The sequence below is a fragment of the Sphaerisporangium rufum genome, from assembly GCF_016863395.1.
Classification (GTDB): domain Bacteria; phylum Actinomycetota; class Actinomycetes; order Streptosporangiales; family Streptosporangiaceae; genus Sphaerisporangium; species Sphaerisporangium rufum.
Window position 1 is genome coordinate 56,107 of the sequence record NZ_BOOU01000001.1, and the last position, 56,910, is coordinate 113,016.

The following is a 56,910-nucleotide window of genomic DNA, read 5'->3' on the forward strand; positions in this document are numbered from 1 at the left end:
GGCGTAGGCGCGCACCTCGGCCAGGCGCTTGGGCCCGTACGGCTGCCGCGCGGTGTCGGCCACGTAGAGGATGGACTCGGCCGGGAGCTGATCGATGATCGCCCGGGCGACGGTGAGGCCGCCCACCCCGCTGTCGAAGACGCCGATCGCGGGAGCCTCACGCGCGGGCTCGTCGGCGGCGGACCTCATGGCACTGACCCACGGCGCGTGGGCGACGCTCCCGATGTCTGACATGATTCCCAAGGTTAGGGGACCATGGGCCATCGCTCACGGTAAGAATGCTCACACCGCAGTAATCACTCTCTACCGGTTAGTGTCCGGATTTCTCCGCCTTTTACCCGTTTTCCGGACCGCAGGGCCGCCGGTGACCCCGGCCAGGACCGCGGCCGGCTCAGCCGCGGCCGAGCCGGGCCAGCTGCCGCGACTGGGCGACCAGCCGGCCGGCGGCGTCCCAGATCTCGATGTCCTCGTCGAACCACCCGTCCCGCACCAGGCGGCCGTGCCCGACGACGGCCAGCCAGCCGGGCGCGGGCAGTGCCCGCAGATGCCAGGTCAGCTCGACGGTGGGCGCCCATCCCCGGGCGCCGGCGGAGAAGACCACCGGGGGCAACGCGTCGACCGCGAGCGCCAGCACGAACGGATCGGGATCCTGCGGCTCGGCCAGCCGGAAGTAGGCGCGCGACTCCGGGCGGCCGGTCGGCGCGCCGGTGAGCCAGCCGACGGTCGGCGGGTCGAACCGCAGTTCCATCCGCTCGCTGAGCGTCATGCCGGACTCCGGCCGCGGGTCGGGCAGCCGCACGCACTCCTCGACCGGCGGCATCGCCGGCGGCCCGGCGCTCCAGTCGGCCGGGCCCTCCCCCAGCGTGGCGGTGGTCACCAGCGTCTCCAGGTAGGACGTGCCGTCCTGAACCAGCGAGGCCCGCGTCATGGCCGCGGTTCGCCCGGCCTTCAGCCGCTCCAGCCGCACCTGGGCCGGGCCCGGACGCGGCGCGCGGAGGAACTGCGCGGCGGTGGACACCGGATGGGCGTGCGGGGAGTCGTCGGTCACCGCCCGCAGCAGCACCGCCATGAGGTAGCCGCCGTTCAGCGGCCCGCCGATCGAGTATCCGGGGTCGAGGCACACGTCATAGGTGGTGTCGTCCACCCGGACGGCCTGCGTCGCCTCATCGAACTTGGTCATCGTCCCTCATCGCTCGCCGGCGGCCCGGCCGCGCCGGCGGAGGACGCGGACCGAATATTGTTCTACCACTGTACTCGCGCCGGCGCGGCCAGGGTCACGATGAGAGCGAGATCACGCCCAGAGCTGGCCCTCCAGCCGCTCCTCGGCCTCGTCCAGCGTGCCCTCGTAGGCACCGGTGGACAGGTACTTCCAGCCGCCGTCCGCGACGACGAACACGATGTCGGCGCGCTCGCCCGCCTTCACCGCCTTGGCCGCCATGCCGAGCGCGGCGTGCAGCGCGCAGCCGGTCGAGACGCCGGCGAAGATGCCCTCGGTCGCCAGCAGCTCGCGGGTGCGGCGCAGCGCGTCCGCCGAGGTCACCGAGTAGCGGGTGGTGAGCACGTCCGCGTCGTAGATCTCCGGGATGAAGCCCTCGTCCACGTTGCGCAGGCCGTACACCAGCTCGCCGTACCGGGGCTCGGCGGCGACGATCCGCACGGCGGGCACCCGCTCGCGCAGGAAGCGCCCGACGCCCATCAGCGTGCCGGTGGTGCCGAGGCCGGCCACGAAGTGGGTGACCGACGGCAGGTCCGACAGGATCTCCGGCCCGGTGGACTCGTAGTGCGCGCGCCAGTTCGCCGGATTGCCGTACTGGTAGAGCATCACCCAGGAGGGGTTCTCCGCGGCCAGCCGCTTGGCCACCCGGACCGCCTCGTTCGAACCGCCGGCCGCCGGCGACGGGATGATCTCCGCCCCCCACATGCGCAGCAGCTGGCGGCGCTCCTCGGAGGTGTTCTCCGGCATCACGCAGATCAGCTTGTAGCCCTTGAGCCGGGCCGACATGGCCAGCGAGATGCCGGTGTTGCCGGACGTCGGCTCCAGGATCGTACAACCGGGGGTGAGCAGGCCGTCCTTCTCGGCCTGCTCGATCATCCACAGCGCGGGACGGTCCTTCACCGACCCGGTCGGGTTGCGGTCCTCCAGCTTGGCCCACAGCCGCACCTCCGCCGAAGGCGACAGGCGCGGCAGGCCGACCAGCGGCGTGTGCCCGACCGAGTCGACGAGCGAGTCGAAGCGCATGCCTAGCGCCCGCCTCCGGCCACGGCCGGGAGCACGGTCACGGTGTCGCCGTCGGACACCGGGGTGTCCAGGCCGCCGAGGAAGCGCACGTCCTCGTCGTTGAGGTAGACGTTCACGAACCGCCGCAGCCCGGACTCGTCCACCAGGCGGGCCTTGATGCCCGGGTGGCGGGCCTCCAGGTCGCCGATCAGGGCGGACAGCGTGGCGCCGTCGGCGTTCACCGACTTGGCGCCGTCGGTATAGGTGCGAAGGATGGTCGGTATGCGGACCTCGATGGCCATCGCGGATCTGTCTCCTTGTTCACTGGTCGTCACAGAGCACCCCAGGGGGTGCGAACACCGGCGGGAAGGCGGGGATTCCTGCGGTCAGGAACAGTCGTAGACGACGGCACAGCGAGTGTGCGCGAAGAAGTGGCTCTGCACCGGAGACGGGCGCCCGGGGCGCGACCCGCGCCCGTTCCCGGCATCGACCGTCAGCATGCCCCCACTCTACCGCCTCCGCGGCCGCGCCCCCAGGGCGGCCGGAGGCGGGACGCCCGGGTCATCCGCCGACGATGCGGACGTCCTCCTCGGTGATCACGCCGTCCACGATGCGGAACGAGCGGAACTGCACGTTGTCCGGGTCGGCGGTGGAGACCAGGACGTAATGCGCGCCCGGCTCGGAGGCGTAGGAGACGTCGGTGCGCGACGGATACGCCTCGGTGGCGGTGTGCGAGTGGTAGACGACCACCGGCTCCTCGTCCCGGTCGTCCATCTCCCGCCACACCCGGAACTGCTCCATGGAGTCGAACCGGTAGAACGTCGGCGAGCGCTCGGCGTTCTCCATCGGGATGAACCGCTCCGGGCGGTCGGACCCCGCCGGACCCGCGATCACTCCGCAGGCCTCGTCCGGATGGTCCGCCCACGCGTGGGCGATGATCTTGTCGACCAGTTCCCGTGAGATCGTCAGCATGCCTGGAAGCTACCAAAGCGCCCGGACGAGGGTGTCCTGCAGGTAGGTCAGCCAGTCGTAGGTCACGTACGCCGGGTAGCGGGGGTCGTCCTCGGTCATGCCGGCCAGCTCCTCGTGGACCTCCTCGGTGACCTCCAGCCGGACGCCGAGGGCCAGTCGGACGTCGTTGAGCGCCCGCAGCCAGGCCTGCGCCTGCTCGGCGGTCAGCCGGACCCTGCCCTCCCCGGCCGTCTCCATCAGCGTCTCGGCATCCGACCGCTTGCCCTCGCGCAGCGTGGCCTCGGTGTAGCGCCGGAACTCGGCGGCGGCCTGGTCGTCGCCGGAGTATCCGGCGGGGAACAGCCGGGCCAGCACCGGGTCCGACGGCTGGGCGGCGCTGCCGATGCCGAGGGCCCGCTCCAGCGGGTCCTCACCGGTGGTGCCGGGCTCCACCAGGTCCAGCACCTGGGAGACCAGCGAGCGGAGGATCGACGCCTCCCCGGCGTCCAGCACGATCGACACCCCGCCACCCCCCGACGCGCGGAACCCGCCGCTCACGCCGAGTCCCGCTGCACGGTGGCCCACAGGCCGTACGAGTGCAGGATCTGCACGTCGCGCTCCATCTCTTCCCTGGTGCCGCTGGCCACCACCGCCTTGCCCTTGTGATGGACGTCGAGCATGAGCTTTTCGGCCTTCTCCCTGGCGTAACCGAACACCGTCTGCAGGACGTAGGTCACATACGACATCAGGTTGACCGGGTCGTTCCAGACGATGGCCAGCCAGGGCAGGTCGGGGCGAACGTCCGTCGACGGACGCTCGACCTCGGCCGGAGCGGTACTACCCACGAGTCCATCCTGCCCTACCCCGGCCGTAGTCTTCGACGTGTGACGAACCCGGCCAGTAGCGCGTTGCTCACCGACCAGTACGAGTTGACCATGCTCCAGGCGGCGCTCGCCGGCGGCACCGCGCACCGGCGGGCGGTGTTCGAGGTGTTCGCCCGGCACCTGCCCGGCGGGCGCCGGTACGGCGTGGTGGCCGGCACCGGCCGGTTCCTGGACGCCCTGGCGGAGTTCCGGTTCGGCGACGCCGAGCTGTCCTTCCTGCGCGACCGCGGTGTGGTGGACGAGCCGACGCTCGACTTCCTGGCCGGCTACCGGTTCACCGGCGACGTGCACGGCTACGCCGAGGGCGAGTGCTACTTCCCCGGCTCGCCGATCATGGTGGTGGACGGCACGTTCGCCGAGGCGGTCCTGCTGGAGACGCTGGTGCTGTCGATCCTCAACCACGACTCGGCGGTCGCCGCCGCGGCCTCCCGGATGACGCACGCCGCCGGCGGCCGGCCGATCATCGAGATGGGATCGCGGCGCACCCACGAGATGGCCGCGGTGGCCGCCGCCCGGGCCGCCCACCTGGCCGGCTTCGCCACCACCTCCAACCTGATGGCCGGCCGCGCCTACGGGGTGCCGACGGCGGGCACCAGCGCGCACGCCTTCACCCTGCTGCACGACTCCGAGCACGACGCCTTCCAGGCCCAGCTCGACTCGTGCGGGCCCGGCACCACCCTGCTGGTCGACACCTACGACGTGGCCAAGGCGGTGCGCACCGCGGTGGAGCTGGCCGGGCCGGAGCTCGGCGCGGTGCGCATCGACTCCGGCGACCTGGCGGTGGCGGCGCACGACGTCCGCGAGCTGCTGGACGGGCTCGGCGCCTCCGGCACCCGCATCGTGGTCACCGGCGACCTGGACGAGTATTCGATCGCGGCGCTGGCCACCGCCCCGGTGGACGGGTACGGCGTCGGCACCTCGGTGGTCACCGGCTCGGGAGTGCCGACCGCGGCGATGGTCTACAAGCTGGTCGCCCGGGAGGACGCCGCCGGGGAGCTGCGGCCGGTGGCCAAGAAGTCGGTCGGCAAGCCGAGCCGGGGCGGGCGCAAGGTCGCCTTCCGCGCGCTGGCGGACGGCACCGCGGTGGCCGAGCTGGTCACCACCGCGACCCTCGCCGCCACCCCGGAGAACGCCCGGCCGATGCTGCGCCCGCTGGTCCGGGCCGGCGAGATCATCGGCCGGGAGCCGCTGGCCGCGGCCCGCGAGCGGCACCGGGCCGCGCTGGCCGAGCTGCCCGCCGCGGCCCGCCAGCTGTCCCACGGCGACGCGGTGATCCCCACCGTGTTCTCCTGAGTCCCACCGTGTTCCCGTGAGACCCACCATGTTGTCCTGAGTTCCGCCGGGTCCGCCGGGCCCCTCGGATCCACCGACCGCCGAGCGCGCCGAAGTCCTCCGGGCCCGGCACGAGCGAGGAGCGACCGTTGACGACCTGCCTGATCATCGTGGACGTGCAGAACGACTTCTGTGAGGGCGGCAGCCTGGCGGTGGCCGGCGGCGCGGAGGTCGCCGCCGCCATCGGCCCGCGCACCGCGGGATACGACCACGTGGTGGCCACCCGCGACCACCACGTCGACCCCGGCGGCCACTTCGCCGACCGGCCCGACTACGTGACGAGCTGGCCCGCGCACTGCGTCGCCGGCACCCCGGGCGCCGAGCTCCATCCCGCGCTGGACGCCTCCGCCGTGGAGGAGGTGTTCGACAAGGGCGCCCACCAGGCCGCCTACAGCGGCTTCGAGGGTGCGAGCCGGGACGGCACCGCGCTGGCCGACTGGCTGCGGGCCCGCGGCGTGGACCGGGTCGACGTGGCCGGCATCGCCACCGACCACTGCGTGCGCGCCACCGCGCTGGACGCCGCCCGCGCGGGCCTGCGCACCCGGGTGCTCCTGAACCTCACCGCCGGGGTGGCCCCGGACAGCACCGCCGCCGCCCTCGGCGAGCTCGCCGCGGCCGGCGTCGCCCTGGAGGGCGCGCCCATCGTTCGCCCGGCCTGATCCGCGCCCGGCCGGCCGGCCCGGCGCGGCCTGCCCTATCGGCTCAGGCCCGCTCGGATCGGTCGGCTCGGATCGGTCGGCGCAGGGACCGGCCGGACGTCCGGCCCGCGGTCAGCGGGAGCGCTGGGTGGCCCACTTGCGGATGGTCTCGATGCGCCGCTGGATCTGCTCGGCGGTGGCCTGCGCGATGGGCGGGCCGCCGCAGGCGCGCCGCAGCTCGGCGTGGATGACGCCGTGCGGCTGGCCGGTGCGGTGGTTCCACGCGCCGACCAGGCCGTTCAGCTCCTTGCGCAGCGCGGCGATCTCCTCGTGCGGGGACCGGGCGGGCGGCTGCTCCTCGGCCGGACGGCGGCGCCGCGCGGCCTGCTGATCGGCCTGGTGCTTGCGCAGCAGCACCGCCACCTGGTCGGGCTCCAGCAGGCCGGGCAGGCCGAGGAAGTCCTCCTCCTCCGGCGAGCCGGGCTCGGCGCCGGTGCCGAACTCGCCGCCGTCGAACAGCACCCGGTCGAAGGTGGCCGAGGCCTCCACCGTCTCGAACGGCAGCTCGTCGCCGACGACGTCCGGGCTGTCCTTGCGCTGCCGGGCCTCCTCGACCAGGAAGTCGTCGAGCCCCTCCTCGGGGAGCTTGCGGTCCAGCACGTGGTCGCGCTCGGCCTCCATCTCGCCGGCCAGCCCCATCAGGGTGGGCACCGACGGCAGGAACACCGACGCCGTCTCGCCGCGCCGCCGGGCCCGGACGAAGCGCCCCACGGCCTGGGCGAAGAACAGCGGGGTCGAGGTGCTGGTGGCGTAGACGCCGACCGCCAGCCGCGGGATGTCCACCCCCTCCGACACCATGCGCACCGCGACCAGCCAGCGCTCCTCGGACGCGCCGAACTGCTTGATCTTGCCGGAGGCGCCCGGGTCGTCCGACAGCACGACGGTGGCGCCGGTGCCGGTGATCTCCCGGATGTGCCGGGCGTAGGCCCGGGCGGTCTCGTGGTCGCTGGCGATCACCATCGCGCCGGCGTCCGGCACGTGCCGGCGCACCTCGGTGAGCCGCTTGTCGGCCGCGCGCAGCACCTGCCGGATCCAGTCGCCCTTGGGGTCGAGCGCGGCACGCCACGCCTGGCCGAGCTGGTCCTTGGTCAGCGGGGTGCCCAGGGTGGCGGTGATCTCGTCGCCGGCCCGGGTGCGCCAGCGCATCTCGCCGGCGTACGCCAGGAAGATCACCGGGCGGACGACGCCGTCGGCCAGCGCCGGGGCGTAGCCGTAGGAGTAGTCCGACACGCTGCGCCGGACGCCGTCGCCGTCCTCGGCGTAGGTGACGAACGGGATGGGGTTGGTGTCGGACCGGAACGGCGTGCCGGTCAGCGCCAGCCGCCGGGTGGCCGGCTCGAACGCCTCGCGCACCCCGTCGCCCCAGGACTTGGCGTCGCCCGCGTGGTGGATCTCGTCGAAGATGACCAGCGTGCGGCGGTTCTCGGTGCGCGAGCGGTGCAACGCCGGGTGCATGGCCACCTGGGCGTAGGTGATCGCGACACCGGCGTAGTCGCGCGAGGTGGCGCCCTGGCTGTTCTTGAACTCCGGGTCGACCGCGATGCCCACCCGGCCGGCCGCGTCGGCCCACTGGCGCTTGAGGTGCTCGGTGGGGGTGACGATCGCCAGCCGCTGCACCACGCCGCGGGCCAGCAGCTCGCTGGCGATGCGCAGGGCGTAGGTGGTCTTGCCGGCGCCGGGGGTGGCCACCGTGAGGAAGTCGCGCGGCTCGCGCCGGAAGTAGAGGTCGAACGCCTCCTGCTGCCAGGCGCGCAGCTTCGGCGCGGTGCCCCACGCGGCGCGGTCGGGGTAGGACGGCGACAGGTGGTTGGCGGCGAACGAGCTCACCGGGACCACCTCGCCGGGCGCCCGGCACCGCCCTGCGGGGCCCGCGGGGCGGGTGCCCCGCCGATGAACTCGTCGTCGCGCTCGTATGGCTGCCTCACAGTGAAGCCACCCTAGCCAAGACCACCGACAGGATGCGCCGCCCTCGCCCGATCCGCCCGCCGCGCGCGGCGCGGGCCGGGCCGCCGCGCACGCGGGACGGCGCCTCGTTGCTCCGAACGACCCGGAGCGTGGGAGGCCGCCGCGCGCAGGACGGCGTCCGCGACCGGGCCGCCCCGGAAGGGCCGCCCCGGCGGGGCGGCCGCGTCACCGCACCGCGCCCAGCACCGCGTCGACCGCGGCGCGGCGGGACGCGTCGCCCGGCTGGGCCATCCCCACCAGGACCACCTCGCGCCCGGCCCGCGACAGCAGCGTCACCCGCAGGTAGGCGGGCCGGTTGACCACGTCGGTGTAGGTGGCGACCAGGGCCCGGGAGTGGCCGGTGAATCCGGCGGCGCGCACCGCCCGGTCATCGGCGACGGTCACCGTGTCGCCGTGCAGCAGCAGCCGGGCATACAGGTCGGCGAGCCGCAGCGCCGCGTCCCGCGACGCGGGCCCCTCACCGGCGCCGGCCGGCCTGGCCAGCACGATCGCCTGCCCGTCGAGCGTCACGGCGGAGGTGAACCCGGTCACCGGGGGCACCTCGGCCCGCCGCCAGCCGGGCGGCAGCGGGTAGCCGACCCCGGCGACCGGGTCGGCGACCGTGCCGGGCGGGCCGGGATCCGACAGCCGGGCGGCGGCGAACCCGACGGCCGCGGCGACCAGGGCCGCCGCCACCGCCACCGCGCCGGCGTACGCCAGGACGCGCCGGAGCCGGGCCGGCACCACGGCGCGCGCGGGGACCTCCGGGGTGCCGTACACCCGGGCGGACGGCGGCAGCGCGGCGGGGTCCGGGACGAGCCCGCCGTTCTCCTCGGGCTCCTCGGGCTCCTCGGGCTCCTCGGGCTCCTCCGGTTCCTCCGGCTCCTCCGCCGGCGGCCACCCGTGCCGCTCGTACGGCCGCCGCCCGATCCGCCGTTCCTCCACGGCACCCCCTCCCGGTGCTTCGAGTATTCGCATCCCGGGCGGCCATCCGTCAACGGATCATTCGATTCCGGTTCCGGCCGGTCCGGGCGCACGCGGCTCAGGAGGACGGGGCGCGGTAGGCGACCCACATGTCGCGCATCCGGGCGGCCTGACCGGCGGTGAACTCCGACATGCAGCGGTCGTGGGCGTAGTCCATGAAGTTGTGCACCGGGTCGTCGCCGGCCTCGGGGCAGCTGTCCCGGCGCTCGGGACAGCCGGTGGTGGGCAGCGCCTCGGGCGGGGTGTCGTCCACCGAGTCGCCGGGCTCGGAGCAGCCGTTCTCGAAGGTGTGCAGCAGGCCGAGCCAGTGCCCGATCTCGTGCACCCCGGTGTACCCGCGGGAGAAGTCGCGCAGCGCTCCGCCGGGCAGGCTGCGCCAGTCGATCACCACGCCGTCCAGCTCGGGATGGTCGCGGTACCAGTGCGGGTAGGTGGAGTAGCCGAGCACCAGCCGGCCGAGCTGGGCGATGTAGAGGTTGAGCGTGCCGGCGCCGCCGGTGTGCAGGCGCTGCTTCATCGGCGCCTCGTTGCCGAGCGGCTCGTGGAACCAGGCCGCGTTGGCGGTGTGCGTGACCCCGCGCAGCACGAACCGGATGCCGGTGTCCACGCCGCCGAGCCGCCCGCCGTAGGCGGCGTTGAGCGCGTCGATCTGCGGGCGCAGGGCGCGGTCGGGGGCGCCGAGCGGCCCGTCGGTGATGACATGGACGTGCACCGGCACGGTGACCGGACCGGCCCGGCGGGCGGCGGGCGGCAGCTCGGCGAGCCGGCGGCGCATCCCGTCCAGCATGCGCGCGGCCTCGGCCGGCTCGGGCGCGTACGGCTCGGTGGCGCGCCCGTCGCGGTGCCCGACCCGGCCGGGCCGGCAGCCGGGCGGGCCGGCGGGCACGCTCGCCCCGGCGGGCGGGGCCCCCGGGGACGCCGGGCCGGCCAGGAACGCCGAAGAGGCCAGCGACCAGGCCAGCGGGCCGGCCAGGGACACGGCAAGCGCCCGCCGCACCATGCACTCCCTCCGTCGAGTCGGATCGGAGTGCTGACGCTAACCTCATCGCCGCCGATCGGCCGGGAGCAACACTCGGCCGACCGGCGCGGCCGACCGGATGTCCGGCCGGCTCAGCCGTCGCCGCCGGACTCGCCCTTGGGCAGGCCCCCGTAGATCTCCTTGCATTCCGGGCACACCGGATACTTCTTGGGGTCGCGGCTCGGCACCCACACCTTGCCGCAGAGAGCCCTGATCGGCGTGCCGGTCACCATGCTTTCGGTGATCTTGTTCTTGTCGGCGTAGTGGGAGAACCGCTCGTGGTCCCCGTCGCCGTGCGAAAGCTTCGGGCGGACTTCGCTCTCGGGAAGGATCTTCGTGCTCACGGGATACGAGTCTACGTGCGCGCCGCCCCGGCCCGCCGCCCGGCCGGGCGGCGCCGCCGATCTCAGCCGGCGTGGACCGGGGCGGCGCCGGCCGGGCGCCCCGGGCGGACGAGCAGCGCCGGCAGGACCGCCAGCACGGCGACCGCCGCCGCGACCGCGAACGCGAAGTGCATGCCGTCCAGGAAGGACAGGTGCGCGGCCCGGGTGAACGCCTCGGCGACCGGCGCGGCGGCGCCGGGCGGCACCGGGGCGGCGCCGAGCGCGACGGCGTCCTTCATCGCCTCCACCTGGGCGGGGGTGACCGGGATCCGGGCCTCGGCGAGCCGGCCGGGCAGCACGCCGGCCACCTCCGCGGTGATCAGCGCGCCGAGGACCGCGGTGCCGAGCGCGCCGCCGACCTGCATGGCCGACTGCTGCATGCCGCCGGCCACGCCGCTCAACTCCTCGGGCGCGTTCCCGACGATCACCTCGGTGGCGCCCACCATCACCGGTGACAGGCCGGCGGCGAGTAGCGCGAAGGGCACCGCGGTGTCGGCGTACCCGGCGTCGATGCCGATCCGGGAGAGCAGGAACATCGCCGCCGCCGTGACCAGCATGCCCCCCGCGATCGGCGCCTTGGGCCCGAACCGGGTCAGCAGGGCACCGGCCAGCGGCGAGGTGACGGCCATGCCCGCGGTCAGCGGCAGCATGCGCAGGCCGGCGTCCAGCGGGGACAGCCCGTGCACCCCCTGGAGGAAGAACGTCAGGAAGAACATCGCGCCGAACATCGAGAAGGTCATCAGCACCATCAGCGCCGTACCGGCCGAGACCGACACGTTGCGGAACAGCCCGAGCGGCAGCAGCGGCTGGGCCGACCGGCGCTGCCAGTGCGCGAAGCCGGCGCCGAGCACGACCGCGCCGGCGAGGAAGGCGATGGTCCAAGGGTCGCCCCAGCCCCGGGAGGGGGCCTTGATGATGGCCCACAGCAGGCAGAACATCGCGCCGGACAGCAGCGCCACGCCGGGGACGTCGATCCGGGACAGCGGCCGCGCCCGGCTCTCCCGCAGTACCCACAGGCCGGCCGCCAGCGCGACCGCGCCGACCGGGACGTTGATGAAGAAGACCGACTGCCAGCCGACGTTCTCCACCAGCAGGCCGCCCACGATGGGACCGGCGGCACTGGACACGCCGACGGCGGCGCCCCAGATGCCGATCGCCATGCTCAGCCGCCCGGCGGGGAACGCGGCGCGCAGCAGCGCGAGCGCGGCGGGCTGCAGCAGCGCGCCGAACAGGCCCTGCAGGACGCGCAGCGCGATGAGCGGGCCGATGGAGGAACTGAGGCCGATGGCGAGCGAGGTGGCGGCGAACCCCACGACGCCCACCAGGAACACCCGCTTGTGCCCGAACAGGTCGCCGAGCTTGCCGGCCGTGATGAGGAACACCGCCAGCGCGAGCAGGTAGCCGCTGGTGACCCACTGGAGATCGGCGAGCGAGGCGTTCAGGTCCCGGCCGATCACCGGGTTGGCGACGGCGACCACGGTGCCGTCGAGCATCACCATGATGACGCCGAGGGCGACGGTGAGCAGCGTGAACCACGGATGCCCGTGGCCGGGCCGCGCGGGCGCGCCGGACGGCCGGGCGAGCGCCTGGGCCATGAGTCCCCCATTGATCGTGCGAAAAATTATGGCAGCAAGTAACTTATGGCAGTCAATGACAGATGGCAATGGCTGTAACCGTGCCCGGCGCGACTCGTGGCACCATGTGCACGGACCCGTCGAGGAGGTGGCAACCGTGGGGCTTCGCGAGCGCAAGAAGCACCGCACCCGGGCCACGCTGGTGGACGCCGCCTACGAGCTGTTCCTCCGGCAGGGCTACGAGGCGACCACGGTCGAGCAGATCGCCGCCGCCGCCGACATCTCGCCGCGCACCCTGTTCCGGTACTTCAAGACCAAGGAGGACCTCGCCCTCGACTTCCTGGCCGAGCACGAGGAGCTGGTCTTCGCCGCGCTGGCCGCCCGGCCGGACGACGAGCCGGCGTTCGACGCGCTGATCGAGGCGCTGCGCGCCTTCGTGCGCACCGCCACCTCCGGCCCTCCGGAGGAGATCGCGCGGTTCCTCAGCGAGCGGCGCCTGATGGACACCACCCCCGCGCTGGCCACCGCGGGCTTCCGCCGGCTGCTGGAGACCGAGCGGCGGCTGACCGCCGAGATCGCCCGGCGCCTCGGGGTGGATCCGGACACCGATCGGCGCCCCGAGTTGCTGGTCGCCTTCGCCACCTCGGCGCTGCGGGTCGGCCTAAACCGTCCCGGCGCCGCGCCGCGCGACCTGGCCGCGCTGATCGCCGACGTGGACGCCACCCTGACGCTCGCCCAGGAGGCACTGCGGCGGGACCGGGACCGGTGAACGCGGGCGGCACCCGTCGAGCCGGCCGAGCCGGCCGGGTCAGTTGAGCTTGGGATCGTCCGGGCAGGTCGCCACGAAGGCCAGCTCGCCCGGCTGGCGGCGCAGCACCGACCGCCACAGCGCGTCCGGCCGCGAGTCGAAGGTGTCGCCCGGCTCGGCCTCCACCACGTACCACGACCCCTCGCGGATCTCCGCCTCCAGCTGTCCGGCGGCCCAGCCGGCGTAACCCGCGAAGATCCGCATCTGGGTGATCTCGCCGGCCAGGATCTCCGGCGGCGCGTCCAGATCCACCGTGCCGAGCCGGGACACCGCCGCCGCGGCGGCGTGCAGCCGGCGCCAGCCGAGCGGCTCCTGCCCGCTCGGCACCGCGGCCAGGGCCAGCGCGCTGTCGGTCTGCACCGGGCCGCCCTCGAAGAGCACCGGAGGCCCGGTCACCAGCGCGTCCCACGACGGGAGCACCTGGGTGACGGTGACCTCGCTGGGCCGGTTGAGCATGACACCCAGGGTGCCGCCGTCCTCGTCGTGTTCCAGGATCAGCACCACGCCACGCCGGAAGTTGGGGTCGTCCAGCAGGGGCGTCGCCACGAGCAGCCCGCCGACGTAGATCGCCTCCGCCATGCATCCATCATGACGGGTCCGCGGCGCAACGCGCGCCTTCCCGCGGCCAGAACGGTCTTTCCGCTTACCCACCCTTACTATCAGTGATTGAACGGGTACTTTCCGTATCATGGAGTGTGGGACGGCGGACCGATCCCACCCGCACCGACCGCGAAGGGAGCGAAATGGTGAACCGCCTCGCACTACTGGCGCTCATGGCGGCCGGCGCGGCCGGCGCGGTCGGCGCCGCCCCGTCCGCGCACCTGTCACATTCCGCCGGCCTCCGCGGCGACGGCACCGGCCCGCGCGATCGGGTCACCGTCACGGTGTCCGGGGTCGAGTGCCCCGCCGGGCGGGCCGAGGTCGTGATGACCGCGCCGCGCGGCCGCGGCACCACCGGATATTCGGTGTACCGGGGGGACACGCTGGTGCGTGAGGGGGTGCTGTGGCCGGGCGTCCAGCGCAGCGTCCCGGTGCACGTCGCCCCGCGCACCACCGAGCGCATCGCCGTCACGGTCGACGGCCAGGGCACCACCCGCCACCAGGTCTGGTCCCGGTGCGACTCCGCCGAGGACCGCGCCTACGAGTACGGCGAGTACCGCTACGCCGAGGGCGGGTCCTCCGGCGGGTCGGGGTCCTCCTGGCGCGCGCACCGGTACAACCCGCTGTTGCACCGGCACCCGCACTACCTGCCCCGCGTCCGGCACCTGCCCTACACCGGGCCGCCCGCCGACCTCTACGGCCGGGCCGCCACCGCGGCCGGGCTCGTCGTCTTCGGCGCCATGCTGTGGTGGCTCGCCGCGATCTGGCCGGGCCGCGCCCCGGCCTGCGCCCTGGCGCGGCGGCCCGCGCCGCGCCCGCTGCCCGGTGCGGGCGGCGGGACCGGCGGGCTCACAGCTCGGTGAGGCCGCGCACCTTCCCGCCGGCCGATTCGCGGACCGCGGCGGCGACCGCGCCCGCCACGTCCGGATGGAAGACGCTGGGGATGATGTAGTTCGGCCCGAGCTCCTCCTCCGACACGACGTTGGCCAGCGCGTTGGCCGCGGCCAGCAGCATGGCCTCGGTGACCGTGCGCGACTGGGCGTCCAGCAGGCCGCGGAACACGCCAGGGAACGCCAGCACGTTGTTGATCTGGTTCGGGTAGTCGGAGCGGCCGGTGGCCACCACCGCGGCGTGCTCGCGGGCGTCGTCCGGCGAGACCTCCGGCTCGGGATTGGCCAGCGCGAAGACCACGGCGGAGTCGGCCATGGTGGCGATGTCGTCGCCGGTCAGGATGCCCGGAGCCGACACGCCGATGAACACGTCGGCGCCCTTCACCGCGCCGCGCAGGTCGCCGGCGTAGCCCTCGGCGTTGGTGTTCTCCGCGATCCAGCGCAGCGAGTCGTCCAGGTCGTCGCGCCGCAGGTGCACCGCGCCCAGATAGTCGCAGACCACCACGTGGCGGGCGCCGGCGGCGAGCAGCAGGCGCAGCACCGCGTTGCCGGCCGCCCCGGCGCCCGCCATCGCGATGCGCACCTCCGGCAGCGACTTGCCGACCACGCGCAGCGCGTTGGTCAGCGCGGCCAGCACGCAGATGGCGGTGCCGTGCTGGTCGTCGTGGAAGACCGGGATGTCCAGCAGCTCGCGCAGCCGCCGCTCGATCTCGAAGCAGCGCGGCGCGGAGATGTCCTCCAGGTTGATGCCGCCGAAGCCGGGGGCGATGCAGCGGACGATCTCGACGATGGTGTCGACGTCCTGGGTGTCCAGGCAGAGCGGCCAGGCGTCGATGCCGGCGAACCGCTTGAACAGCGCCGCCTTGCCCTCCATGACCGGCAGCGCCGCCGCCGGGCCGATGTTGCCGAGGCCGAGCACGGCCGAGCCGTCGGACACCACCGCCACGGTGTTGCGCTTGATCGTCAGCCGCCGGGCGTCCTCGGGGTTGCGGGCGATCGCCAGCGACACCCTGGCCACCCCGGGGGTGTAGGCCATCGAGAGCTCGTCCCGGTTGCGCAGCGGCACCTTCGACTGCATCTCGATCTTGCCGCCCAGGTGCATGAGGAAGGTGCGGTCGCTCACCTTGTGCAGCGCGACGCCCTCGACCGAGTCCAGGCTGTCCACGATGGTCTGCGCGTGGTCGGTGTCCCTGGCGGCGCAGGTGACGTCGATGCGCAGCTTCTCGTGACCGGCGTTGGTCACGTCGAGGGCGGTGACCACGCCGCCCGCGTTCTCCACCGCGTGGGTGAGCTGGCTGACGGCCTTGCCGCCGGCCGGCACCTCCAGGCGGACGGTTATCGAATACGACACGCTCGGCACGGTGGCCACGTCGATCCGCTCCTTTGCGGTGCTCGTGGTGGCGTTCGCACGGGTGCCCGGGACGCGCATCCGGCTCGCCTGCCCCTTCGGGGGTCATCCCATGGTGCCAGACGCGGCCGGGCGTGTCGGCCGCCCGGCCGGGACGGCCGGACCGGGCGGCGGCGCACGAGTGCGCGGGCGCCTGCCACGGTCCGCCGCCGGTCAGAACAGCGCGCTGGCCAGCCCCCGCCGGGCCTTGGCCACCAGGGGATCGTCGGAGGGCAGCGTTTCGAACAGGCCGAGCAGGTGCCGGCGCACCCGGTCGCGGTCGTCGCCCGCCGTGCGCCGCACCGCCTTGACCAGCCGGTCGAACGCCTCCTCCACCCGGCCGCCGAGCATCTCGATATCGGCCGCCTGGATCTGCGCCTCGACGTCGGCCGGATCGCCGGCCGCGCGGCGCAGCACCGCCGCCGGGTCGAGATCCTGGGTGCGGCGGACCAGCCCGACGCCGGCCAGGCCGATCTTGGCGTCCGGGTCGGCCGGCGAGCGGGCCAGCAGCCGCTCGTAGGCCGCCGCGGCGGCGTCGAGGTCACCGGACTCGACGGCCTGCTCGGCCGCCAGCAGGTCGGGGTCGACCGGCGGGCCGGCCGCCTCCTCCGGCCGTTCCTGGCCGGGCTCGGGCTCGGGGGGCAGGTACTGCGCCAGGGCCGTCAGCAGTTGGTCCAGCCACTGGCGCACCTGCTGCTCGGGCAGCGCGCCCTGGAAGCCGGTGACCGCCTGGCCCTGGAACACCGCGAGCACCGTCGGGATGCTCTGCACCTGGAGCGCGCCGGCGACCTGCGGGCTGGCGTCCACGTCGACCTTGGCGAGCACCCACCGGCCGCCCGCCTCGGCGGCCAGCTTCTCCAGGATCGGGCTCAACTGCTTGCACGGCTGGCACCAGGTGGCCCACAGGTCGAGGATCACCGGCGTGCGCATGGAGCGCTCGATCACCTCGGTGGCGAAGGTGGCGTCGGTGACGTCGATCACGGTGGCGCCGCCGGGCGCGGCGGAGGCGGCGGGGGCGCCGCCCGGGCCGGCCTGGGCCGCCGCCTCGCGGCGCGCCTGGGCTTCCAGTGCCTGCTTGCGCGCACCGAGGTCCACGGCCCCCTGCAACGATCGTCGGGTGAAGTCCGCTGGGCTCATAGTCCAATCCTGCCGTATCCGGCGGGCGGTGAGAGCCGGGCGGGGCGTCCGCCGGAGGCCGCCGGCGCCGGGCGCGGCACCTGCCACCGTCCAGGGTCGGCACGTCACCGCCTCCGGGCCTCCGGCCCCGCGCGTCACCGCCCAGGGCTCCGCGTCACCGCCCATCCCGTGCGCGTCACCACCGGTCGCGTCGCCACCGGCCCGTGCGCGTCACCGCCCGGACGATCGCCCGCCGGCCGGGCGGCCGGCCGCCTCCGGCACGCCGGCCTCCGCCGGGCCTGCCTCCGGCGCCGCCGGGAAGTCGCCGGCCGCCACCCGGATGGTGCGCAGCATCGCGAACATCTCCGCCAGCTCGCCCTCGCCGTACATCGTCATGCAGAAGTCGGCGGCCATCAGGTCGGCGGTCGCCCGCTCGACCACCTCGCGCCCCTTGCCGGTGATCTCGGCGAGCACGCCGCGCCCGTCCTTGGGGTTGCGCATCCGGCGGACCAGGCCGGCGCGCTCCAGCCGGTCGACCGTGTTGGTGACGCTGGTCGGGTGGACCATGAGCCGGTCGCCGATGCGCGACAGCGGCAGCGCGCCGGTCCGGCTGAAGGTGAGCAGCACCAGCGCCTCGTAGCGGGCGAAGGTCAGATCATGCGGCCGGAGCAGCGTGTCCAGTTGCCCGAGCAGGATCTGGTGCGCTCTCATGATCGATGTGACGGCCGCCATCGCGGATGACGGCCCGAAGCGGAGACGCCAGGTCTCCGCGGCGCGCTCGATGGGGTCGAACGGCAGATTGAGCGGCTTCGGTACACCGATGGACACACCGATACGCTAGCGCCTGGCCGGGGCCACTGACGCAGGGTGATCGAGGTTTCATCGGGTCCCCAAGAAGCCGCCCGGCAAACATCACGCTCCGTTATGGTTGGCATGGCAAGAGGTGAGGCGCGGCAAAGCCCGGTCCAAAGCACGGGGAGAGCCATGCCGCCGGCCGGGCCGCGCGACGCGTGCCGCGACGGCCGGGCGGCGGGCGGTGAGCGGGCCCGGACGCCATGGGGCGGCGTCCGTCGCGGGCGGCGCGCGCCTCCGCTACGGGGGGTCGTTTTCTGATGCACAACCTGCAGGCGGCGTGGCCGGGGCTCCCGGCCGCGCGGGGCCGTGCTTGAGCACGGGGGCGTTTCACGCGAGGAGCTGAAGCACAGCGCGCTGGTGGCGGTCGGACTGCTGCTCGCGCTCGGCCTGCTCGCGGCGTGGAGCGTCCTGATACCCGGCATTTCGGCGTGGGAGAACATCGTCGCGGCGGTCATAGGCTCGCTGCGGCTGACCGGCCCGGTGGCGGCGGCCTTCGCGGCCTGGGTCGCGGTACGGCGGCGCCGCGCCGTCCGGGGCCGCCGGCCCGGCGCCTGGCAGGTGCTGAAGGCACCGCTGGCCATCATGGCGGTGGTGGTGGCCGCGTTCTGCGCCACGGTGACGCTGCTGGCCATGAAGGCGGTGCTGACCGAGCAGGCCGGCCACCTGGCGCCGAGCGGGCTCGCGGTGGGGGCGGCCGGGCTGGCGTTGTACGCGGCGGCCGGCTGGGTCATCGGCTGGGCGCTGCCGTGGGGGGGCACCCCGCTGCCCGCCGGGCTGGCCGCCTATGGCCTGTTCACCTGGCTGCCCGCCGGCCTGCCCTGGGCGGAGCGGCTGGCACCCGCCGCGCCCGACCGGTACGACCCCTTCGAGGGGCTGAGCCCGGCGGCGCCGGCCGGCCAGACGCTGTGGCTGGCCGGAGCCACGCTCGCGCTGCTGCTGGTGTGGGCGGCCGCGGTGACCCGGCGCCTGCCCGCGCTGGCCGCCGCGCTGCTCGCGGTGGCGGCGGCGGGCACCGGCATGGTGCGGCTGGCCGCCGGTCCACCGGCCGAGGCGGCCGCCGGGCCGGTGGACTACAGCTGCCAGGAGTGGCCGATCACCGTCTGCGTGCATCCGGGAATGGCCGGCGGGCTCACCGAGCTGGGCACCACGTTCACCTCGCTGGCGGCCCGGCTGGCCGGCACCCCGGCGGCGTTCGCCCGGGTGGAGCAGCGCCCGCGGGACGGCGCGGCGCCCGCGGCGGGCGGTGTGGTGGTGATCCACGTGGACGACCTGGCTCCCGGGTTCGCCGGCCGGGCCGCCGCCGAGTTCGTCGGGGGGCTGGCCCGGGCCTGCCCGGATCCGGCGACGGACGGCTATCGGGCCATCGTGTCGGCCTGGTTGCGCGGCGCGCCGCTGCCGGCCGGCCGGCTGCCGGCGCACCAGGCGGCCGCCGGGTGGTTCTCCGGGCTGGCCGAGGACCAGCGCCGCGACTGGCTGCGCATGTTCTACACCGACTTCGCCACCTGCCGGCTGCGCGGCTCGCACTTCGGCGGCGGCGCCTCGGGTGCCGCCGCCGGCCGGCCGGGCACCGGTGCGACCGGCCGGGAGAGCACGGTGCCCGCGGGGCGCGGACCGGTTCCCGGCTCCCCCTATCCGACCACGCCGGCCGGCTGATCCCGGGCCGGGCTCCTGCCCGATATATGGAATTGGCGGTGTTTATCCGCCCGAATCACCAATATTGACACGTGCCGAAAATCGCGGCTCGACCAGCGGCACCGCCCGGCCGGCGGGTGGAAAGCGGTGGACGCCGGGAATGTGAGAAAAGGCGGATCCCGGGAAGTAGAGGAGGCGTGAACCGCCCGACGTCCTCCCCCCAGACGGCGGCGGCCGCGGCGCCGGAGGCGCGCCGGTCCGGCCGCGGCCGGCGCATCCTCGCCGGGACCCTCGTGGTGCTCGTGCTCCTCGTGGTGGCCGGCCGGCTCGCCTGGTCCTACCTCGACCCGTTCGGCGAGTCCACGGTCGACCGCAGCCAGCCCGTGCTGCTGCAGTCCATCCAGAACATGAGCCGCTTCCAGGCCGCGAGCGGCAACTTCCAGGTCATCGTGGACCTGGAGAAGGACGCGGCCTTCCTGCCCGACTCGGTCAAGGGCACCCGCACCCTGTTCGTCGGCGCGGGCTCGGTGGCGGCGTACGTCGACTTCTCCGGGCTGCCCAAGGACGCGATCACCGTCTCGGCGGACCGCACCGAGGTCACCGTACGGCTGCCGAAGGCGCGCCTGGACAAGCCGAACCTGGACAACAAGCGCTCCTACGTCTACGCCCAGCAGCGCGGCATCCTGGACCGGGTGCAGGACATGCTGTCGAACTCGCCGCAGAACCAGCAGGAGCTCTACCTGCTCGCGGAGAAGAAGATCGCCGAAGCGGCCGAGTCCAGCGACCTGCGCAACCGGGCGGACCAGAACACCAAGCTGATGCTGGAAGGCATGCTCAAGTCGCTCGGCTTCACCAAGGTGACGGTGACCTACGCCACCGAGCCTTGACCGTCAGGTGACGTCGCGGCGCAGCACGGTCAGCCGGGCGGCGAGCGCCGCGGCCAGCACGTACCCGGCGAAGACCAGGCCGGCCGCCACCGGCGGCAGCAGCGCGCCGGGGATGGGCCGGCCGTCGAAGCCCACCATCCCGTCCCGGCTCCACCCGCTGACCGCCTTGGCCACCCCGGTGGGCACCCAGCGGCCCACCGACGGCAGGAGCATCACCAGGAACCACTCGGCGTAGAAGAACCACAGGAACGCGATCGCCGTCGCGGCCGCCTGGCTGCGCACCAGCGCGCCGAGCGCCGCGCCCAGGGCCGCCCACAGCCCGGTGCCGAGCACCGAGCCGAACAGCACCCACGGCAGCCCGGGCGCGGTCATCGGCCGGCCGGCCAGGTGGAGCAGCGGCGCGGTGACGGCGGAGGCGGCCACCGCCGCCGCGCCCCCGGCGATCAGCCCGAGGACCGCGCAGGCGGCCAGCCGGGCGGTGAGCACCGGCCCGCGCCGCGGGGTCACCAGGAAGGCCCAGGTGATCGTCCGGTGCCGGTATTCGCCGGCCGTGACCACGATGCCGAGCAGCAGCGCGAACGGATAGCCCTGCTGGGCCATGCTGTAGGAGTCGCGGACCTGCCGTCCCGGGTCGCCGGAACCGGCCATCGGCAGCAGGACCAGCACGTTCACCACCGCCCAGGCCACCGCGAACAGCACCGCGCCCGCCGCGAGCAGCCACACCGCGCGGGTGCCCCGCGCCTTGATCAGTTCGGCGGCGACCAGCCGGCCCAGCGGCGTTCCCGGGCGGGTCGCGGCACCGGTGCCGGTCATCGTCCCTCCCCCAGAAGGTCGAGGTACGCCTGCTCCAGGCCGGCGCGGGCACCGACCAGCTCGGCCACCGTGCCCGCCGCGACCAGCCGGCCGCCGTCCACGATCACCAGGTCGTCGGCGCCCTGCTCGGCCTCGGCCAGCAGGTGGGTGGACAGCAACACGGTCCGGCCCTGGCCGGCCAGCTCGCGCAGCGTGGTCCGCAGCCAGTGGATGCCCTGCGGGTCGAGGCCGTTGGCCGGCTCGTCCAGCACCAGGACCGGCGGGTCGCCGAGCAGCGCCGAGGCCAGGGCCAGCCGCCGCCGCATGCCGAGCGAGAGCCCGCCGGCCCGCCGGTCCGCGGCGTGGTCCAGCCCCACCTCGGCGAGGACCCGGCCGATCCGGCCCGGCGGCAGGCCACCCGCGACGCACAGCGCGCGCAGGTGCGTGCGGACGGTGCGGCCGGGGTGGAAGTCGGTCGCCTCCAGCACCGCGCCGACCGTGCGTGGCGGGTCGGGCAGGTCGGCGTACCGGTGCCCGCCGATCAGCGCGGCGCCCGAGCCGGGCTTCACCAGGCCGAGGATCGCGCGCAGCGTGGTGCTCTTGCCGGCGCCGTTCGGGCCGAGCAGGCCGGTGACCCGGCCGGGCCGGACGGTGAAGGAGAGATCCTGGACGGCGTGGACCCGGCCGTAGGACTTGCTGAGACTGGTCACGGTGATGGTCGGCATGCGGACCAGCCTGCCCCGCCGGAGCGCCCCCGGTCGTGCGGCCGGGGGTGGACGGCGCGGATCACCGCCGGGGGTGGACGCGGACCCACCCACGGGTGGAGGCGCCGCCCGGCCGCGCCGGGATACCGTGCTCGGGTGACCCGACGACCCTGGTGGCACTACGCGACCGGCGCGCTCGTCGCCGCGTACGTGCTGGGTGGCATGGTCGTCGGCATGGTGGAGACCGTGCTCGCCCGAGGGCTGCCAGGGGGCGCCCTGAGCGCGGTGCTGTACCTGGCGGGAACGGCGTGCTGGCTGGCGGCCCTGCGCGGGGCGGGCCGCACCGGCGACGCCGCGCTGCTGGCGGCGGCCACCCTGGCCGCCCTGGTGCTCAACGCGGTCACGCCCTATTCGGGGCTGGGCGTGCTGTTCGTCACCGTCTGGACAGCACCGTTCCGGATGCGGCTGTGGCAGGCCGTGGTGCTGGCGGTCGGCGGTGTCATCGGGCACGTCCTGGTGGCGCACTGCACCGGCCTGCCGTCCAACGCCACCCTGGGCGTGGCCGCCGGGCTCGGCTGGTCGGTGTTCTTCGCGGCCGGCATCGCCCAGATCGCCGAGACCCGGCGGCAGGCGGCGGCGGTCGCCCGCGCGCGGTCGCGGGAGGCGGTGCTGGCCGAGCGGCAGCGGCTGGCCCGGGAGATCCACGACATCCTCGCGCACGCGCTGTCGGCGCAGATCCTGCACCTGGAGGGCGCCCGCCTGCTGCTGCAGGGCGGGGGCGAGCGCGAGCGCGTGCTCGACCGGGTCAACCGGGCCAGCGACATGGCGCGGGCCGGGCTGGAGGAGGCCCGGCGGGCGGTGGCCGCGCTGCGCGGCGAGCGCGTCCCGCTGGCCGACGAGCTGGCCCGGCTGGCCGAGGGCTTCCGTACCGCGACCGGCGCGCGCTGCACGGTCACGGTGCACGGCGATCCGGAGGCGCTGGCGTCGGAGGCCCGGCTGGCGGTGATCCGCACCGCGCAGGAGGCGCTGACCAACGTGCAGAAACACGCGCCGGCCGCCGAGGTGGAGATCGTCCTGCGGTGCGGGGCGGCGGGCAGCGAGCTGGAGGTGCGCGACACCGGCGTGCCCGGCACGGCCGCCGCCGCCCCGGGGGGCGGCTATGGCCTGACCGGGATGCGCGAGCGCGCCGAGCTGATCGGCGGCAGCCTGGCCGCCGGCCCGGACGGGCCGGGGTTCGCCGTGCGGCTGCGGGTGCCGGCGTGAGCGAGGGTCAGATCGCGCGCGTGCTCGTGGTGGACGACCAGACCGTGGTCCGTGAGGGGCTGGTGCTGCTGCTGCGCCTGCTGCCGGGCATCGAGGTGGTCGGCACCGCCGCGGACGGCGCCGAGGCGCTGCTGCTGGTCGCGGCCGAGCGGCCGGACGTGGTGCTCATGGACCTGCGGATGCCGCGGATGGGCGGCGTGGAGGCCACCCGGCGGATCCGGGAGGAGCACCCCGGAACGCAGGTCGTGGTGCTGACCACCTACTCCGACGACGAGTCGGTGTTCGCGGCGCTGCGCGCGGGCGCCCGCGGCTACCTCACCAAGGACGCGCGGGCCGAGGAGATCGCCGAGGCGGTGGCCCGGGTGCGGCGCGGGGACGCCCAGCTGGACCCGGCGGTGCAGCGCCGGCTGCTGGAGATGGTGTCGGCGGGCCGGCAGCCGCGCGACCTGCCGGACGGGCTGACCCCGCGCGAGGCCGAGGTGCTGGAGGCGATCGCCCGGGGCCGGTCGAACGCGGAGATCGCCAAGGAGCTCTACATCACCGAGGCCACGGTGAAGACCCACATCAACAAGCTGTTCGCCAAGACCGGGGTGCGCGACCGGGCCCAGGCCGTCGCCTACGCCTACCGCCACGGGCTGGCCACACCGGCCGGCTGACCGCCGGGCCGCGCCCGGCGGTCAGCCGGCCACCGCCGTGGCCGCGCTCCTGGCCCGCCCGTCCGGCACGGCGGGCCGTGGTCGCGGCGCCCGGCCCGGCGGTCGTGTCCGTGCGCCGGCCGCCGGTCTCCGTCATCAACGGCGGGCGACCGGATCACCCCGGGCGGGTGGCGCGTTCGAGCAGTTCCAGGATGTGCTCGTAGCGGCGGCCGGTCGCCCGGGTCATACCCAGCTCGCAGGTGCGGTTGGCCGAGGCGTACCCGGCATGCTCGCGGGCGGTCACCTCGGCCGCCTCGGCCGCGGTGGCCGAGGCGGTGAGCTCGGGCCGCAGCAGGCCGCGGTCACCGGCGAAGGCGCAGCAGCCCCAGTCGACCGGCACCAGCACCTCGCCGGACATCCGGCGGGCGATCGCCGCCAGCTTGGCGTCGATGCCGAGCCGGGCGGTGGAGCAGGTGGGGTGCAGCGCGATGGACGGCAGCGGCGCGGTGACCTCCAGCCGGTCCAGCACCCGGTCGTGCACGAACTCGACCGCGTCCACGAAGCGCAGCGCGACGCCGTCCGGGCCGCCGGCCGCGACACCGGCCGGGACACCGGCTGGGACACCGGCCGGGACACCGGCTGGGACACCGGCTGGGACAGCGTCCGGGCCGGCGCCTGGAACGCCGTCCTGGGCGGCGGCGGCGCGCAGCCCGGCCAGGCCCTCGGTGCAGGAGGCGGCATCGCAGACCACCGGCAGGTCGCCGCCGCGCGAGGCCGCGGCGAGCACCGGCAGCACCGCGCCGGCCATCCGGGCGTGCCCCCGGTCCAGGCCTTTGGACTTCCATGGCGTGCCGCAGCACAGCGCCGCGACGCCCTCCGGCACGGTCACCTCGACGCCGGCCCGCTCGCACAGCGCGAGGAACGCGGCGCCGGCGCCCGGGCCGTCACCGGCCGGGCCGAACATGGCGCCGACGCAGGCCGGGAAGAACACCGCCTCGGGCGCCCGGGACGCGCGGGGCCGGCGGCGGGCCCCGCCGCGCGGCAGGCCGCGGTCGTACCGGGGGACGGCGCCGGCGCCGAGCAGCGCCCGCCCGGCCCGGGTCGCGGCCGCGGCCGGGCCGGGCAGCGCGCCGGCCGCGGTCAGCGCGGCGCCGCCGGCCCGCGCCGCCACATCCCAGTGCCGGGCGGCGGCATCCCACAGCGCCTCGCCGGCGGCACCGGCCCGCTCGCCGCGCAGCCGCCGGACCAGGGCCCCGGTGTCGATGCCGACCGGGCAGGCGACCTGGCACATGCCGTCGGCGGCGCAGGTGTCCAGGCCGTCGTAGTCGTAGTCGGCGGCCAGCTCGGCCAGCAGGCCGTCGTTCCCCGCGTCCCGCGCGGCGCGCATCTCGCGGCGCAGCACGATGCGCTGCCGGGGGGTGAGCGTGAGCCGCCGGGACGGGCAGGCGGGCTCGCAGTAGCCGCACTCGACGCACCGGTCGACCTCGGGCTCCACCGGCGGCACGGTCTTGAGGTCGCGCAGGTGGGCCTCGGGGTCGTCGGAGATGACCACACCGGGGTTGAGGACGCCGCCGGGGTCGAACAGCCGCTTGATCTCGCACATCACCTCGTGCAGCTCGTCGCCGTACTGCCGGCGCAGGAACGGGGCCATGATGCGCCCGGTGCCGTGCTCGGCCTTCAGCGAGCCGCCGTTGCCGAGCACCAGCTCCACCATGTCCTCGGTGAACCGCCGGTAGCGCTCCAGCGCCGCCGGGTCGTCGAAGCGCTCGTTCAGCAGGAAGTGGACGTTGCCGTCCTTGGCGTGCCCGAAGATCACGCTCTGCTCGTACCGGTGGGTCTCGAACAGCTCCAGCAGCCGCTCGCAGGTGCCGAGCAGCAGCGGCACCGGCACCACCACGTCCTCCAGCAGGGCGGTGGTGCCCGGCGGGCGGGCGCCGGCGACCGCGGTGTACAGGCCCTTGCGGATCTTCCACAGCGCGGCGCGCTCGCCGGCGTCCTCGGTGAAGGCGACCGGCGCCACCACCTCCAGCCCGCGCAGGACCTCCTCGCCGGCGGCGCGGCGCGCGGCGACGTCGGCCGGGGTGGGGCCGAGGTACTCGATCAGGAAGGCGGCGTGCCCGGCCACCCGCAGCGCCGACAGCTCCGGCGTGCTGTCCGGCGAGCGCCGGGCGACAGCGAGCGAGGTGGCGTCCATCAGCTCGATGGTGGCCAGGCCGGCGCCGGTCAGCGCGGGCAGCGCGGCGGTGGCGGCGCGCAGGCTCGGGAAGATCGCCAGGGCGGTGGCCGCGGCCGGGTGGGCCGGCACCGTGCGGAAGGTGGCCTCGGCGACGAAGCCGAGGGTGCCCTCGCTGCCGACGATCAGCCGGGCCAGCACGTCCACCGGCCGGTCCCAGTCCAGGAAGGCGTTGACGCCGTAACCCATGGTGTTCTTCATGGCGAACAGCCGGCGGATCGTGCGCACCGACTCGGGGTTGCCGCGCACCCGGTCGCGCAGCCCGGCGAGCCCGTGCCACAGCCCGGGCGAGAGCGCGCGCAGCCGCTCGTCGGCGTCGGGGGCGCCGCTGTCCAGCACGGTGCCGTCCGCCAGCACGACCACCAGCGAGTCGAGCGTGCGGTAGGTGTTGAACTCGGTGCCGCAGGCCATGCCGCTGGAGTTGTTGGCGACGATGCCGCCGATCGTGCAGGCGACCTCGCTGGCCGGGTCGGGGCCGAGCCGGCGGCCGTACCGGGCCAGGTGGGCGTTGACCTGGCGCAGCGTCGCACCGGGCTGGACCCGCACCCGGGCGCCGCCGTCGAGCACCTCGACGCGCTGGAAGGCGGCCCGGGTGTCGGCCAGCACGCCGCCGGTGACGGCCTGGCCGCTGAGGCTGGTGCCGCCGGAGCGGAAGGTGACCGGCGTGCCGCGCTCGCCGGCCTCGCGCAGCAGGCGGGCCAGCTCGCCGGTGTCGCGCGGGGTGGCGACGGCCCGCGGGACCAGCAGGTAGTGCGAGGCGTCGTGCGCCATCGCCAGCCGGTCGGTCATCCGCGAGCTGACCGGCACCTGGTCGTGCTCGCGCGGGGGGCGGCTCATCGGCCGCGGCCGCCGGACGCGCGGTCGTGCACGACCGTGTAAGTGCTGCGCAGCGCCTCCATCGATTCATCGTAGGAGGCCCGGGCGACCGCGGTGAACAGGCAGTCCACCACCATGAGCTGGGCGATCCTGCTGCCGAGCGCGCCGGAGCGGAACCGCGTCTCCCGGGCCGCGGTGGTGAGGACCACGTCGGCGCCGGCCGCCAGCGGCGAGCCGGGGAAGTTGGTGATCGCGATGGTCCGGGCGCCGGCCCGGCGGGCGATGGCCAGGAACTCGACGGTGTCGGCGGTGCCGCCGCTGTGCGAGATCGCGATCACCACGCATTCGGGGTCCAGGGTGGCCGCGGACGTCCATGCCGAGTGCGGGTCGCGCCAGTTGATGGCGGTGCGCCCGATCCGGGTGAGCTTCTGCTGCAGGTCCAGGCCGACGAACGAGCTGGCGCCGACGCCGAAGCTGTCCAGCCGGCGGGCGGCGAGCACCAGCTCGACGGCCCGGCCGAGCGCGGCGACGTCCAGGGTGCGCGCGGTGTCGGCGATGGAGAGCGTCTCGGTCATCGCGACCTTGGACACGATCTCCGGCAGGGTGTCGTCGCGCTCGATGTCGCCCGAGCTTTCCGGCAGGTTGGCGACGGTGAGCCGCTCCCAGGTGACGTCCCTGGTCAAGGCGATGCGGAAGTCCTTGTAGTGGGCGTAGCCCATCCGCTTGTAGAACCGCACCACCGAGGTGGTGGACGTGCCGCACCGGGCGGCGAGCTCGGCGATGGACAGGTTGGCCGCCTCCGCCGGGGCGTCCACGAAGATCTGCGCGATCCGGCGCTCGGCGGGCCGTAACCCGGGTAGCGCCGAGCGGATCCTTACCAGCACCGTCCCGGCGTCCTCGCGGCCGCCTGCCTCTCCGCTCATGGCGCTCCTGTCGTCGTCTGTGGAAAGAAATTACACAACCGGCCAGTTCCCGTGTACTTTTATTACCAAGTTGAACCACGGATGCTTCCTGGGTGACCGACGCGCGCCCGGTGCGCGGCATCGTCAGCACCCCCGAGGAGACCCTATGCGGCACCCATCCCGAACGACCTTCCGCGCCGCCGCGGCCGCCGGCGCCGCCGCGCTGCTGGCGCTGGCCGGCTGCTCGTCGTCCTCCACCTCCGGCGGGGGCGGGTCGGCCTCCGGCGGCGGGGCGGGCGGCGGCACCCTGGTGGTGGGCGTGACCTCCGACCCCGACACGCTCTTCCCGTGGAAGGCCACCCAGTTCCAGGCCGTCAACGTGCTGCAGAACCTGTACGGCACCCTGACCGAGCTGGACAAGGACCTCAACACGGTGCCGGGCCTGGCCACCGCCTGGAAGGCCTCCGACGAAGGCCGCACCCTCACCCTGACGCTGCGCGAGGGGGTCACCTTCGCCGACGGCAGCGCCTTCGACTCCGCGGACGCCAAATCCTCGCTGGACAAGATCATGGACGAGGCCACCGCCGCGGTCGCGGCCTCGACGCTGGCCTCGGTGAAGTCCGTCCAGGCCCCCGACCCGCGCACCCTGGTGCTGAAGCTGAACGCCCCCGACGCGGCGCTGCCGTCCAACCTCGCCTCGGTCAACGTGGCCATGCTCTCCTCCGACGACACCGAGGCCGCGCTGACCGCCAAGCCGAACGGCACCGGGCCGTTCACCCTCAAGGGCCGGGTCGCCAGCCAGTCGCTCACCCTGGCCGCCAACCCCAAGTACTGGGGCCAGGAGAAGCCGAAGGTGGCCGCGGTCGAGTTCCGCGTCATCCCCGACGAGTCGTCCATCGTCTCGGCCATGCAGTCCGGCAACGTCCAGCTCGCGGTGTTCAACGACCCGCTGGTGGCCAGGACCGCGGCCACCGGCCAGGTCTCGGTGGCCAAGACGCCGCAGCTCAGCTACCACGCCCTGCAGCTCAACTCCCGCCGGGGCGAGCTGGGCGACAAGGACGTGCGCCTGGCGATCCAGTGCGCCGTCGACCGCGAGCAGGTGCTGCAGACCGCCGCCCTGGGCGAGGGCGAGGTGACCGGCCCGATCACCTCGCCGGCCTTCCGCTCCGACCCGGCGCGGCGCCCCTGCCCGACCCGGGACCTGGCCAAGGCCGCCGAGCACCTGGCCAAGGCCGGCAAGAGCGGCGGGGTGACCATCAAGACCATCGTCTCGCAGGGCGAGTACGCCACCTCGGTCAACGAGGCGCAGAGCCTGAAGGCCCAGCTCGCCGAGGCGAAGATCAACCTGGACCTGGAGGTGCTGGAGTCCGGCGCGTTCGTGGACCGCTGGGTCGCCGCCGACTTCGACGCCGCCGTCGCCCTCAACGGCGGCCGCCCCGACCCCGACGGCATGTACGGCCGTTACTTCACCAGCAAGGGCAACCTGAACAAGGTCGCCGGGTACAGCTCGCCGGAGCTGGACCGGCTCTTCGAGCAGGGCCGGACGACCACCGACCAGGCCGCCCGCAAGGCGATCTACGACAAGGTGGCCGCCGAGCTGGAGGACAACGCCGCCTGGGTGTGGCTGTTCGCCGGGTACAACTACACGGCCACCGCGTCGGGCGTCCAGGGCTTCACCCCGATGGCCAACGGCTCCCTGCAGTACCTGCGCACCACCACCGTCCAGTAGCCGCCCAACGACGCGGGACGCCGGGCCGGCGTCCCGCGGACCAGGACCGGAGGCACGTTGCGTAAGATCATCCACCACCGCGCCGCGCGGCGCGGCGCGGGCATCGCCGGCACGCTGTCCGGCGTGGCCGTGCTGGTGTTCGTGATGCTCCGCGCCATCCCCGGCGACCAGATCACCGCCGGGCTCGGCACCGAGGCGGCCGCGCTCAGCCCGGCCCAGCGGGTGGCGCTGGAGCGCTACTACGGCCTGGACCGGCCGCTGGTCGCCCAGTTCTTCTCCTGGATCGGCAACGTGCTCACCGGGAACCTCGGCTACTCGGCGCGCGCCCAGCGCAGCGTGCTGGACCTGACGCTGCACTCGCTGCCGGTGACCCTGGAGCTGGCCGTGCTGTCCATCGTGCTCGCCCTGCTGATCGGCGTCCCGCTGGGCATGCTCGCCGCCTCCCGGCCGGACGCGCCACGCGACGCCTTCGGCCAGCTGGTGAGCCTCGCCGGGCTGTCGATCCCGGCGTTCCTGCTGGCCACGACGCTGCTGTCGGTGCTGGCGTCCTCCTACGGCTTCAACCCCAACGGGCAGGGGTTCGCCACGCTCGCCGAGAACCCCGGGCTGAACCTCCAGCAGATGTTCCTGCCCGCCCTGGTGCTCGGCTTCGGCATCGCCGCGCCGATCCAGCGGACCACCCGCACGGCGGTGCTGGAGATCCGCTCCGACGACTTCGTGCGCACCGCGCGCGCCAAGGGCGTGCCGCCGCGGCGGCTGCAGATCCGGCACGTGCTGGGCAACGCGCTCGTCCCGATCACCACGATGACCGGCCTGCAGTTCGGCTACCTGCTCGGCGGCGCCGTGGTGGTCGAGCAGATCTTCTCGGTGCCCGGCATCGGCCGCCAGGTGCTGCTCGGCATCCAGCAGAAGGAGTACGCGGTGGTGCAGAGCACCGTGCTGGTGATCGCCCTGGCCTTCGTCGTGGTCAACCTGCTGACCGACGCCCTCTACCGGGTCATCGACCCGCGGGTGCGCGCCTCGTGACCGCCGGGACGACCGCCGAGACGGCCGCCGTGGACGAGCCGCGGGCGCGCCGGCTGCGCGGGCTGGTGCGCAGCGGATCGGGGATCGCCGGGCTGGTGCTGATCGCGGTGCCGGCCGTGCTGGCCGCGCTGTCCTTCCTGGGCCTGCTGCCCTACGATCCGGTCGCGCAGGACCCGCCGGCGCGGCTGCTCGGGCCGTCGGGAGAGCACCTGCTGGGCACCGACCAGTTCGGCCGGGACGTCTTCTCCCGGGTCGCGGCCGGGGTGGCCGCCTCGGCGCTCATCTCGGTGGTCGCGGTCGCCTTCGCCGCCGTGCTCGGCACCGCGGGCGGGCTCGTCGCCGGTTTCTACCGCGGCGCGGCCGACGGGGTGATCGGCGGGGTGACCAACGTGCTGTTCGCCTTCCCGCCGCTGCTGCTGGCGCTGTCGCTGGTGTCGGTCTTCGACCGCAACTGGTTCACCGTCGCGGTCGCCATCGCCATCGTGTACGTGCCGATCTTCATCCGGGTGACCCGGGGGCCGGTGCTGTCGCTGCGCGAGATCGAGTACGTGAAGGCGGCCACCAGCACCGGCCAGAGCCGTGGAATGATCATGCTGCGGCACGTGCTGCCGAACATCACCTCCATCATCATCGTGCAGGTCGCCCTGTCCCTGTCCTGGGCGGTGCTCACCGAGGCGTCACTGAGCTTCCTCGGCCTCGGCACCCCGCCGCCCGCGCCCTCGCTGGGCTCGATGATCTTCGAGGCGCGCACGCTCGTGCAGATCGCCCCGTGGACCATGATCGCGCCCGGTGTCGTCGTCGTGCTGCTCGTCGCCGGGCTCAACCTGCTCGGTGACGGGCTGCGCGACACCTTCGACCCAAGGAACCGAGGAAAGCGTTGACCGTCGATCCGCGGGCCCCGCTCGCCCACCTCGCCACCGAGGCGGCCGATCCCCGGTTCGCCGGGATCGACCGGATGAGCGTCGCCGACCTGGCCGCCACCATGAACGACGCCGACGCCTCGGTGCCGCGCGCGGTCGGCCGCGCGCTGCCGGAGATCTCGGCGGCCATCGAGGCGGCGGCCGCCCGGATGAAGGCCGGCGGCCGGCTCGTCTACGTGGGCGCCGGCACGCCCGGCCGCCTCGGGGTGCTGGACGCCTCGGAGTGCCCGCCGACCTACGGAACCTCGCCCGAGCAGGTCTTCGGCATCATCGCCGGCGGCCCGAGCGCCCTGCTGTCGGCCTGCGAGGGCGCCGAGGACGACGAGGACGCCGCGGCGGCCGCGATCGACGACGCCGGCGTCGGCCCGCTGGACACCGTGCTCGGCATCGCCTCCAGCGGGCGCACCCCCTTCGTGATCGCGGCGGTCCGGCACGCCCGCGGCCTCGGCGCGCTGACGGTGGGGCTGTCCTGCAACGCCGGCACCCCGCTGAGCGAGGCCGCCGAGCACCCGATCGAGGTGCTGGTCGGGCCGGAGGTGGTCAGCGGCTCCACCCGGCTGAAGGCCGGCACCGCGCAGAAGCTGGTGCTGAACATGTTCTCGACGATCATCATGGTGCAGCTCGGCAAGACCTACGGGAACCTGATGGTGGACGTGAAGCCCACCAACGACAAGCTGCGCGAGCGGGCGGTGCGCATCGTGCGCGCCATCACCGGCGCCGCGCGGCCGGAGGCGGTCGCGGCCCTGTCGGCCAACGACCACAACGTCAAGCAGGCGGTCGTCGCGCTGCGCCTCGGGGTGAGCCCGGCCGAGGCGGCGGCCCGGCTGGCGGCCGGCGGCGGGCGGCTGCGCGACGCCCTCGGGGAGGCGTGATGAGGATCATCGGCATGATCTCCGGCACCTCGCACGACGGCATCGACGTGGCGGTGGTCTCCTTCGCCCTGTCCGGGGACGCCCTGCACGGCACCGTCGAGCACACCGCGAGCACCCCCTACCCGCCGGAGCTGCGTGCCCGGCTGGCCGCCGCGCTGCCCCCGGCCGCCACCACGATGGCCGAGGTGTGCGAGCTGGACACCCTGATCGGGCAGCGCTTCGCCGAGGCCGCCGCGGCGGCCGCGGCCCGCACCGGGCCCGCCGATCTGATCGTCTCGCACGGCCAGACCGTCTACCACTGGGTGGACGGCGGGCACGCCCTGGGCACCCTGCAGATCGGCGAGCCGGCCTGGATCGCCGAGCGCACCGGCGTCCCGGTGCTGTCCGGGACGCGCATCCGGGACATCACCGCCGGCGGGCACGGCGCGCCGCTGGTCTCGCTGCTCGACGTGCTGCTGCTGGCCGGGCACCCGGGCACCGCCGCCGCGCTCAACCTCGGCGGCATCGCCAACATGACGGTCCTGGACGGCGCCGGCCGGCCGGCCGCCCACGACATCGGGCCGGCGAACGCCCTGATGGACGCGGTGGTGGCCGGCGACGGGCTCGATCCGCGCGGCTTCGACGCCGGTGGCCGGCTGGCCGCGGCCGGCACGGTGGACGAGCGGCTACTGGAGGTGCTGCTGGCCGAGCCGTACTACCGACTGCCCGCGCCCAAGAGCACCGGCAAGGAGCTGTTCCACCTCGGCCACGTCCGCGACGCGCTGGCCAGGGCCGGGCGGGAGACCGGCGGCGCCGACCTGGTGGCCACCCTGGCCGAGCTCACCGTGCGCACCGTGGCCCGCGACGTGGCGGCGAGCGGCGCCGGCCTGCTGGTGGTCTCCGGCGGCGGGGTGCGCAACCCGGTGCTGATGGCGGGCCTGCGCCACGCGCTGCCGCAGGTGCGGGTGGTGCCGTCGGACGAGTACGGCGCGCCGGCCGACGACAAGGAGGCGATCGCCTTCGCGCTCATCGGCTGGCACACCGCGCACGGGCTGCCGGGGACCGTACCGGCCGGCACGGGGGCCCTGGCCGCCCGGGTCCTCGGCAGCCTCACCCCCGGCGCCGGGCCGCTGTCGCTGCCCGCGCCGCTGCCCGCGCCGCCCAGGTCGCTGGTGCTGGCCCCGCCGGCGGCCGGATGAACGCGCTGCTCGACGCGGCCCGTTCCCTGGTCGTCCATCCGCCGCCGGCGGTGCCGCCGGGCCCGGCCGGCGCGCGCCACCACCTGGCCGCACCCCCCGGGGCGGAGTCCGGCACGTCCGGCGGCGCCCCGGGCACCCGGACCGGCACGCCGCGGGCACCGGGCCGCGAGCCGGGAACGCGGGACGGCGGGCCGGGAGCGGTCGAGCCGCCGGCCGGGGTGGTGCTGGCCGCTCGGACGCCGTGGTTCGAGCTCACCGGCCACGCCGGTCACCGGACGGCCCGCTTCGACGGCGGCGTGCGGGCCGGTGCCGAGCCGATGACGATCGGCACCCACCACGACCTGGCCTCGGTCACCAAGATGCTCGCCACCACCACCGCGCTGATGCGGCTGGTGTCCGGCGGGCTGGTCGGCCTGGACGTCCCGGTGCGCCACTACCTGCCCCGCTTCGCCGGCGGAGACGAGGTCACCGTGCGCGACCTGCTGCTGCACCGGGCCGGGCTGTGGGAGTGGTGGCCGCTCTACATCGCGGCGGATCAGGGCGGCGACGCCGAGGCGGCCGGGCGGCTGGCCGAGGAGCTGCCGCCGCGCCACCGGCCGCGCACCGCCCGCCACTACTCCGACCTGGGGTTCGTGCTGCTGGGCCGGATCGTCGCCCGGGCGAGCGGGCTGCCGCTGGACCGGGCGGTGGCCGCGCTGGTCACCGGGCCGCTCGGCCTGCCCGCCACCCGGTACGCCGCCCCGGCCGGGACCGAGGTCGCCACCGGCGCCCGTGACGACCGGGTGGAGATGGCGATGCTGGACACCGGCCGCCCGTACCCGACGCCGTACCGCGCCGCCGACTTCACCCGGTGGCGGCGCGGGCCGGTGCACGGGCAGGTGTCCGACGGCAACGCCTTCCATGCCCTCGGCGGCGTCTCCGGGCACGCCGGGCTGTTCTCCACCGTGCCCGACCTGCTGCGCTACGCCGGCGCGCTGGCCGGTCCCGAGCCGCTCGGCGGGCTGGTCCGCCCGGAGACCGCCCGGGAGTTCTTCGCCCCCGGCCCGGACGAGGGCCAGTCCCCCGGCTTCCGCCGGTACCGGCTGCGCGCCGCCGGCGAGACGCTCACGGTGCTCGGCCACCCCGGCTACGTCGGGTGCGCCGTAGGCTTCGTCCCCGGCCGGGACATCGCCCTGGTGCTGGCGGCCAACCGCCTGCTGGTCACCGGCGCGCCGGTGCCCACCGACGCGCTCTGGCACGCCCTGCTGGCCGCGGTCGCCGCCCAGATCGACCAGGCCCGGCCATGACCCCCACGATCCCCACGATCCGCCCCGCTCCCCCGCGACGCCACCGATGACAGGGGTCCCCATGACGAGCACCGAACCGCTGCTGGCCCTCCGCGACCTTTCGGTGGCCTTCCGCACCGGCGGCCGGGAGGTCACCGCCGTCCGGAACGTCTCGCTCGACGTGCCGGCCGGCCGGACGCTGGCCATCGTCGGCGAGTCCGGCTCCGGCAAGTCGACCACGGCCGCCGCCGTCAACCGGCTGCTGCCGGACAACGGCCGGATCACCACCGGCCAGGTCCTCTTCGAGGGCCGGGACCTGGCCCGGTTGCGCGAGCGGGAGATGGTGGCGGTGCGCGGCGCCGGCATCGGACTGGTGCCGCAGGACCCGATGTCCAACCTCAACCCGCTCATGCGCATCGGCGACCAGATCGCCGAGGCCCTGCTGGTGCACGGCCGCGCCGCCGGCCGGGACGCGCGCGCCGAGGTGGTCCGGCTGCTGGAGATGGTCGGCATCCCCGACCCGGCCCGCCGGGCCGGGCAGTACCCGCACGAGTTCTCCGGCGGCATGCGCCAGCGCGCGCTCATCGCGATGGGGCTGGCCTGCCGGCCACGGCTGCTGATCGCCGACGAGCCGACGTCCGCGCTGGACGTCACCGTGCAGCGCCGGGTGCTGGACCAGCTCGCCGGGCTGACCTCGGAGATGGGCACCGCGGTGGTGCTCATCACGCACGACCTGGCACTGGCCGCCGAGCGGGCCGACACGGTGGCCGTCATGTACCGGGGGGAGATCGTGGAGACCGGGCCGGCTGCGGAGATCCTCGCCCGGCCGCGGCACGACTACACCCGGCGGCTGCTGGCCGCGGCGCCGAGCCTGACCTCGCGCTCCATCGCCGCGCCGGCGCCCGCCCGTCCGGCCGCCGATCCACCGGCCGGTCCCGGTGCTCCCGATGAACCCGGCCCGTCCGGCGGGCCCGGTGTCTCCGGGCGAGGGCTCGCCGCCGCCCCGGACGGCACCACGTCCGGTACCGTACCGGGCGGCGCCGGCGAGCTGGTCCGGGTCGAAGACCTGCGCAAGGTCTTCCCGCTGCGGTCCGGTGGCACGGTCACCGAGTTCACCGCGGTGGACGGGGTGAGCTTCACCGTGCCCCGCGGCCGGACGGTGTCCATCGTCGGCGAGTCCGGATCGGGCAAGTCGACGACCGCGAACCTGCTGCTCGGCCTGACGGAGGTCACCGCGGGGCGCATCCTGTTCGACGGCACCGACCTGGCCGCGCTCGGCCGCCGGGACCTGTTCGCGTTCCGCCGCCGGGTGCAGCCGGTCTTCCAGAATCCCTACGCCTCGCTCGACCCCCGGTACACCGTGGAGAAGTCGATCACCGAGCCGCTCCGGGTGCACCGGGTCGGCGACCGGGCGAGCCGCCGCGCGGCCGCCGCCCGGCTGCTCGACCAGGTGTCGCTGCCCGCCGCGACGGCCGGGCGGTACCCGCACGAGCTGTCCGGCGGCCAGCGCCAGCGGGTGGCGATCGCCCGCGCGCTCGCCCTCTCCCCCGAACTCGTGGTCCTGGACGAGGCGGTGTCCGCGCTGGACGTGATCGTGCAGGCGCAGATCCTCGAACTGCTCGCCGAGCTGCAGCGCGAACTCGGCCTGGGCTACCTGTTCATCAGCCACGACCTGGCGGTGGTGCGCATGATCTCGCACCACGTGCACGTGATGCGCGAGGGCCGGATCGTGGAGAGCGGCACCCCGGCCGAGATCTTCGACGCGCCCCGCGACCCCTACACCCGGGAGCTGCTCGCCGCCATCCCCGGTGCCCGCCGCGCCGCCTGAGCGGCCCGGCGGGCGCTCCGGGGTCAGCCGCGCGGGACGGTGATGATGAGGGCGTCCCCCTGGCCGCCGCCGCCGCACAGCCCGGCCGCGCCGGTGCCGCCGCCGCGTCGCCGCAGCTCGTGGGCGAGGGCGAGGACGATGCGCGCGCCCGAGGCGCCGATCGGGTGGCCGAGCGCGATGCCGCCGCCGTTGACGTTCACCCGGTCCTCCGGCAGGCCCAGCTCCTTCATCGACTGCAGCACCACCGCGGCGAACGCCTCGTTGATCTCGACCAGGTCCAGGTCGCCGGCGGTGAGCCCCTGCTTGGCCAGCGCGTGGGAGATCGCGTTGGCCGGCTGGGACTGCAGCGAGTTGTCCGGGCCGGCCACGTTGCCGTGCGCGCCGATCTCGGCCAGCCAGTCCAGGCCGAGCTCATCGGCCTTGGCCCGGGACATCACCACGACGGCGCAGGCGCCGTCGGAGATCTGCGAGGCCGAGCCGGCGGTGATGGTGCCGTCCGCGGCGAACGCCGGGCGCAGCCGCGCCAGCGTCTCGGCGGTCGTGTCGCCCCGGACGCCCTCGTCGGCGGTGACGACCACCGGGTCGCCCTTGCGCTGCGGCAGGGTGACCGGGACGATCTCGTCGTCGAACCGGCCGTCCTTGGCCGCGGCGGCGGCCAGCTGGTGGGAGCGGGCGGAGAAGGCGTCCTGCTCGGCCCGGCCCAGACCGAGCCGGGTGTTGTGCCGCTCGGTGGACTCGCCCATGGAGACCTGATCGAATACGTCGGTGAGGCCGTCCAGCGCCATGGCGTCCACCACCTGGGCGCCGCCGTACTTGACCCCCTTGCGCATCCCGGGCAGCAGGTGCGGGGCGTTGGTCATCGACTCCATGCCGCCGGCCACCACGATGTCGAACTCGCCGGCCCGGATGAGCTGGTCGGCAAGCGCGATGGCGGAAAGGCCGGACAGGCACACCTTGTTGACGGTCAGCGAGGGCACGGTCATCGGGATGCCCGCCTTGACCGCGGCCTGCCGGGACGGGATCTGGCCGGCGCCCGCCTGGATCACCTGGCCCATGATGACGTACTGCACCTGCTCGGGAGCGACGCCCGCGCGCTCCAGAGCGGCCCTGATGGCGATGGCGCCCAGCTCGACGGCGGACAGGCCGGACAGCGAGCCGAGCAACCGGCCGATGGGAGTGCGCGCCCCGGCCACGATGACGGATCGCGACATGCCGGACGGGGTGGCGGACGGAACGGACACCATGGCCTCCATGATGGGGTCGGCGGCGACTTTGCCACCATACCTAGAACGGAACACTTCACCTGAAGGCGGCCCGTCGCCGGAGATTCTCCGGTGCGAGGGCCCATCCACGGACGGAAGGACACGCGGTGCTGCTGAGAATCGACCATGTGGGGATCGCCTGCCGGGACCTGGAGGAGAAGATCGCCTTCTATCAGGCGACGTTCGGGGTGACGGTCGTCAGCCGGGAGGTGAACCAGGAGCAGGGGGTGAAGGAGGCCATGCTGCACGTGGCCGACGGTGAGGGCGGCGGCAGCTACATCCAGTTGCTGGAGCCGCTCGGCCCCGACACCCCGGTGGGGAGGTTCCTGGCCCGGCGCGGCGAAGGGCTGCACCACGTGGCGTACGGTGTGTCCGACATCGAGGGCGCGCTGGCGGCGATCGGCGGCACCGGAGTGCGGCTGCTCGACGAGCGTCCCCGGCACGGCGCGATGGGCAGCTCGATCGCGTTTCTCCATCCGAAAGACGTGGGAGGAGTCCTGACAGAGCTCGTCGAGGCGCCGCCGCGGCCGCTCTAAGCTGCAGGAAACTCAACAATGGCTTATTCGTAACAACTCACGCAGAAAGTCTGACGGGACCTCCAATTCGGCAACACCGGAGTACGCTGGCCTACCACCGGACGTGGACACCGCCATGGATGGGCGAGCCGGGCACAGGGAACCAGGAGCGGGCGACAGCACGCTCCTGCCTTGCGAGTGCTCGCGCGCGCGCGTCGCGGGCGGGTCCCCGCTTCGGCTGTCCGCCCCCCGTCCGGCCCGTGTAGCCGTCTCGACAACCCAGGATCGAGCCTCATGCAGTCCGACATCGATGCCCAGCTGAACAATTTCTTTGAAGACGCCCCCACGCGCGAATTCGACGTGGTTCTCCGCGGTTACGACCGGCACCAGGTCCACGATCACCTGAAGCAGATCAACACCGAGCTGCAGCAGTCGCGCGAGCAGCTCTCGGCGCTGCAGCGCGAGCTTTCCGACTCCCAGCGGCAGCTGCAGGAGCAGGAGCGCCCCACCTACTCGGGGCTCGGCGCCCGCATCGAGCAGTTGCTGCGGCTGGCGGAGGAGCAGGCCACCGAGCTGGTGCAGGCGGCCCGGTCCGAGGCGAACGAGATCAAGGCGGCGGCGAAGGTCGACGCGGCCGACCTGCGGGCGGCGGCGGAGAACGAGGCGGCCGACAAGCGCGCCATGGCCACCCGCGAGACCGACGAGATGCGCACCACCGCCGAGCGCGACGCGGAGGAGATCCGCTCGACCGCCAAGCGGGAGGCCGACGAGCTGACCTCCACCACCGAGCGCGAGGTCTCCAAGCTGCGGGCCACCGCCGACCACGAGGTCGCCGAGAAGCGCGCGGACGCCGAACGCGAGATCGCCAAGCTGCGCACCACGACCGAGCGCGAGGTCGCCCAGCTGCGCGCCTCGACCAAGCGCGAGCGCGACGAGGTGCTCACCACCGCCAAGCGCCAGGCCGACGAGATGCGGGCCCAGGCGCAGCGGGTGCTGGAGGAGTCCGAGGCCAAGCGGGCGCAGGACGAGGCCGAGTTCGAGATCCAGCTGGCCGCGCGGCGCGAGGAGGCCGAGCGCCAGGAGTCCGAGCGCCACGCCACCGCCCAGGCGGCCACCCAGAAGCTGGTCGCCGAGGCCGAGCAGCGCGCCGCCACCGCCGAGCAGCGGGCCACCAAGGCCACCCAGCAGGCCGAGCAGACCCGCCGCGAGGCCGACACCCACGCCAAGCAGCTGCTGGCCAACGCCCGCAAGAACGCCGAGCAGCTGGTGTCGGACGCCAAGTCCAACGCCGAGACCATCGTCGCGGACGCCAAGTCCGAGGCCGAGCGCAACCGGTCGGTGGCGCAGCGCCAGGTGGACGAGCTCACCCGCCAGCGCGACAGCATCACCAGCCACCTCGCCCAGCTGCGCCAGCTGCTCGGCGGCGCGGCGCTGCCGGGCATGGACGACGCGCCGGCCGTGTCGGCGGCCCCGCCCAAGCCGGCCCTGGCCCCGACGCCCAGCGTGAGCGAGAAGCCGGTCCCCGCGGCCGCCCCGCAGCGGGCCGCGGCCCCGGCGGACGACGAGTCGGAGTGGTGGCAGGAGTAACCCCGCCACGCTCGTAGGGGCATCGAGGACGGCCGGCGGAGAGCCTGGCGACCACCCGGTCGCCAGGCTCTCCTCGTTGTCACCCGCCGATCGCCCGGCGAGACGGCGGCCACCCGGGCCCGCCCGGAATCGGGCGGCCGGGCGCCCCGCCGGCGGCGCGTTCGGCGCGCGTCAGGCGGTGCTGATGCCGCCGTCGATGAACAGCACCTGCCCGGTCATGTAGGCGGAGGCGTCCGCGGCCAGGAACAGCGCGGGGGCGGCGATCTCCTCGGCCGTCCCCCAGCGGCTCATCGGCACCCCCGACAGGGTGGAGCGGCTGAGATTCTCGTCCTCCCAGAGGAAGCGGTTCAGGTCGGTGGCGACCCAGCCGGGGCACAGCGCGTTGACCCGGACGCCCTGGGTGGCCCACTCCAGCGCCAGGGTCTTGGTCAGTCCGACCAGCGCCGCCTTGGCGGCGGAGTACGGCGCCATGAACGGCGCGCCGAGGGCGGCGACCGAGGCCACGTTGATCACCGAGCCGGAGCCGCGCTCCAGCAGGTAGGGGGCCGCCGCGTGGCACACGGCCATCGCCGAGTCCAGGTTCAGCTTCATGATCTTGTCCCAGCCGGACAGCCGCAGGTCCTTGAACGGGACCATGAAGTTCGAGCCGCCGGCGTTATTGACCACCACGTTCAGGTGGCCGAGCTCCTCGGCGGCCCGGCGCACCGCTGCTTCGCACGCGTCGCGGTCGGTCAGGTCGCACGGGATCACCACGGCGCGCCGGCCGCGGGCCTCGACCTCCGCGGCGACCTCGGCCAGCGTGTCCGCCGAGCGCGCGACCAGCGCGACGTCCGCGCCGGCCTCCGCGTAGGCCAGGGCGATCGCCCGCCCGATGCCCCGCGACGCGCCGGTGACGAACGCGTTCCGCCCTGAAAGATCGAAAGCCTGCACGGCACCCTCCTCATCGGAAAACCGAATAAGATTCTATGGGTGCCGCGGGCGGGCGCGCCGCCGGGTCCGGTCTTCAGACCTTGGTGGGCAACGGGTGGGCCGCCGGGTTGACCCGCCGGACGATCTCGTCCAGCACGATGCGCACGTACGGCTCGCCCACCCACAGATGCTTGGCACCGTCCACCCCGACCACCTCGGCCTGCGGCACGGCGGCGAACCGCTCCCGCGCCTCCGGCGGCCGCAGGTAGTCGTCGAACTCCGGCACCAGGGCGACCAGCGGCCGGCCGAACTCGGCCCAGGCGGCCAGGTCGGCGTCGCCGGCCCGCTTCAGCGGCGGCGACAGCAGGATCGCGCCGCGCACCAGCGGGTCGTGCCCCCACTTCAGCGCCAGCTCGGTGCCGAAGGACCAGCCGAGCAGCCAGCAGTTCGGCAGGTCGTGGAACTCGGCGTACTCCAGCGCCGCCGCCACGTCGTACCGCTCGCCCTCGCCGTCCTCGAACGACCCCTCGGAGGTGCCGCGATCGGAGGTGGTGCCCCGGGTGTTGAACCGCAGCACGGCCAGCCCGGCCAGCGCGGGCAACCGGTAGGCGGCCTTGCGCAGCACGTGGCTGTCCATCATGCCCTCGGCCGTCGGCAGCGGGTGCAGGCAGATCAGCGTGGCCGCCGGGCGGCCCTCCGGTGGCAGGGCGAGCTCGCCCACCAGGGTCAGGCCGTCGGCCGTGTGCAACTCGATGTCCTGCCGCACGGCGGGCAGTACGGTCGACGAGCGGATCTCCTCCACCAGACCTCCTCAGGTCACTCGGGTTACGCGGGCCGGCGCGGGCGGTCGCGTTCTCAGTAGCGGGACCGCCCGGGGCCGCGGTCGGCGCGCTTACGCCAGCACGCGGTGTGCCAGTGGCGCCGCTCCCCCTCGCCGCCGGTCCAGTTCGGCCAGCTGACCACGTGCGGCAGCGCGCCGACGATCTCCTGCTCGCAGCCGGGGCAGCGGTACACCTTCCCCGGGGCCGTGCCGGCCACCCGGCGCACCTTCCAGTCCCCGTCCGGCCACTCCTCCACGCGCTCCATGCCGTGCAGCACCGCGTCCAGCGGCCGGGGCGGCGGCGCGGCGCGGCCACGCCGGTCGGAGGGTTCGGCGCGGCGGGCTCGGCGGGGGCTCATATCCAGCGAACGTCCATGTCGCGGGGGTTCTTCCTGGATTCGTCAGGACTGCCGGAACCCCGGCACCCCGGCGGTCACCAGGCGGTCCAGCAGCGGCGCCGGGGCGAACGACGGCTCGCGGTACTCGGCGTACAGGGCGCGCAGGCCGTCGCGCACGGTGGCGGGCCCGAGGGCGTCCAGCGTCTCGAACGGCCCGGCGGGGTAGCCGCAGCCGAGCCGCATCGCGGTGTCGATGTCCGCCATCTCGGCGTAGCCGGCGTCGTGCATGCGCACCGCGTCGTTCAGGTACGGGTACAGCAGCGCCTCCACCACGAACCCGGCCCGGTCGGCGCACGGCACCGGCGTGCGGCCGAGGGCGCGGGCGACGTCACCGGCGGCCGCCGCGGCCCGCGGCGAGGTGAGCACGGTGGAGACCACCTCGGCGACGCGGTCGCCCACCAGGTGCAGGCCGGCCAGGCGGTCGGGGTGCGGCAGGCCCGCCGCGTGCTCGACGACCGGGGTCCGCGAGACCGCCAGCACGACGTCGGCGTCGGCCGGCCCGGCGGCCGCCACCCCCGCGGCGGCCAGCTCGGCCGAAAGGCCCGCGCCGTCACCGAGCACGCACGCCGAGGCGACCGGCGGCGCCGCCGCCGGGGCGACGTCCGGGGCGACACCGGCGGCCGGCGCGGCACCGCCGTAGGCGTGGAAGCCGCGGCCGCTCTTGCGGCCGAGCAGCCCGGCGGTGACCATCTCGCGCAGGATCGGCGCCGGCGCGTGCCGGCGGTCGCGGGTCTCCTGGAACAGCACCTCGCACACCTCGTACACGACGTCCAGGCCGATCAGGTCCATCAGCGCGAACGGCCCCATCGGCAGGCCGGCGCCGTCCCGCATCGCGGCGTCGATGTCACCCACGGCGGCGACGCCCTGCTCCAGCAGGGTGGCGGCGTGGTTGAGGTAGGCGAGCAGCAGCCGGTTGACCACGAATCCGGCCCGGTCGCCCACGGTCACCGGAGTCTTGCCCAGCAGGCGGGCCAGCTCGGCGACCTCGGCGGCCAGGCCGTCCTCGGCGACCATGGTGTGCACCACCTCCACCAGGCGCATCACCGGGGCCGGGTTGAAGAAGTGCATGCCCACCACCCGGCCGGGGCGCGAGGTGGTGGCGGCGATCGCGGTGACCGGCAGGGAGGAGGTGTTGGTGGCCAGCACCGCGTCCGGCCGGCACACCCGGTCCAGGTCGGCGAACAGGGCCCGCTTGTAGTCCATGACCTCGGGGATCGCCTCGACCACCACGTCGGCGCCGGCGAGGGCCGCCAGGGAGTCGGTGAAGGTGATCCGGCCCATGATCTCCGCGCGGCCGGCCTCGGTCAGCCGGCCGCGCCCCACCGCCCGGTCAAGCGACCGGGTCAGGTGCCCGCGCCCGCGCTCCAGCGCGCCGGGGTCGACCTCCACCCCGGTCACCTCCAGCCCCGCGCGGGCGAAGACCTCGGCGATGCCGGCTCCCATGGTGCCGAGCCCCACCACTCCGGCCGTCCTGAACGCGCGTGCCATCCCATCCTCCTCCGTCGCTGCCGGCCAGTCTCGCAGAGCCCGCTCCGATGGCCGGTGACACCCCCCGCGACCACGGGCAGGCGGTAGGGTTGGCGTCCATGCGGCTGGTCATCGCGCGGTGCAGCGTCGATTACGTGGGGCGGCTCACCGCCCACCTACCGATGGCGCCCCGGCTCATCTTGATCAAGGGGGACGGCTCGGTGAGCGTCCATGCCGACGACCGCGCCTACAAGCCGCTCAACTGGATGAGCCCGCCGTGCCGGCTCCGCGAGGAGGGCGGCACCTGGACGGTCACGCACGGCAAGACCGGCGAGCGGCTGATCCTCACCATCGAGGAGATCCTGCACGACTCCTCGCACGAGCTCGGTGTCGACCCCGGCCTGCGCAAGGACGGTGTGGAGGCCCACCTGCAGGAGCTGCTGGCCCAGCACATCGAGACGCTGGGCGACGGCTGGTCGCTGATCCGGCGGGAGTTCCCCACCGCCATCGGCCCGGTGGACATCCTGTGCCGGGACCGGCTCGGCGGCACGGTGGCCGTCGAGATCAAGCGGCGCGGCGAGATCGACGGCGTCGAGCAGCTGACAAGGTACCTGGAGCTGCTCAACCGGGACACGCTGCTCGCGCCGGTGAAGGGCGTGTTCGCCGCGCAGGAGATCCGGCCGCAGGCCCGGGTGCTCGCCGTCGACCGCGGCATCGAGTGCGTCACCCTCGACTACGACGCGCTACGCGGCATCGAACGCACCGACACCCTCTTCTGACCCGTCCCGGCCCGCGGGCGGTGACCTCGCCCATCCCGGCCTGCGGGCGGTGATCTCGCACTGCCCACCCCGCCCGGAGAAACCCGGTTCGGCGGGCCGCCGTCCACCTGACCGGCGCCGGCCTTGATCGCTCACAGCGAACACGTGAAGCGTTCCGGTCCGAGCGGCCAATACGTCATGTGACTGATTCACACCCCCCTGACCGCGGCGCCCCGCGCCGCTCCGGTCGCCCGGCCCGCACCGCGGCGGCCCTCTCCCGCACCGCGGCGGCGCTGTCCCGCCGCCGGCCGGCCGCCGGGTCCGCCCGGCCACGACGTGCCAGGACGGCCGCCTCGGGGGCGCCGCCGATCCTGGCCCTGCTGGCGGGCCTGCTGGCGGCCGGGCCGGCCGCCGGCCCGGCGGCCGCGGCCACCGGCCCCGCCGGGCCGGTGCCGGACGCCCGGCCCGGTACCGCCCGGACGGTGACCCTGATCACCGGCGACCGGGTGACGATGATCGGTGACGCCACCGCGGTGACCCCGGCGGCCGGCCGGGAGAAGGTCGGCTTCCACACCAGCGAGGTGGCCGGCCGGCTGCGCGTGGTGCCGGGTGACGCGCTGCCGCTGCTGCGCCAAGGCCGCCTCGACCCGCGGCTGTTCGACGTGACGACCCTGCTGGAGTACGGCTACGACCGCCGCGACGCCCTGCCCGTCATCGTGACCCACGCCGGCGGCGCCGCCGCCCGGACCGCCCGCACCCGGGTCGCCGGGGACGGCGAGGTGACCCGGGAACTGCCCGCGGTGGACGGCCTGGCCGTCACGGTCCCCCGGCGCGGCGCCCCGGCGTTCTGGACCGGGCTGACCGGCGGGACCGGCGCCCGGACCTTGGCCGCCGGAGTGACCAAGATCTGGCTGGACGGCCGCGCCCGGCCGTCCCTGGACGTCAGCGTCCGGCAGATCGGCGCACCGGCCGCCTGGGAGAAGGGTTACACCGGCACCGGCGTCAAGGTGGCCGTGCTGGACACCGGCATCGACGCCGCCCATCCCGACCTGGCCGGCAAGGTGGCGGCCCGGGCCGACTTCACCGAGGAACCCGACGAGCGCGACACCGTCGGGCACGGCACGCACGTGGCCTCGACGATCGCCGGGAGCGGCGCCGCGTCCGGCGGGAGGTACCGCGGGGTGGCGCCGGGCGCGACCCTGCTGGACGGCAAGGTGTGCGGCGAAGGCTACTGCGCCGAGTCGTCGATCATCGCGGGCATGCAGTGGGCGGCCGAGCAGGGCGCCGCGGTGGCCAACCTCAGCCTGGGCGGCGAGGACGCCCCCGGCGAGGACCCGCTGGAGGAGGCGGTGCGCACGCTGACCGCGCGTTACGGCACGCTGTTCGTCGCGGCGGCCGGCAACTACGGCGGTCCGGCGACCGTCGGATCCCCCTCGACCGCGGACGATGCCCTGGCGGTCGGCGCGGTGTCCAAGAGCGGGGAGCTCGCGCCGTTCTCCAGCCGCGGCCCGCGCGCCGGCGACGACGGGCTCAAGCCGGACATCACCGCCCCCGGCGTGGACATCACCGCCGCCCGCAGCGGCGACTCCCCCGGCACCGGCGCCTACATCGCCCGGTCGGGCACCTCGATGGCCACCCCGCACGTCAGCGGGGCCGCCGCCATCCTGGCCGGCCTGCACCCGGACTGGCCGGCGGCCCGGCTGAAGGCCACCCTGATGGCCACCGCCCGCCCGGCCGCCGCCGAGGTGTACGCCCAAGGCGCGGGCCTGGTGGACGTGGCCGGCGCGATCGGGCAGGCCGTCACCGCCGACCCGCCGAGCCTGAGTTTCGGCCGGCAGGCCTGGCCGCACGGCGACGACGAGCCGGTGACCCGGCGGCTGACGTACCGCAACGCGGGGGCCGCCGCGGTGACCTTGCGCCTGTCGGTCCGGGCGGTGGACGGCGACGGCCGGCCGCTGCCGGACGAGCTGTTCACGGTCGACCCGCCGGCCGTCACCGTCCCGGCGGGCGGCACCGCCGGGGTGACGGTGACCGCCGACACCCGGGCGGCGGTGCCCGACGGCCGGCTGGGCGGCCACCTGATCGCCGCCGGGGACGGCGGGGTCGCGGTGAGCGTCCCGCTCGGCGTGCACAAGGAGGTGGAGAGCTACGACCTCACCTTGGAGCACGTCGGCCGGGACGGGGCCGCCGCGGCCGAGTTCGAGACCACCGTCCTGCGGACCGACGTCGCCTACGAGGAGGCGAGCGTGCGGTGGGTGCTTCCGGGAGAACCGGCGACGCTGCGGCTGCCCCGGGGCCGTTACACCATCGACGGGCGGATCCTGGACGAGGCGGGGGTGGCCATGATGGTCCATCCGCGGCTGGAGCTGACCTCCTCGCAGACCCTGCGGGTGGACGCCCGGCTGGCCCGGCCGCTGGCGATCGGCGCCCCGGACCCCGCGGCGGAGCCGCTGATGGCCGAGGTGACCCACAGCGGCGCGTTCCAGGACGGCGCCCGGTACGGCATCGGCTTCCTCGGACCGGATCCGGCCCGGATGTCCACGGCCCAGCTCGGCCCGGACCAGGGCCACGAAGGGCTGGTGACCAAGGTCGCCGGCCAGTGGGCCGCGGACGGCGGGGACGCCTACCGGCTGACCTGGTTCGTGCCCGGCCGGGTGCCCACCGGTTTCACCCGCCGGGTCCGGCGGCCGGAGCTGGCGGAGATCCGCACCGACTACGCCCGGCAGATGGCCGCGGACGGCGTCACCGGCGAGGCGGCGAGCGGGGCGTACCCGCCCACCGGCCGGTTCCGCGCGTACCTCGCGCCGACCACCTTCCCGCTGCCGTCGGTCCGCACCGAGTACGTCAACACCGACGGCGGCATCCACTGGCGGCGGTACTTCTGGGAGGTGGCGCCGAGCGGCGAGAACAACACCGGCGTCTCGGCCGTCAACCGCTACGAGCCGGGCCGGCGGGTCACCGAGCGGTGGAACCGCGGGGCGTTCGGGCCGGCTTTGCCCGACGCGGAGCTGGCCGCCGGGGTGACCCGGACCGGTGACGTGCTCGCGGTCGGCGTCCCGCTCTACGGGGACGGCGCCGGGCGGATGGGCCTGAGCACCCGCGCCACCGGGAGCATCGCGCTGTACCGCGACGGGAGCCCGCTCGCCGAGCGGCCGGACCCGTACTACAACGAGTTCGAGCTGCCCGCCGCCGCCGGTGAATACCGGCTGGTGATGGCCGCGACCCGGGCGGAGCCGAACGTGCTCGCCACCCGCACCTCGGTGGAGTGGACGTTCCGGTCGGCCACCGTGCCCGGCGATCGGCCCGCGCCGCTGCCGGTCGCGGTGGTCTCCTTCGCCCCGCCGCTCGACCGGGACAACGCGGCCCCGGCCGGCCGGACGGTCACGGTGCCGGTGACGGTGCGGGCGCAGGCCGGCGGCGGCGCCTGGCCGGCCGTACCGGCGGTGGAGGTGTCCTATGACGACGGGGGCCACTGGCAGGCCGTCCCGGTGGTCCAGGGCGCCGGCGGTGGCCGGGTGCTGCTGCGGCACCCGGACCGGGACGGTTTCGTCTCGCTGCGGGCGCGGGCCGCCGGCCCGGGCGGCGCGACGGTGCGGCAGACCGTCATCCGGGCCTACCGGATCGTCCGCTGAAGCAGCCGGGCTCCCGGAGCCCGGAGGGCCGCCGCCGGCCCGGCGGCGGCCCGCCATTCGAACGCCCAGACAAACGGACAAAACTCTTATACACCGCTTAGGTCAGGACATCGATTCTTAATGACGAACAGCCTGATTCATGGATCAATCCCCTGACCTGGACGATCACCGAGTGATCATCCAATTACCGAGCGAATTAGATGGCGAAGTAGCGCAACAAAACAGGGTGCTTCGTGCATCTAGTGGGCAGAGGGGCCGGCACGGGAAGCAGGTGTGATGTCACGCCAGGGCGGAACGAGTCCGCCGGGCGCGCGCGCCTCCGGTGCCGTCGAAGAAGAAGTTCCGACGCCCATGGCGATCCGGCCGGATCGCCATGGGCTCCATATTCGAGGGGTCCACGGGGTGCTGAGGAAACTACGCGGGATCGCGGCGAGGCTGGCAGGCCGGCTGCTGCGGGCACAGAACGCCCGGCGGGCCCGGCGGGCACCGGCCCGCACCGCCGATCCGGTACGGATCCTGCTGCTGCACGCCTACGGGATGGGTGGAACGATCCGCACGGTGCTCAACCAGGCCGCCCACCTCTCCCGGCACCGGGAGGTGGAGATCGTCAGCCTGGTCCGCAACGTCGAGGAGCCCTTCTTCGCGATGCCGCCCGGCGTGCGGGTCTCGTTCATCGATGACCGGACCGTGCCGCGCGGCCGGATCGCCGAATGGCTGGCGAACCGGCCGAGCAGGCTGATCCCCGAACAGGAGAAGGCCTACCTGACCATGAACCTGCTCACCGACCTGCGGCTGGTGCGCTTCCTGCGGTCGCTGCGCGGCGGGGTGGTCATCGGGACCCGGCCGGCGTTCAACCTGCTCATCGGCCGGTTCGCGCCGCCGGAGGTCATCACCATCGCCCAGGAGCACGTGCCGTACGAGTCGCACGCCCCGGAGCTGCACGCGGAAATGAAGCGGTACTACGGCAACGTGGACCTGCTCGCCACCCTCACCCAGGCCGACCACCGGCATTTCACCAAACTGCTGAAGAAACGCCCGCCCGGGCAGCTGGTCCAGGTGCCGAACGCCATCCCGGAACTGGACGGGAACGTCTCCTCGCTGACGGAGAAGACGGTCGTCGCCATCGGCCGGGTCGTGCACGCCAAGGGGTTCGACCGGCTGGTGAACGCCTGGAAGGAGGTGGCGCCGCGCCACCCCGACTGGGTGCTGCGCATCTACGGCGGCGGGACCGAGGAGCGGGAGGCGCGGCTGCGGGCCCGCATCGAGGACGCCGGGCTGACCGGGAAGATCCTTCTCATGGGACCGGCCCGGGAGATCGGCGTCGAGCTGTCCAAGGCCTCGATCTTCGTGATGAGCTCGCGCTACGAGGGCTTCCCCATGACGATCCTCGAGGCGATGAGCAAGGGCGTGCCGGTGGTCAGCTTCGACTGCCCGGTCGGCCCCCGGGAGATCATCACCGACGGGCACGACGGCCTGCTCGTCCGGTCCAAGAAGGCCGCCGCCCTCGGCGAGGCGCTGTGCCGGGTGATCGAGGACCCGGCGCTACGCCGGGCGCTCGGCACCGCGGCGCTGGACACCGCCGCGGGATACCGCCTCGACGTCATCGGGGCCCGCTGGGACGCGCTGCTGGCCGAGCTGGCCGACGACCGGCAGTTCCCCGAGCTGATCGGCACCACCGGCTGATCCCGCTGGCGGGGGGCACCGGCGCCCGTCCCGGCGGGCTAGGGTGGCCAGAGGTCCCCCGAAACGGGGACGGCGCCCGCCCGCGTCCCGGTCCGGTGGCGGGCGCGGCCAGGAACGGCCCGGGGAGGAGACGCCATGTCCACCACGTCCGCCCGATCCGCCCGACCCGCCGCCGCCGGGCGGGCCTCGTTCGACTCGGTGAACCCGGCGACCGGCGCCGTCGTGGGCACCCACCCGGTGCACGACGCCGAGGCGGTCGGCGCCGCGGTGGCGGCCGCGGGCGAGGCGGCCGGCTGGTGGGCGGGGCTCGGCTTCGACGGCCGCCGGCGGGTGCTGCTCGACTACAAGGCCGTGCTCACCCGCGAGCTGCGCCGCATCGCCGCGCTGGCGCACGAGGAGACCGGCAAGCCGATCGCCGACGCCACCCTGGAGACCGTGCTCGCCATCACCCATCTCGACTGGGCGGCGCGCAACGCCCGCAAGGTGCTCGGCCGCCGCCGGGTCGGCACCGGACTGATCGGCGCCAACCTGGCCGCCACCCTGGAGTACCTCCCGCTCGGCGTGGTCGGGGTGATCGGCCCGTGGAACTACCCGGTGTTCACCCCCATGGGCTCGATCGCCTACGCCCTGGCCGCCGGGAACGCGGTGGTGTTCAAGCCGAGCGAGCTCACCCCCGGCGTCGGCGCGCTGCTCGCCGAGCTGTTCGCCGAGTGCGTCCCGGACCGGCCGGTGTTCCAGGTGGTCACCGGCCTCGGCGAGACCGGCGCCGCGCTGGCCGGCCATCCCGGTGTCGGCAAGATCGCCTTCACCGGCTCGACCGCCACCGCCAAGCGCGTCATGGCCGCCTGCGCCGAGAACCTCACCCCGATGGTGGCCGAGTGCGGCGGCAAGGACGCGCTGATCGTCGACGCCGACGCCGACCTGGCCGCGGCCGCCGACGCCGCCGTGTGGGGCGCGATGTCCAACGCCGGCCAGACCTGCGTGGGCGTGGAGCGGGTGTACGTGGTCGAACGCGTCTACGACGACTTCATGCGCGAGCTGACCGAGCGGGCCCGGGGCGTGCGCTCCGGCGAGCACTACGGGCCGATCACCATGCCCGAGCAGACCGACATCATCCGGCGGCACGTGGACGACGCGCTGGCCCGGGGCGGCCGGGCCGTCGTCGGCGGCGCGGACTCGGTGCGGCCTCCCTACGTGGACCCGGTCGTGCTCGCCGACGTCCCGGAGGACTCGGCGGCGGTCCGGGAGGAGACCTTCGGGCCGACGCTCACCGTGCGCAAGGTGGCGACGGTGTCCGAGGCGCTGGAGCGGGCCAACGCCGTCGCCTACGGCCTGGGCGGCACGATCTTCTCCGGCAACCCCCGCCGGGCCATGGAGCTGGCCCGGTCGATGCTGTCCGGCATGACGGCGATCAACTCGGTCATCTCGTTCGCCGGCGTCCCCTCGCTGCCGTTCGGCGGCACCGGCGACTCCGGCTTCGGCCGCATCCACGGCGCGGACGGGCTGCGCGAATTCACCCGGCCGAAGGCGATCTCCCGGCAGCGGTTCGCGGTGCCGGGAATGAACCTGACGAGTTTCTCCCGCAGCCCGGCGGATCTGGAGCGGCTGGTGAAGTTGGTCACGTTCCTGCACGGCCGACGCAAGAGCTAGTTGTCCTGATACTTCCCGAAAAACGATCTTGCGTCCATAATGATGGGTTCCTACGGGCCAGCAGGACGTGAGGTGGGCAGTGGCGACCGGACGCGACTACCGGGGCATGACCGCGCAGCAGCGATTAGCCGACCGCAGGGAGCGCCTGCTCGCCGCCGCGTACACGTCGTTCGCCCGGGTCGGCTTCACCGCGACCACGATCGAGCGGCTGTGTGCGGCGGCCCGCATCTCCAACCGGGCATTCTATGAATGTTTCACCGGCCGGGAGGACCTGATGCGGGCCATCTACGAGCGGTGCGTGGACGAGACCCTCCTCACCGTCGCCAAGGCCATCGGCGAGGCGCCGCCGGACCCGGGCAGCCGCATCAAGGCCGGCCTCGGCGCCTACATCTCGTTCGTCACCCAGGACGCCCGGCGGGCCCGGATCATGCACCTGGAGGTGCGACGGGCCGGGGACGTGCTCACCGCGCACCGCCAGCGCGCGGTCGGCGCCTTCGCCCAGATCATCGAGGAGTCCCTGGACGGGGTGCCGGACCTGCCGCCCGCGCGGATGCACCTGCTGGCCCTCGGCCTGGTCGGCGCGCTGCAGGAACTGCTCATCGAGTACGTGCTCGCGGCCGATCCGCCGCCGCTGGAGCACCTCACCGAGACCGCGGTGCACATCTTCACCCGGACCTTCATCTTCTGACCGCCGTCTCCAGACGGCCGGCCGGGCGGATCCGCTCAGGCGGCCGCCGCCGCGGGGACCTCCACCCGCAGCACCCGGTGCAGCCGGGTGATCGCCAGCAGCCGCATCACCCGCGGCGGCACGTCGCGCAGCACCAGGCGCCGCTCGGCGCGCAGGGCCCGGCGATGCGTGCCGACCAGCACGCCCAGCCCGGTCGCGTCGATCATCTCCAGCCGGGAGCAGTCGACGACCATGTCACCCGCGCCGGAGTCGACCGCGGCGTGCAGGCGGGGCCGCAGCCGGGCGACCGTACCCGCGTCCAGGCGCGGGCCGACCTCGACGATCTGGCGCTCCTGAATGGTCGGGGTTGGCATTCCTCCTCCTTCACCGGCGGCCGATGAAGGCCGCCCGATCACCCTTCCCACTCAGCCGCCGCTCACTCCTGTCCCCCGGCCGCCGCCCGGCCCCGGCGCGGTTACGCTGGCGGCATGACGCGCCCTGACAACGACAAGCCCGTGGTGCTGTCCACCATCTACACCCGGACCGGAGACGACGGCAGCACGACCCTCGGCGACATGAGCCGCACGTCCAAGACCGACCCGCGGCTGGCCGCGTACGCCGACACCGAGGAGGCCAACGCCGCCATCGGGGTCGCGGTGGCCCTCGGCGGGCTCTCCCCCGACATCGTCGAGGTGCTCGCCGTGGTGCAGAACGAGCTGTTCGACGTCGGTGCGGACCTGTGCTGCCCGGTACGCGACAATCCGGAGTTCCCGCCGCTCCGGGTGGAGCAGGGCTACATCGAGCGCCTGGAGGCGTCCTGCGACCGTTTCAACGCCGATCTGCGGCCGCTGCGGAGCTTCATCCTGCCCGGCGGCACCCCCGGGACCGCGCTGCTGCATCAGGCCCGCACGGTCGTGCGGCGGGCCGAGCGCACCACCTGGGCGGCCCTGGCGGCCCACGAGGACGTCAACCCGCTCACCGCCACCTATCTCAACCGGCTGAGCGACCTGCTGTTCATCCTCTGCCGCGTCGCCGCCGGCGGCCAGGAACTCCTCTGGCGCCCCGGCGCCACCCGCTGACCGACGGCGCGGGGCCCGGCCGGGCTACCAGCCAGGTTACGCGGCGTCGAGGTGGGCGCTGGGCGGGGCGGACTCGACCCAGGCGAGGAAGCCGGTGAGGGCGTCCTCGCTCATCGCGAGCGAGACGCCGGCGCAGTCGACGGTCCAGTAGCCGGCCGGGCCGTCCTCGCCGGTCAGCGGGCGCCGGGTGGAAACGGTGAGGCCGCGCCTCGCGATGGCGTGGCGCGGCCTCAGTCGCAGTCCCAGGAATGGAATCCAGTGGAGCTCTCCCCCGGCGTACCGGGCTACCCCGCTCCGCCAGGACCGGCCTCCGGTGCGGAGGCTGCATATGATGTTGCCGCGGGCACGTGCGAGCACGACTCCGCGGATCACCATGAGGGCGGCGATCGCCACAACGCTTGCCAGGATGTCCAGCGCCGCCATCGTCGCCCCCACGTTCTGTCGTCCGCCTGCTAGACCTCTTCCCCGGCCGCGCGCAGCCGGGCTCTCGCCCGCTTCGCCGCGATCTGGGCCTGCTCGTCCTCGGCGGAGGCGTCGACGGAGGCGAGCGCGCGCTGCAGCGCGTCCCGGGCCTCCGCCACGTCCACCTCGGAACCGAGCTCGGCCGACTCGGCGAGGACCGAGACGTCGTTGTCGGCCACCGAGAGGAACCCGCCGTGCACGGCGGCGGCGATGTCGCCGCCCTCGCTGCGCTTGATGCGAAGGACGCCGCCCTCCACGAGGACGCCGAGCACAGGGGCGTGGTTCGGCATAATACCGATCTCGCCGTCCACGGTCTTGGCAATCACCATGTCCGCTTCGCCGGACCAGATCTCGCGTTCCGGCGACACGACGCCGATGCGGAGTTTTGCCATCACACACCTTCCTTGCGGGCCGGCCCGGGGACGCCGGGCCGGCACCGGGTCGTCAGCGGGCCAGTTCCTTCGCCTTGGCGATGGCCTGGTCGATGCCGCCGACCATGAAGAACGCCTGCTCGGGCAGGTGGTCGTACTCGCCCTCGCACAGTCCCTTGAACGAGTGGATGGTCTCCTCGACCGGCACGAACTCGCCGGGCTGCCCGGTGAACGCCTCGGCGGCGTACATCGGGTGGGACAGGAACCGCTCGATGCGGCGGGCCCGCTGCACGACGACCTTGTCCTCCTCGGACAGCTCGTCGATACCGAGGATGGCGATGATGTCCTGCAGCTCGCGGTACTTCTGCAGGATCCGCTTGGTCTCCTGGGCCACCCGGTAGTGCTCCTCGCCGACGATGGTCGGGTCGAGGATGCGGGAGGTGGAGTCCAGCGGGTCCACCGCCGGGTAGATGCCCTTCTCGGAGATGCCACGGGCCAGCACGGTCTGCGCGTCGAGGTGCGCGAACGCGTTGTGCGGGGCCGGGTCGGTGATGTCGTCCGCCGGGACGTAGATCGCCTGCATGGAGGTGATCGAGTGACCGCGGGTCGAGGTGATGCGCTCCTGGAGCACGCCCATCTCGTCGGCCAGCGTGGGCTGGTAGCCCACCGCGGACGGCATCCGGCCGAGCAGGGTGGAGACCTCCGAGCCGGCCTGGGTGAAGCGGAAGATGTTGTCGATGAAGAGCAGCACGTCCTGCTTCTCGACGTCGCGGAAGTACTCCGCCATGGTCAGCGCGGACAGCGCGACGCGCAGCCGGGTGCCCGGCGGCTCGTCCATCTGCCCGAAGACCAGGGCGGTGTCCTTCAGGACGTCCGCCTCCTCCATCTCCAGCCACAGGTCGTTGCCCTCACGGGTGCGCTCGCCGACCCCGGCGAACACCGAGGTGCCGGAGAACTTCAGCGCGACCCGGCGGATCATCTCCTGGATGAGGACGGTCTTGCCCACGCCCGCGCCGCCGAACAGGCCGATCTTGCCGCCCTTGACGTACGGGGTGAGCAGGTCGATGACCTTGATGCCGGTGGGCAGCATCTCGGTGCGCGACTCGAGTTGGTCGAACGCCGGCGACGGCCGGTGGATGCCCCAGCGCTCGCTGATCTCCAGCGACGCGGTGGGGGTGTCCAGCGCCTCGCCGAGGGTGTTCCACACGTGGCCCTTGACGACCTGGCCGACCGGCACCGAGATCGGCGCGCCGGTGTCGGTCACCGCCGCGCCGCGGACGACGCCGTCGGTGGGCTGCATGGAGATGGCGCGGACCAGGTTGTCGCCCAGGTGCTGGGCGACCTCCATGGTGAGGGTCTTGGTCTCGCCGCCGAGGGTGACCTCGGTGGTCAGCGCGTTGTAGATGTCCGGCATCGCCTCGACGGGGAACTCCACGTCGACGACGGGACCCGTGACCCGGGCCACACGACCTACGGTGGTCGCGACGGTCTCAACTGTCATTGTGGTTTCTCACTCTTTCCCCGCTGAGGCGTCGGCGAGCGCGTTCGCGCCACCGACGATCTCGCTGATTTCCTGGGTGATCTCGGCCTGGCGAGCCTGGTTCATCTGCTGGGTGAACACCTTGATGAGCTCGTTGGCGTTGTCGGTCGCCGACTTCATCGCCCGGCGCCGCGAGGCGTGCTCGGAGGCGGCCGACTGGAGCAGCGCGTTGAAGATGCGCGACTCGATGTAGCGGGGCAGCAGCTGGTTGAGCACGTCGCCCGCGGTCGGCTCGAACTCGTAGTAGGGCAGCGGCCCGCCGGCCGGCTCCTCGGTGGTCTCCTCGACCTCCAGCGGGAGGATCCGCTTTGCCCGGACCTCCTGCGTCAGCATCGACCGGAACTCGGTGTGCACGACGTGGATCTCGTCGATGCCGTTGTCGTCGCTGAACGCGGCGACCAGCGACTGGGCGATCTCCTTGGCGTGGGCGTAGGTCGGGTTGTCGGAGAACCCGGCCCACTCCCCACTCATCTCCCGGTCGCGGAACCGGTGCCAGGTGATGCCCTTGCGCCCGACGACGTACGGCTTGATCTCCAGGCCGCGGCCGCGCAGGTGACCGGCCAGCGCCTCGGCCTCGCGCAGCACGTTGGCGTTGAAGCCGCCGGCGAAGCCGCGGTCGCTGGTGACGATGAGCACCCCGGCGCTGGCCGGCCGCTCCTTGGCGACGGTCAGCGGGTGGTCGATCTCGGCCGAGTTGCTGAGCACCGCCGACACCGCGCGGGTGATCTCCCGCTCGTACGGGACCGCGGCCTCCATGCGCTGCTGGGCCTTGATGATCCGCGACGAGGCGATCAGCTCCTGGGCACGGGTGATCTTCGCCGTGGACCGGACCGACCGGATCCGCCGCCGCAGCAGTCTTAGCTGGGCACCCATGGGCTAGTTCTTCTCGGTCTTGCGGACGTGCTTCACGATCTTCTCCTGGCCGACCTCGTCCGCCTCCAGGGCGTCGACCGGCTCGTCTTGGACCAGCATCTCGCCGGAGGACGTCTGGAAGCCCTGCTTGAACTCGGTGATCGCGTCCTTCAGCGCGGTGACGGTGTCGTCACCCAGCTCCCTCGTCTCGCGCAGCGTGTCGAAGATGCCCTTGTGCGCCGACGAGATGTACTCCAGGAACTCCGCCTCGAAGCGCGCCACGTCCTCCAGCGGCACGTCGTCCAGCTCGCCGGTGGTGCCCGCCCACACCGAGACGACCTCGCGCTCCACCGGGAACGGGGTGTACTGCGGCTGCTTGAGCAGCTCGACCAGCCGGGCACCGCGCTCCAGCTGGGCCCGGGACGCCGGGTCCAGGTCGGAGGCGAAGGCGGCGAAGGCCTCCAGGTCGCGGTACTGCGACAGCGACAGGCGCAGCGTGCCGGCGACCTTGCGCATCGCCTTGACCTGCGCGGTGCCGCCGACCCGGGACACCGAGACACCGACGTTGATCGCCGGGCGGACGCCCGAGTTGAACAGGTCGGTCTCCAGGAAGCACTGGCCGTCGGTGATGGAGATGACGTTGGTCGGGATGAACGCCGACACGTCGTTGCCCTTGGTCTCGATGATCGGCAGGCCGGTCATCGACCCGGCGCCCATGTCGTCCGACAGCTTGGCGCAGCGCTCCAGCAGGCGGGAGTGCAAGTAGAAGACGTCGCCGGGGAACGCCTCACGGCCCGGCGGACGGCGCAGCAGCAGCGAGACGGCGCGGTAGGCGTCCGCCTGCTTGGTCAGGTCGTCGAAGACGATGAGGACGTGCTTGCCCTGGTACATCCAGTGCTGGCCGATGGCCGAGCCGGTGTAGGGCGCCAGGTAC

54 protein-coding genes (2 of these 54 cut by a window edge) are annotated in these 56,910 nt (G+C 74.2%); 23 read left to right on the forward strand and 31 right to left on the reverse strand.

Annotated elements, in window-relative coordinates; translation table 11 throughout:
* The 7 genes from murI to clpS all read right to left on the reverse strand — a co-directional run.
* On the reverse strand, nt 1-189 hold the 5' portion of the coding sequence (murI, locus tag Sru01_RS00270; protein ID WP_203981799.1) for a glutamate racemase. Its footprint begins 669 nt before the window's first position; only the first 189 of its 858 coding nucleotides appear in the window; its start codon is at nt 187-189; its stop codon lies beyond the left edge, outside the window.
* Between the two features lie 202 nt (nt 190-391).
* Entirely contained in the window at nt 392-1,180 is a 789-nt protein-coding gene (locus Sru01_RS00275) for a thioesterase family protein (protein WP_203981740.1), read from the reverse strand.
* A gap of 111 nt (nt 1,181-1,291) precedes the next feature.
* Entirely contained in the window at nt 1,292-2,239 is a 948-nt protein-coding gene (locus Sru01_RS00280; RefSeq protein ID WP_203981741.1) for a PLP-dependent cysteine synthase family protein, read from the reverse strand.
* A 2-nt stretch (nt 2,240-2,241) separates the two neighbouring features.
* Nucleotides 2,242-2,520 carry a MoaD/ThiS family protein gene (locus Sru01_RS00285; protein ID WP_203981742.1) on the reverse strand — a complete coding sequence of 93 codons (279 nt, stop codon included), beginning with the start codon at nt 2,518-2,520 and terminating at the stop codon, nt 2,242-2,244.
* Between the two features lie 259 nt (nt 2,521-2,779).
* Nucleotides 2,780-3,190 carry a M67 family metallopeptidase gene (locus tag Sru01_RS00290; RefSeq protein WP_203981743.1) on the reverse strand — a complete coding sequence of 137 codons (411 nt, stop codon included), beginning with the start codon at nt 3,188-3,190 and terminating at the stop codon, nt 2,780-2,782.
* 9 nt (nt 3,191-3,199) lie between these two features.
* Complete coding sequence (locus tag Sru01_RS00295) at nt 3,200-3,727, reverse strand: DUF2017 domain-containing protein (RefSeq protein ID WP_203981744.1); 528 nt, start codon at nt 3,725-3,727, stop codon at nt 3,200-3,202.
* Nucleotides 3,724-4,014 carry an ATP-dependent Clp protease adapter ClpS gene (clpS, locus tag Sru01_RS00300; protein WP_203981745.1) on the reverse strand — a complete coding sequence of 97 codons (291 nt, stop codon included), beginning with the start codon at nt 4,012-4,014 and terminating at the stop codon, nt 3,724-3,726. Before clpS ends, Sru01_RS00295 begins: the two co-directional genes overlap by 4 nt.
* Before the next feature lie 39 nt (nt 4,015-4,053).
* Between clpS and Sru01_RS00305 the strand changes: the two genes are divergently transcribed.
* Both Sru01_RS00305 and Sru01_RS00310 read left to right on the forward strand, forming a co-directional pair.
* On the forward strand, nt 4,054-5,346 hold the full coding sequence (locus Sru01_RS00305; protein ID WP_203981746.1) for a nicotinate phosphoribosyltransferase: 1,293 nt from the start codon (nt 4,054-4,056) through the stop codon (nt 5,344-5,346).
* 128 nt (nt 5,347-5,474) lie between these two features.
* Complete coding sequence (locus Sru01_RS00310; protein WP_203981747.1) at nt 5,475-6,044, forward strand: isochorismatase family protein; 570 nt, start codon at nt 5,475-5,477, stop codon at nt 6,042-6,044.
* A gap of 111 nt (nt 6,045-6,155) precedes the next feature.
* Here Sru01_RS00310 and Sru01_RS00315 read toward each other — a convergent pair whose 3' ends face one another.
* The 5 genes from Sru01_RS00315 to Sru01_RS00335 form a co-directional block, all read right to left on the reverse strand.
* The gene (locus tag Sru01_RS00315; RefSeq protein ID WP_203981748.1) at nt 6,156-7,910 is read right to left on the reverse strand and encodes a DEAD/DEAH box helicase; all 1,755 of its coding nucleotides are present in this window, start codon (nt 7,908-7,910) and stop codon (nt 6,156-6,158) included.
* Nucleotides 7,911-8,213: 303 nt separating this feature from the next.
* Nucleotides 8,214-8,972 (reverse strand): hypothetical protein, encoded by a 759-nt coding sequence (locus Sru01_RS00320; RefSeq protein WP_203981749.1) that lies wholly within the window; start codon nt 8,970-8,972, stop codon nt 8,214-8,216.
* A 97-nt stretch (nt 8,973-9,069) separates the two neighbouring features.
* Nucleotides 9,070-10,011, reverse strand: a complete 942-nt coding sequence (locus Sru01_RS00325; RefSeq protein WP_239136645.1) for a zinc metalloprotease — start codon at nt 10,009-10,011, stop codon at nt 9,070-9,072.
* 110 nt (nt 10,012-10,121) lie between these two features.
* Nucleotides 10,122-10,373, reverse strand: a complete 252-nt coding sequence (locus Sru01_RS00330) for a DUF3039 domain-containing protein (protein ID WP_203981750.1) — start codon at nt 10,371-10,373, stop codon at nt 10,122-10,124.
* 62 nt (nt 10,374-10,435) lie between these two features.
* Nucleotides 10,436-12,007, reverse strand: a complete 1,572-nt coding sequence (locus tag Sru01_RS00335; protein ID WP_203981751.1) for a DHA2 family efflux MFS transporter permease subunit — start codon at nt 12,005-12,007, stop codon at nt 10,436-10,438.
* A 136-nt stretch (nt 12,008-12,143) separates the two neighbouring features.
* Between Sru01_RS00335 and Sru01_RS00340 the strand changes: the two genes are divergently transcribed.
* Nucleotides 12,144-12,755: a TetR/AcrR family transcriptional regulator gene (locus Sru01_RS00340; RefSeq protein WP_203981752.1), complete on the forward strand. Its 612-nt coding sequence runs from the start codon at nt 12,144-12,146 to the stop codon at nt 12,753-12,755.
* Between the two features lie 39 nt (nt 12,756-12,794).
* Here the strand turns inward: Sru01_RS00340 and Sru01_RS00345 are convergent, their stop codons facing one another.
* Entirely contained in the window at nt 12,795-13,373 is a 579-nt protein-coding gene (locus Sru01_RS00345) for a YqgE/AlgH family protein (RefSeq protein ID WP_203981753.1), read from the reverse strand.
* A 164-nt stretch (nt 13,374-13,537) separates the two neighbouring features.
* Between Sru01_RS00345 and Sru01_RS00350 the strand changes: the two genes are divergently transcribed.
* On the forward strand, nt 13,538-14,257 hold the full coding sequence (locus Sru01_RS00350) for a hypothetical protein (protein WP_203981754.1): 720 nt from the start codon (nt 13,538-13,540) through the stop codon (nt 14,255-14,257).
* Here Sru01_RS00350 and Sru01_RS00355 read toward each other — a convergent pair.
* From Sru01_RS00355 to Sru01_RS00365, 3 genes are all read right to left on the reverse strand, one after another.
* Entirely contained in the window at nt 14,244-15,653 is a 1,410-nt protein-coding gene (locus Sru01_RS00355; protein ID WP_203981801.1) for an NAD-dependent malic enzyme, read from the reverse strand. The two genes, Sru01_RS00350 and Sru01_RS00355, sit on opposite strands and share 14 nt — an antisense overlap.
* Before the next feature lie 192 nt (nt 15,654-15,845).
* Nucleotides 15,846-16,808, reverse strand: coding sequence for a tetratricopeptide repeat protein (locus Sru01_RS00360; RefSeq protein ID WP_203981755.1), 963 nt, complete (start codon nt 16,806-16,808; stop codon nt 15,846-15,848).
* A 210-nt stretch (nt 16,809-17,018) separates the two neighbouring features.
* Nucleotides 17,019-17,609: a MarR family winged helix-turn-helix transcriptional regulator gene (locus tag Sru01_RS00365; protein ID WP_203981802.1), complete on the reverse strand. Its 591-nt coding sequence runs from the start codon at nt 17,607-17,609 to the stop codon at nt 17,019-17,021.
* A gap of 339 nt (nt 17,610-17,948) precedes the next feature.
* On the opposite strand from Sru01_RS00365, the gene Sru01_RS00370 reads away from it, so the two are divergent.
* Together Sru01_RS00370 and Sru01_RS00375 are read left to right on the forward strand one after the other, a co-directional pair.
* Entirely contained in the window at nt 17,949-19,295 is a 1,347-nt protein-coding gene (locus tag Sru01_RS00370) for a hypothetical protein (protein WP_203981756.1), read from the forward strand.
* A 176-nt stretch (nt 19,296-19,471) separates the two neighbouring features.
* Entirely contained in the window at nt 19,472-20,161 is a 690-nt protein-coding gene (locus tag Sru01_RS00375) for a DUF4230 domain-containing protein (protein WP_239136647.1), read from the forward strand.
* 3 nt (nt 20,162-20,164) lie between these two features.
* On the opposite strand, the gene Sru01_RS00380 is transcribed toward Sru01_RS00375, so the two are convergent.
* Nucleotides 20,165-20,974 (reverse strand): hypothetical protein, encoded by an 810-nt coding sequence (locus Sru01_RS00380; protein WP_203981757.1) that lies wholly within the window; start codon nt 20,972-20,974, stop codon nt 20,165-20,167.
* On the reverse strand, nt 20,971-21,678 hold the full coding sequence (locus Sru01_RS00385; RefSeq protein WP_203981758.1) for an ABC transporter ATP-binding protein: 708 nt from the start codon (nt 21,676-21,678) through the stop codon (nt 20,971-20,973). The genes Sru01_RS00380 and Sru01_RS00385 overlap by 4 nt, the downstream gene beginning before the upstream one ends.
* A 135-nt stretch (nt 21,679-21,813) precedes the next feature.
* On the opposite strand from Sru01_RS00385, the gene Sru01_RS00390 reads away from it, so the two are divergent.
* Nucleotides 21,814-22,920 (forward strand): sensor histidine kinase, encoded by a 1,107-nt coding sequence (locus tag Sru01_RS00390; protein ID WP_203981759.1) that lies wholly within the window; start codon nt 21,814-21,816, stop codon nt 22,918-22,920.
* The gene (locus Sru01_RS00395; RefSeq protein ID WP_203981760.1) at nt 22,917-23,576 is read left to right on the forward strand and encodes a response regulator; all 660 of its coding nucleotides are present in this window, start codon (nt 22,917-22,919) and stop codon (nt 23,574-23,576) included. Before Sru01_RS00390 ends, Sru01_RS00395 begins: the two co-directional genes overlap by 4 nt.
* 154 nt (nt 23,577-23,730) lie before the next feature.
* On the opposite strand, the gene Sru01_RS00400 is transcribed toward Sru01_RS00395, so the two are convergent.
* A complete protein-coding gene (locus tag Sru01_RS00400) occupies nt 23,731-26,625 on the reverse strand; it encodes an FAD-binding and (Fe-S)-binding domain-containing protein (RefSeq protein ID WP_239136649.1) in 2,895 nt (964 codons plus the stop codon).
* Complete coding sequence (locus tag Sru01_RS00405) at nt 26,622-27,527, reverse strand: MurR/RpiR family transcriptional regulator (protein WP_203981761.1); 906 nt, start codon at nt 27,525-27,527, stop codon at nt 26,622-26,624. Before Sru01_RS00405 ends, Sru01_RS00400 begins: the two co-directional genes overlap by 4 nt.
* Nucleotides 27,528-27,672: 145 nt before the next feature.
* Here Sru01_RS00405 and Sru01_RS00410 point away from each other — a divergent pair, with 145 nt between their 5' ends.
* From Sru01_RS00410 to Sru01_RS00440, 7 genes are all read left to right on the forward strand, one after another.
* Entirely contained in the window at nt 27,673-29,235 is a 1,563-nt protein-coding gene (locus Sru01_RS00410; protein WP_203981762.1) for an ABC transporter substrate-binding protein, read from the forward strand.
* Nucleotides 29,236-29,292: 57 nt separating this feature from the next.
* Nucleotides 29,293-30,261, forward strand: a complete 969-nt coding sequence (locus tag Sru01_RS00415; RefSeq protein WP_203981763.1) for an ABC transporter permease — start codon at nt 29,293-29,295, stop codon at nt 30,259-30,261.
* Nucleotides 30,258-31,142 (forward strand): ABC transporter permease, encoded by an 885-nt coding sequence (locus Sru01_RS00420; RefSeq protein WP_239136651.1) that lies wholly within the window; start codon nt 30,258-30,260, stop codon nt 31,140-31,142. Before Sru01_RS00415 ends, Sru01_RS00420 begins: the two co-directional genes overlap by 4 nt.
* Complete coding sequence (gene murQ, locus Sru01_RS00425; protein WP_203981764.1) at nt 31,139-32,053, forward strand: N-acetylmuramic acid 6-phosphate etherase; 915 nt, start codon at nt 31,139-31,141, stop codon at nt 32,051-32,053. Before Sru01_RS00420 ends, murQ begins: the two co-directional genes overlap by 4 nt.
* A complete protein-coding gene (locus tag Sru01_RS00430) occupies nt 32,053-33,231 on the forward strand; it encodes an anhydro-N-acetylmuramic acid kinase (protein ID WP_203981765.1) in 1,179 nt (392 codons plus the stop codon). Before murQ ends, Sru01_RS00430 begins: the two co-directional genes overlap by 1 nt.
* On the forward strand, nt 33,228-34,517 hold the full coding sequence (locus tag Sru01_RS00435; protein ID WP_203981766.1) for a serine hydrolase domain-containing protein: 1,290 nt from the start codon (nt 33,228-33,230) through the stop codon (nt 34,515-34,517). Before Sru01_RS00430 ends, Sru01_RS00435 begins: the two co-directional genes overlap by 4 nt.
* Nucleotides 34,518-34,578: 61 nt before the next feature.
* Nucleotides 34,579-36,324 (forward strand): ABC transporter ATP-binding protein, encoded by a 1,746-nt coding sequence (locus tag Sru01_RS00440; protein WP_203981767.1) that lies wholly within the window; start codon nt 34,579-34,581, stop codon nt 36,322-36,324.
* A gap of 23 nt (nt 36,325-36,347) precedes the next feature.
* Here the strand turns inward: Sru01_RS00440 and Sru01_RS00445 are convergent, their stop codons facing one another.
* Entirely contained in the window at nt 36,348-37,535 is a 1,188-nt protein-coding gene (locus tag Sru01_RS00445) for an acetyl-CoA C-acetyltransferase (RefSeq protein WP_203981805.1), read from the reverse strand.
* A gap of 158 nt (nt 37,536-37,693) precedes the next feature.
* Here Sru01_RS00445 and mce point away from each other — a divergent pair, with 158 nt between their 5' ends.
* Complete coding sequence (gene mce / locus Sru01_RS00450; protein ID WP_203981768.1) at nt 37,694-38,122, forward strand: methylmalonyl-CoA epimerase; 429 nt, start codon at nt 37,694-37,696, stop codon at nt 38,120-38,122.
* Between the two features lie 273 nt (nt 38,123-38,395).
* Nucleotides 38,396-39,688 carry a DivIVA domain-containing protein gene (locus Sru01_RS00455; RefSeq protein ID WP_203981769.1) on the forward strand — a complete coding sequence of 431 codons (1,293 nt, stop codon included), beginning with the start codon at nt 38,396-38,398 and terminating at the stop codon, nt 39,686-39,688.
* 171 nt (nt 39,689-39,859) lie between these two features.
* Here the strand turns inward: Sru01_RS00455 and Sru01_RS00460 are convergent, their stop codons facing one another.
* The 4 genes from Sru01_RS00460 to Sru01_RS00475 all read right to left on the reverse strand — a co-directional run bounded on the left by Sru01_RS00460 (nt 39,860) and on the right by Sru01_RS00475 (nt 43,303).
* On the reverse strand, nt 39,860-40,618 hold the full coding sequence (locus Sru01_RS00460) for an SDR family NAD(P)-dependent oxidoreductase (RefSeq protein ID WP_203981770.1): 759 nt from the start codon (nt 40,616-40,618) through the stop codon (nt 39,860-39,862).
* A 73-nt stretch (nt 40,619-40,691) separates the two neighbouring features.
* Nucleotides 40,692-41,399: an alpha/beta hydrolase gene (locus Sru01_RS00465; protein ID WP_203981771.1), complete on the reverse strand. Its 708-nt coding sequence runs from the start codon at nt 41,397-41,399 to the stop codon at nt 40,692-40,694.
* A 53-nt stretch (nt 41,400-41,452) separates the two neighbouring features.
* On the reverse strand, nt 41,453-41,776 hold the full coding sequence (locus Sru01_RS00470; protein ID WP_203981772.1) for an Rv1322 family protein: 324 nt from the start codon (nt 41,774-41,776) through the stop codon (nt 41,453-41,455).
* Nucleotides 41,777-41,818: 42 nt separating this feature from the next.
* Entirely contained in the window at nt 41,819-43,303 is a 1,485-nt protein-coding gene (locus Sru01_RS00475; protein ID WP_203981773.1) for a 3-hydroxyacyl-CoA dehydrogenase family protein, read from the reverse strand.
* Between the two features lie 98 nt (nt 43,304-43,401).
* Here Sru01_RS00475 and nucS point away from each other — a divergent pair, with 98 nt between their 5' ends.
* The 5 genes from nucS to Sru01_RS00500 all read left to right on the forward strand — a co-directional run bounded on the left by nucS (nt 43,402) and on the right by Sru01_RS00500 (nt 51,693).
* Entirely contained in the window at nt 43,402-44,061 is a 660-nt protein-coding gene (nucS, locus tag Sru01_RS00480; protein ID WP_203981774.1) for an endonuclease NucS, read from the forward strand.
* 179 nt (nt 44,062-44,240) lie between these two features.
* On the forward strand, nt 44,241-47,672 hold the full coding sequence (locus Sru01_RS00485; protein ID WP_203981775.1) for a S8 family serine peptidase: 3,432 nt from the start codon (nt 44,241-44,243) through the stop codon (nt 47,670-47,672).
* 402 nt (nt 47,673-48,074) lie between these two features.
* Complete coding sequence (locus Sru01_RS00490) at nt 48,075-49,355, forward strand: glycosyltransferase family 4 protein (RefSeq protein WP_239136653.1); 1,281 nt, start codon at nt 48,075-48,077, stop codon at nt 49,353-49,355.
* Between the two features lie 135 nt (nt 49,356-49,490).
* Nucleotides 49,491-51,005, forward strand: a complete 1,515-nt coding sequence (locus Sru01_RS00495; protein WP_203981777.1) for an aldehyde dehydrogenase family protein — start codon at nt 49,491-49,493, stop codon at nt 51,003-51,005.
* Nucleotides 51,006-51,084: 79 nt separating this feature from the next.
* The gene (locus Sru01_RS00500) at nt 51,085-51,693 is read left to right on the forward strand and encodes a TetR/AcrR family transcriptional regulator (protein ID WP_239136655.1); all 609 of its coding nucleotides are present in this window, start codon (nt 51,085-51,087) and stop codon (nt 51,691-51,693) included.
* Between the two features lie 35 nt (nt 51,694-51,728).
* Here Sru01_RS00500 and Sru01_RS00505 read toward each other — a convergent pair whose 3' ends face one another.
* Complete coding sequence (locus Sru01_RS00505; RefSeq protein ID WP_203981778.1) at nt 51,729-52,046, reverse strand: STAS domain-containing protein; 318 nt, start codon at nt 52,044-52,046, stop codon at nt 51,729-51,731.
* A 114-nt stretch (nt 52,047-52,160) separates the two neighbouring features.
* Here Sru01_RS00505 and Sru01_RS00510 point away from each other — a divergent pair, with 114 nt between their 5' ends.
* Nucleotides 52,161-52,751 (forward strand): cob(I)yrinic acid a,c-diamide adenosyltransferase, encoded by a 591-nt coding sequence (locus Sru01_RS00510; protein ID WP_203981779.1) that lies wholly within the window; start codon nt 52,161-52,163, stop codon nt 52,749-52,751.
* Nucleotides 52,752-52,787: 36 nt separating this feature from the next.
* Here Sru01_RS00510 and Sru01_RS00515 read toward each other — a convergent pair whose 3' ends face one another.
* The 5 genes in view from Sru01_RS00515 to atpA are tightly spaced (at most 52 nt apart) and all read right to left on the reverse strand, a layout consistent with a single transcriptional unit that may run on beyond the window.
* Nucleotides 52,788-53,186 carry a DUF2550 domain-containing protein gene (locus Sru01_RS00515; RefSeq protein WP_239136657.1) on the reverse strand — a complete coding sequence of 133 codons (399 nt, stop codon included), beginning with the start codon at nt 53,184-53,186 and terminating at the stop codon, nt 52,788-52,790.
* A 17-nt stretch (nt 53,187-53,203) separates the two neighbouring features.
* The gene (locus tag Sru01_RS00520; protein WP_203981780.1) at nt 53,204-53,605 is read right to left on the reverse strand and encodes a F0F1 ATP synthase subunit epsilon; all 402 of its coding nucleotides are present in this window, start codon (nt 53,603-53,605) and stop codon (nt 53,204-53,206) included.
* Nucleotides 53,606-53,657: 52 nt separating this feature from the next.
* On the reverse strand, nt 53,658-55,085 hold the full coding sequence (gene atpD, locus Sru01_RS00525) for a F0F1 ATP synthase subunit beta (protein WP_203981781.1): 1,428 nt from the start codon (nt 55,083-55,085) through the stop codon (nt 53,658-53,660).
* A gap of 9 nt (nt 55,086-55,094) precedes the next feature.
* Nucleotides 55,095-55,997 carry a F0F1 ATP synthase subunit gamma gene (locus Sru01_RS00530; protein ID WP_203981782.1) on the reverse strand — a complete coding sequence of 301 codons (903 nt, stop codon included), beginning with the start codon at nt 55,995-55,997 and terminating at the stop codon, nt 55,095-55,097.
* Between the two features lie 3 nt (nt 55,998-56,000).
* A protein-coding gene (gene atpA / locus Sru01_RS00535; protein ID WP_203981783.1) for a F0F1 ATP synthase subunit alpha crosses the window boundary here: on the reverse strand, nt 56,001-56,910 show its 3' portion. Its footprint extends 740 nt past the window's final position; 910 of the gene's 1,650 nt are visible here — the last part of the coding sequence; its start codon lies beyond the right edge, outside the window — the gene reads right to left on this strand; its stop codon occupies nt 56,001-56,003.

Excerpts from the sequence above, each read along its gene's own strand:
- Sru01_RS00275 (WP_203981740.1), bottom strand. The coding sequence starts at position 1,180 with ATGACCAAGTTCGATGAGGCGACGCAGGCCGTCCGGGTGGACGACACC.
- Sru01_RS00280 (WP_203981741.1), bottom strand. The coding sequence starts at position 2,239 with ATGCGCTTCGACTCGCTCGTCGACTCGGTCGGGCACACGCCGCTGGTC.
- Sru01_RS00285 (WP_203981742.1), bottom strand. The coding sequence starts at position 2,520 with ATGGCCATCGAGGTCCGCATACCGACCATCCTTCGCACCTATACCGAC.
- Sru01_RS00290 (WP_203981743.1), bottom strand. The coding sequence starts at position 3,190 with ATGCTGACGATCTCACGGGAACTGGTCGACAAGATCATCGCCCACGCG.
- Sru01_RS00325 (WP_239136645.1), bottom strand. The coding sequence starts at position 10,011 with ATGGTGCGGCGGGCGCTTGCCGTGTCCCTGGCCGGCCCGCTGGCCTGG.
- Sru01_RS00335 (WP_203981751.1), bottom strand. The coding sequence starts at position 12,007 with ATGGCCCAGGCGCTCGCCCGGCCGTCCGGCGCGCCCGCGCGGCCCGGC.
- Sru01_RS00345 (WP_203981753.1), bottom strand. The coding sequence starts at position 13,373 with ATGGCGGAGGCGATCTACGTCGGCGGGCTGCTCGTGGCGACGCCCCTG.
- Sru01_RS00350 (WP_203981754.1), top strand. The coding sequence starts at position 13,538 with ATGGTGAACCGCCTCGCACTACTGGCGCTCATGGCGGCCGGCGCGGCC.
- Sru01_RS00360 (WP_203981755.1), bottom strand. The coding sequence starts at position 16,808 with ATGAGCCCAGCGGACTTCACCCGACGATCGTTGCAGGGGGCCGTGGAC.
- Sru01_RS00380 (WP_203981757.1), bottom strand. The coding sequence starts at position 20,974 with ATGACCGGCACCGGTGCCGCGACCCGCCCGGGAACGCCGCTGGGCCGG.
- Sru01_RS00385 (WP_203981758.1), bottom strand. The coding sequence starts at position 21,678 with ATGCCGACCATCACCGTGACCAGTCTCAGCAAGTCCTACGGCCGGGTC.
- Sru01_RS00400 (WP_239136649.1), bottom strand. The coding sequence starts at position 26,625 with ATGAGCCGCCCCCCGCGCGAGCACGACCAGGTGCCGGTCAGCTCGCGG.
- Sru01_RS00405 (WP_203981761.1), bottom strand. The coding sequence starts at position 27,527 with ATGAGCGGAGAGGCAGGCGGCCGCGAGGACGCCGGGACGGTGCTGGTA.
- Sru01_RS00410 (WP_203981762.1), top strand. The coding sequence starts at position 27,673 with ATGCGGCACCCATCCCGAACGACCTTCCGCGCCGCCGCGGCCGCCGGC.
- Sru01_RS00430 (WP_203981765.1), top strand. The coding sequence starts at position 32,053 with ATGAGGATCATCGGCATGATCTCCGGCACCTCGCACGACGGCATCGAC.
- Sru01_RS00435 (WP_203981766.1), top strand. The coding sequence starts at position 33,228 with ATGAACGCGCTGCTCGACGCGGCCCGTTCCCTGGTCGTCCATCCGCCG.
- Sru01_RS00440 (WP_203981767.1), top strand. The coding sequence starts at position 34,579 with ATGACGAGCACCGAACCGCTGCTGGCCCTCCGCGACCTTTCGGTGGCC.
- Sru01_RS00445 (WP_203981805.1), bottom strand. The coding sequence starts at position 37,535 with ATGTCGCGATCCGTCATCGTGGCCGGGGCGCGCACTCCCATCGGCCGG.
- Sru01_RS00455 (WP_203981769.1), top strand. The coding sequence starts at position 38,396 with ATGCAGTCCGACATCGATGCCCAGCTGAACAATTTCTTTGAAGACGCC.
- Sru01_RS00470 (WP_203981772.1), bottom strand. The coding sequence starts at position 41,776 with ATGAGCCCCCGCCGAGCCCGCCGCGCCGAACCCTCCGACCGGCGTGGC.
- Sru01_RS00475 (WP_203981773.1), bottom strand. The coding sequence starts at position 43,303 with ATGGCACGCGCGTTCAGGACGGCCGGAGTGGTGGGGCTCGGCACCATG.
- nucS (WP_203981774.1), top strand. The coding sequence starts at position 43,402 with ATGCGGCTGGTCATCGCGCGGTGCAGCGTCGATTACGTGGGGCGGCTC.
- Sru01_RS00495 (WP_203981777.1), top strand. The coding sequence starts at position 49,491 with ATGTCCACCACGTCCGCCCGATCCGCCCGACCCGCCGCCGCCGGGCGG.
- Sru01_RS00505 (WP_203981778.1), bottom strand. The coding sequence starts at position 52,046 with ATGCCAACCCCGACCATTCAGGAGCGCCAGATCGTCGAGGTCGGCCCG.
- Sru01_RS00510 (WP_203981779.1), top strand. The coding sequence starts at position 52,161 with ATGACGCGCCCTGACAACGACAAGCCCGTGGTGCTGTCCACCATCTAC.
- Sru01_RS00520 (WP_203981780.1), bottom strand. The coding sequence starts at position 53,605 with ATGGCAAAACTCCGCATCGGCGTCGTGTCGCCGGAACGCGAGATCTGG.
- atpD (WP_203981781.1), bottom strand. The coding sequence starts at position 55,085 with ATGACAGTTGAGACCGTCGCGACCACCGTAGGTCGTGTGGCCCGGGTC.
- Sru01_RS00530 (WP_203981782.1), bottom strand. The coding sequence starts at position 55,997 with ATGGGTGCCCAGCTAAGACTGCTGCGGCGGCGGATCCGGTCGGTCCGG.